General features: G+C 44.1%; 61 protein-coding genes and 1 other annotated feature (1 of these 62 cut by a window edge). Of the genes, 57 read left to right on the forward strand and 4 right to left on the reverse strand.

Features of this window, described 5'->3' with window-relative positions; all coding sequences use genetic code 11:
• From secF to ACZ42W_RS07295, 15 genes are all read left to right on the forward strand, one after another.
• Nucleotides 1–98: the end of a protein translocase subunit SecF gene (secF, locus tag ACZ42W_RS07225; protein ID WP_464169557.1), read on the forward strand. Its footprint begins 892 nt before the window's first position; only the last 98 of its 990 coding nucleotides appear in the window; the start codon falls outside the window, past its left edge; the stop codon is at nt 96–98.
• Nucleotides 99–364: 266 nt separating this feature from the next.
• Entirely contained in the window at nt 365–2,056 is a 1,692-nt protein-coding gene (ilvB, locus tag ACZ42W_RS07230; protein ID WP_464169559.1) for a biosynthetic-type acetolactate synthase large subunit, read from the forward strand.
• A 6-nt stretch (nt 2,057–2,062) separates the two neighbouring features.
• A complete protein-coding gene (gene ilvN, locus ACZ42W_RS07235) occupies nt 2,063–2,560 on the forward strand; it encodes an acetolactate synthase small subunit (protein WP_464169561.1) in 498 nt (165 codons plus the stop codon).
• A gap of 211 nt (nt 2,561–2,771) precedes the next feature.
• Nucleotides 2,772–3,824: a polysaccharide deacetylase family protein gene (locus ACZ42W_RS07240; RefSeq protein WP_464169563.1), complete on the forward strand. Its 1,053-nt coding sequence runs from the start codon at nt 2,772–2,774 to the stop codon at nt 3,822–3,824.
• Nucleotides 3,825–4,121: 297 nt separating this feature from the next.
• Nucleotides 4,122–4,271: a hypothetical protein gene (locus tag ACZ42W_RS07245; protein ID WP_464169565.1), complete on the forward strand. Its 150-nt coding sequence runs from the start codon at nt 4,122–4,124 to the stop codon at nt 4,269–4,271.
• Between the two features lie 243 nt (nt 4,272–4,514).
• On the forward strand, nt 4,515–4,646 hold the full coding sequence (locus ACZ42W_RS07250) for a hypothetical protein (protein WP_464169567.1): 132 nt from the start codon (nt 4,515–4,517) through the stop codon (nt 4,644–4,646).
• Nucleotides 4,647–5,097: 451 nt separating this feature from the next.
• Entirely contained in the window at nt 5,098–5,544 is a 447-nt protein-coding gene (locus ACZ42W_RS07255; RefSeq protein ID WP_464169569.1) for a hypothetical protein, read from the forward strand.
• Nucleotides 5,545–5,788: 244 nt separating this feature from the next.
• Nucleotides 5,789–6,718 (forward strand): cation diffusion facilitator family transporter, encoded by a 930-nt coding sequence (locus tag ACZ42W_RS07260; protein WP_464169571.1) that lies wholly within the window; start codon nt 5,789–5,791, stop codon nt 6,716–6,718.
• Between the two features lie 26 nt (nt 6,719–6,744).
• Nucleotides 6,745–9,168, forward strand: a complete 2,424-nt coding sequence (gene recJ / locus ACZ42W_RS07265; protein ID WP_464169573.1) for a single-stranded-DNA-specific exonuclease RecJ — start codon at nt 6,745–6,747, stop codon at nt 9,166–9,168.
• Nucleotides 9,149–9,670, forward strand: a complete 522-nt coding sequence (locus ACZ42W_RS07270; protein ID WP_464169575.1) for an adenine phosphoribosyltransferase — start codon at nt 9,149–9,151, stop codon at nt 9,668–9,670. Before recJ ends, ACZ42W_RS07270 begins: the two co-directional genes overlap by 20 nt.
• 29 nt (nt 9,671–9,699) lie before the next feature.
• On the forward strand, nt 9,700–11,877 hold the full coding sequence (locus ACZ42W_RS07275; protein WP_464169577.1) for a RelA/SpoT family protein: 2,178 nt from the start codon (nt 9,700–9,702) through the stop codon (nt 11,875–11,877).
• Nucleotide 11,878: 1 nt separating this feature from the next.
• On the forward strand, nt 11,879–12,328 hold the full coding sequence (gene dtd, locus ACZ42W_RS07280; protein ID WP_464169578.1) for a D-aminoacyl-tRNA deacylase: 450 nt from the start codon (nt 11,879–11,881) through the stop codon (nt 12,326–12,328).
• 16 nt (nt 12,329–12,344) lie between these two features.
• A complete protein-coding gene (locus tag ACZ42W_RS07285; RefSeq protein WP_464169580.1) occupies nt 12,345–12,962 on the forward strand; it encodes an MBL fold metallo-hydrolase in 618 nt (205 codons plus the stop codon).
• Nucleotides 12,959–14,680: a coproporphyrinogen dehydrogenase HemZ gene (gene hemZ / locus ACZ42W_RS07290; protein ID WP_464169582.1), complete on the forward strand. Its 1,722-nt coding sequence runs from the start codon at nt 12,959–12,961 to the stop codon at nt 14,678–14,680. Before ACZ42W_RS07285 ends, hemZ begins: the two co-directional genes overlap by 4 nt.
• A gap of 63 nt (nt 14,681–14,743) precedes the next feature.
• Nucleotides 14,744–15,163: a VOC family protein gene (locus tag ACZ42W_RS07295; protein ID WP_464169584.1), complete on the forward strand. Its 420-nt coding sequence runs from the start codon at nt 14,744–14,746 to the stop codon at nt 15,161–15,163.
• A 120-nt stretch (nt 15,164–15,283) separates the two neighbouring features.
• On the opposite strand, the gene ACZ42W_RS07300 is transcribed toward ACZ42W_RS07295, so the two are convergent.
• A complete protein-coding gene (locus tag ACZ42W_RS07300; protein WP_464169585.1) occupies nt 15,284–16,495 on the reverse strand; it encodes an aminotransferase class I/II-fold pyridoxal phosphate-dependent enzyme in 1,212 nt (403 codons plus the stop codon).
• Nucleotides 16,496–16,773: 278 nt separating this feature from the next.
• Between ACZ42W_RS07300 and ACZ42W_RS07305 the strand changes: the two genes are divergently transcribed.
• The 3 genes from ACZ42W_RS07305 to rarD all read left to right on the forward strand — a co-directional run bounded on the left by ACZ42W_RS07305 (nt 16,774) and on the right by rarD (nt 20,244).
• On the forward strand, nt 16,774–18,603 hold the full coding sequence (locus ACZ42W_RS07305; protein WP_464169587.1) for a MutS family DNA mismatch repair protein: 1,830 nt from the start codon (nt 16,774–16,776) through the stop codon (nt 18,601–18,603).
• 41 nt (nt 18,604–18,644) lie between these two features.
• Complete coding sequence (locus ACZ42W_RS07310; protein WP_464169588.1) at nt 18,645–19,139, forward strand: DNA-deoxyinosine glycosylase; 495 nt, start codon at nt 18,645–18,647, stop codon at nt 19,137–19,139.
• Nucleotides 19,140–19,320: 181 nt separating this feature from the next.
• Complete coding sequence (rarD, locus tag ACZ42W_RS07315) at nt 19,321–20,244, forward strand: EamA family transporter RarD (protein WP_464169590.1); 924 nt, start codon at nt 19,321–19,323, stop codon at nt 20,242–20,244.
• A gap of 81 nt (nt 20,245–20,325) precedes the next feature.
• On the opposite strand, the gene ACZ42W_RS07320 is transcribed toward rarD, so the two are convergent.
• Nucleotides 20,326–20,454: a hypothetical protein gene (locus ACZ42W_RS07320; protein ID WP_464169591.1), complete on the reverse strand. Its 129-nt coding sequence runs from the start codon at nt 20,452–20,454 to the stop codon at nt 20,326–20,328.
• Between the two features lie 239 nt (nt 20,455–20,693).
• Between ACZ42W_RS07320 and ACZ42W_RS07325 the strand changes: the two genes are divergently transcribed.
• From ACZ42W_RS07325 to trxA, 5 genes are all read left to right on the forward strand, one after another.
• Nucleotides 20,694–21,860 (forward strand): aminotransferase class I/II-fold pyridoxal phosphate-dependent enzyme, encoded by a 1,167-nt coding sequence (locus ACZ42W_RS07325; RefSeq protein WP_464169592.1) that lies wholly within the window; start codon nt 20,694–20,696, stop codon nt 21,858–21,860.
• Nucleotides 21,861–22,268: 408 nt separating this feature from the next.
• Nucleotides 22,269–23,546, forward strand: a complete 1,278-nt coding sequence (gene hisS / locus ACZ42W_RS07330; RefSeq protein ID WP_464169594.1) for a histidine--tRNA ligase — start codon at nt 22,269–22,271, stop codon at nt 23,544–23,546.
• On the forward strand, nt 23,543–25,321 hold the full coding sequence (gene aspS / locus ACZ42W_RS07335; protein WP_464169596.1) for an aspartate--tRNA ligase: 1,779 nt from the start codon (nt 23,543–23,545) through the stop codon (nt 25,319–25,321). The genes hisS and aspS overlap by 4 nt, the downstream gene beginning before the upstream one ends.
• A 111-nt stretch (nt 25,322–25,432) precedes the next feature.
• Nucleotides 25,433–25,711 carry a metal-sensitive transcriptional regulator gene (locus tag ACZ42W_RS07340; protein WP_464169598.1) on the forward strand — a complete coding sequence of 93 codons (279 nt, stop codon included), beginning with the start codon at nt 25,433–25,435 and terminating at the stop codon, nt 25,709–25,711.
• Nucleotides 25,712–25,793: 82 nt separating this feature from the next.
• Complete coding sequence (gene trxA, locus ACZ42W_RS07345; RefSeq protein WP_464169600.1) at nt 25,794–26,123, forward strand: thioredoxin; 330 nt, start codon at nt 25,794–25,796, stop codon at nt 26,121–26,123.
• 87 nt (nt 26,124–26,210) lie between these two features.
• Here the strand turns inward: trxA and ACZ42W_RS07350 are convergent, their stop codons facing one another.
• Nucleotides 26,211–27,542, reverse strand: a complete 1,332-nt coding sequence (locus ACZ42W_RS07350; protein ID WP_464169602.1) for a replication-associated recombination protein A — start codon at nt 27,540–27,542, stop codon at nt 26,211–26,213.
• A 366-nt stretch (nt 27,543–27,908) separates the two neighbouring features.
• Here ACZ42W_RS07350 and ACZ42W_RS07355 point away from each other — a divergent pair, with 366 nt between their 5' ends.
• From ACZ42W_RS07355 to sigK, 29 genes are all read left to right on the forward strand, one after another.
• Entirely contained in the window at nt 27,909–28,370 is a 462-nt protein-coding gene (locus tag ACZ42W_RS07355) for an RrF2 family transcriptional regulator (protein ID WP_464170901.1), read from the forward strand.
• A gap of 30 nt (nt 28,371–28,400) precedes the next feature.
• Complete coding sequence (gene nifS, locus ACZ42W_RS07360; protein ID WP_464169604.1) at nt 28,401–29,585, forward strand: cysteine desulfurase NifS; 1,185 nt, start codon at nt 28,401–28,403, stop codon at nt 29,583–29,585.
• Nucleotides 29,586–29,602: 17 nt separating this feature from the next.
• Complete coding sequence (nifU, locus tag ACZ42W_RS07365; protein WP_464169606.1) at nt 29,603–29,977, forward strand: Fe-S cluster assembly scaffold protein NifU; 375 nt, start codon at nt 29,603–29,605, stop codon at nt 29,975–29,977.
• Nucleotides 29,978–29,986: 9 nt separating this feature from the next.
• On the forward strand, nt 29,987–31,117 hold the full coding sequence (gene mnmA / locus ACZ42W_RS07370) for a tRNA 2-thiouridine(34) synthase MnmA (protein ID WP_464169607.1): 1,131 nt from the start codon (nt 29,987–29,989) through the stop codon (nt 31,115–31,117).
• Nucleotides 31,118–31,212: 95 nt separating this feature from the next.
• Nucleotides 31,213–31,707 carry a PRC-barrel domain-containing protein gene (locus ACZ42W_RS07375; RefSeq protein ID WP_464169609.1) on the forward strand — a complete coding sequence of 165 codons (495 nt, stop codon included), beginning with the start codon at nt 31,213–31,215 and terminating at the stop codon, nt 31,705–31,707.
• Complete coding sequence (locus ACZ42W_RS07380; protein WP_464169611.1) at nt 31,704–31,898, forward strand: hypothetical protein; 195 nt, start codon at nt 31,704–31,706, stop codon at nt 31,896–31,898. The genes ACZ42W_RS07375 and ACZ42W_RS07380 overlap by 4 nt, the downstream gene beginning before the upstream one ends.
• A gap of 19 nt (nt 31,899–31,917) precedes the next feature.
• Nucleotides 31,918–32,049, forward strand: a complete 132-nt coding sequence (locus ACZ42W_RS07385) for a hypothetical protein (protein ID WP_464169613.1) — start codon at nt 31,918–31,920, stop codon at nt 32,047–32,049.
• A 182-nt stretch (nt 32,050–32,231) separates the two neighbouring features.
• Nucleotides 32,232–33,275: an AI-2E family transporter gene (locus tag ACZ42W_RS07390; protein ID WP_464169615.1), complete on the forward strand. Its 1,044-nt coding sequence runs from the start codon at nt 32,232–32,234 to the stop codon at nt 33,273–33,275.
• Between the two features lie 47 nt (nt 33,276–33,322).
• Nucleotides 33,323–33,559: a binding site (T-box leader), on the forward strand.
• Between the two features lie 90 nt (nt 33,560–33,649).
• Nucleotides 33,650–36,280 (forward strand): alanine--tRNA ligase, encoded by a 2,631-nt coding sequence (alaS, locus tag ACZ42W_RS07395; protein ID WP_464169617.1) that lies wholly within the window; start codon nt 33,650–33,652, stop codon nt 36,278–36,280.
• A gap of 85 nt (nt 36,281–36,365) precedes the next feature.
• Nucleotides 36,366–36,617, forward strand: a complete 252-nt coding sequence (locus ACZ42W_RS07400; RefSeq protein ID WP_464169619.1) for an IreB family regulatory phosphoprotein — start codon at nt 36,366–36,368, stop codon at nt 36,615–36,617.
• 274 nt (nt 36,618–36,891) lie between these two features.
• Nucleotides 36,892–37,854 (forward strand): aldo/keto reductase, encoded by a 963-nt coding sequence (locus ACZ42W_RS07405; protein WP_464169621.1) that lies wholly within the window; start codon nt 36,892–36,894, stop codon nt 37,852–37,854.
• A gap of 147 nt (nt 37,855–38,001) precedes the next feature.
• Nucleotides 38,002–38,433: a Holliday junction resolvase RuvX gene (ruvX, locus tag ACZ42W_RS07410; RefSeq protein WP_464169623.1), complete on the forward strand. Its 432-nt coding sequence runs from the start codon at nt 38,002–38,004 to the stop codon at nt 38,431–38,433.
• A gap of 83 nt (nt 38,434–38,516) precedes the next feature.
• A complete protein-coding gene (locus ACZ42W_RS07415; RefSeq protein WP_464169624.1) occupies nt 38,517–38,834 on the forward strand; it encodes a DUF1292 domain-containing protein in 318 nt (105 codons plus the stop codon).
• A 255-nt stretch (nt 38,835–39,089) separates the two neighbouring features.
• Nucleotides 39,090–40,397, forward strand: a complete 1,308-nt coding sequence (locus ACZ42W_RS07420) for a VanW family protein (RefSeq protein WP_464169626.1) — start codon at nt 39,090–39,092, stop codon at nt 40,395–40,397.
• 40 nt (nt 40,398–40,437) lie between these two features.
• Nucleotides 40,438–41,454 carry an endolytic transglycosylase MltG gene (gene mltG / locus ACZ42W_RS07425; protein ID WP_464169628.1) on the forward strand — a complete coding sequence of 339 codons (1,017 nt, stop codon included), beginning with the start codon at nt 40,438–40,440 and terminating at the stop codon, nt 41,452–41,454.
• A gap of 47 nt (nt 41,455–41,501) precedes the next feature.
• The gene (locus ACZ42W_RS07430; protein ID WP_464169630.1) at nt 41,502–42,803 is read left to right on the forward strand and encodes a peptidase U32 family protein; all 1,302 of its coding nucleotides are present in this window, start codon (nt 41,502–41,504) and stop codon (nt 42,801–42,803) included.
• Nucleotides 42,804–43,076: 273 nt separating this feature from the next.
• Nucleotides 43,077–43,307: a DUF4911 domain-containing protein gene (locus tag ACZ42W_RS07435; protein WP_464169632.1), complete on the forward strand. Its 231-nt coding sequence runs from the start codon at nt 43,077–43,079 to the stop codon at nt 43,305–43,307.
• A gap of 205 nt (nt 43,308–43,512) precedes the next feature.
• Complete coding sequence (locus ACZ42W_RS07440) at nt 43,513–44,028, forward strand: prepilin-type N-terminal cleavage/methylation domain-containing protein (RefSeq protein ID WP_464169634.1); 516 nt, start codon at nt 43,513–43,515, stop codon at nt 44,026–44,028.
• A gap of 108 nt (nt 44,029–44,136) precedes the next feature.
• Nucleotides 44,137–45,852, forward strand: a complete 1,716-nt coding sequence (locus tag ACZ42W_RS07445) for a GspE/PulE family protein (protein ID WP_464169636.1) — start codon at nt 44,137–44,139, stop codon at nt 45,850–45,852.
• A 107-nt stretch (nt 45,853–45,959) separates the two neighbouring features.
• Complete coding sequence (locus ACZ42W_RS07450) at nt 45,960–47,168, forward strand: type II secretion system F family protein (RefSeq protein WP_464169638.1); 1,209 nt, start codon at nt 45,960–45,962, stop codon at nt 47,166–47,168.
• A gap of 11 nt (nt 47,169–47,179) precedes the next feature.
• Nucleotides 47,180–47,683 (forward strand): pilus assembly FimT family protein, encoded by a 504-nt coding sequence (locus ACZ42W_RS07455; RefSeq protein ID WP_464169641.1) that lies wholly within the window; start codon nt 47,180–47,182, stop codon nt 47,681–47,683.
• A gap of 18 nt (nt 47,684–47,701) precedes the next feature.
• Nucleotides 47,702–48,085 carry a type IV pilus modification PilV family protein gene (locus tag ACZ42W_RS07460; RefSeq protein WP_464169642.1) on the forward strand — a complete coding sequence of 128 codons (384 nt, stop codon included), beginning with the start codon at nt 47,702–47,704 and terminating at the stop codon, nt 48,083–48,085.
• Entirely contained in the window at nt 48,082–48,621 is a 540-nt protein-coding gene (locus ACZ42W_RS07465; RefSeq protein WP_464169644.1) for a PilW family protein, read from the forward strand. Before ACZ42W_RS07460 ends, ACZ42W_RS07465 begins: the two co-directional genes overlap by 4 nt.
• Before the next feature lie 11 nt (nt 48,622–48,632).
• Entirely contained in the window at nt 48,633–48,998 is a 366-nt protein-coding gene (locus ACZ42W_RS07470; protein ID WP_464169646.1) for a hypothetical protein, read from the forward strand.
• Between the two features lie 15 nt (nt 48,999–49,013).
• Nucleotides 49,014–49,532: a hypothetical protein gene (locus ACZ42W_RS07475; protein WP_464169648.1), complete on the forward strand. Its 519-nt coding sequence runs from the start codon at nt 49,014–49,016 to the stop codon at nt 49,530–49,532.
• An 18-nt stretch (nt 49,533–49,550) separates the two neighbouring features.
• A complete protein-coding gene (gene pilM, locus ACZ42W_RS07480; protein WP_464169650.1) occupies nt 49,551–50,678 on the forward strand; it encodes a pilus assembly protein PilM in 1,128 nt (375 codons plus the stop codon).
• Nucleotides 50,679–51,218, forward strand: coding sequence for a PilN domain-containing protein (locus ACZ42W_RS07485; RefSeq protein ID WP_464169652.1), 540 nt, complete (start codon nt 50,679–50,681; stop codon nt 51,216–51,218).
• Nucleotides 51,219–51,234: 16 nt separating this feature from the next.
• The gene (locus ACZ42W_RS07490; protein ID WP_464169653.1) at nt 51,235–51,843 is read left to right on the forward strand and encodes a hypothetical protein; all 609 of its coding nucleotides are present in this window, start codon (nt 51,235–51,237) and stop codon (nt 51,841–51,843) included.
• A 165-nt stretch (nt 51,844–52,008) separates the two neighbouring features.
• Nucleotides 52,009–52,758, forward strand: a complete 750-nt coding sequence (sigK, locus tag ACZ42W_RS07495; RefSeq protein ID WP_464169654.1) for an RNA polymerase sporulation sigma factor SigK — start codon at nt 52,009–52,011, stop codon at nt 52,756–52,758.
• A 137-nt stretch (nt 52,759–52,895) separates the two neighbouring features.
• Here the strand turns inward: sigK and ACZ42W_RS07500 are convergent, their stop codons facing one another.
• The gene (locus ACZ42W_RS07500; RefSeq protein WP_464169655.1) at nt 52,896–53,168 is read right to left on the reverse strand and encodes a hypothetical protein; all 273 of its coding nucleotides are present in this window, start codon (nt 53,166–53,168) and stop codon (nt 52,896–52,898) included.
• Here ACZ42W_RS07500 and ACZ42W_RS07505 point away from each other — a divergent pair.
• From ACZ42W_RS07505 to ACZ42W_RS07525, 5 genes are all read left to right on the forward strand, one after another.
• A complete protein-coding gene (locus ACZ42W_RS07505; protein ID WP_464170903.1) occupies nt 53,129–53,320 on the forward strand; it encodes a tyrosine-type recombinase/integrase in 192 nt (63 codons plus the stop codon). The two genes, ACZ42W_RS07500 and ACZ42W_RS07505, sit on opposite strands and share 40 nt — an antisense overlap.
• A gap of 514 nt (nt 53,321–53,834) precedes the next feature.
• Complete coding sequence (locus tag ACZ42W_RS07510) at nt 53,835–54,038, forward strand: permease (RefSeq protein ID WP_464169656.1); 204 nt, start codon at nt 53,835–53,837, stop codon at nt 54,036–54,038.
• Nucleotides 54,039–55,016: 978 nt separating this feature from the next.
• The gene (locus ACZ42W_RS07515; protein WP_464169658.1) at nt 55,017–55,703 is read left to right on the forward strand and encodes a hypothetical protein; all 687 of its coding nucleotides are present in this window, start codon (nt 55,017–55,019) and stop codon (nt 55,701–55,703) included.
• 178 nt (nt 55,704–55,881) lie between these two features.
• The gene (locus ACZ42W_RS07520; protein ID WP_464169660.1) at nt 55,882–56,913 is read left to right on the forward strand and encodes a hypothetical protein; all 1,032 of its coding nucleotides are present in this window, start codon (nt 55,882–55,884) and stop codon (nt 56,911–56,913) included.
• A gap of 234 nt (nt 56,914–57,147) precedes the next feature.
• Nucleotides 57,148–57,615 carry a hypothetical protein gene (locus ACZ42W_RS07525; RefSeq protein WP_464169662.1) on the forward strand — a complete coding sequence of 156 codons (468 nt, stop codon included), beginning with the start codon at nt 57,148–57,150 and terminating at the stop codon, nt 57,613–57,615.
• Nucleotides 57,616–57,671 lie beyond the last annotated feature (56 nt).

The raw sequence follows: 57,671 nt of genomic DNA on the forward strand, positions 1-57,671 counted from the left end.
CATATTCGTCTATCTTCAATGCGAGCCAGATCTTAGTAGAGATTAAGAATCGAATGAAGTCTACTCGTGGGGGCAAAGCTTCCCGTGCAAAAGCATAAGTCTTTGATTTCTATATAGAGTTCTTTCTTTCGGAAAATCTTACTGGGAGATTCTGAAGAAGCATTTAAAATTCCGGGCTAAACCCCGGAATTTTATTATTTTATAAATTTATTTTTTAATGGCTATATTGCCTTTTGGACACCTGAAGCGAGCTCTCTACTGGGTGAAATTTCCATATCGTAGATTTCTTTTAATAATATAGTGCATTTTCCTTGATCCTGTACTATAATACAACATATATGGAGAGAAAAGGGGGAGTGAGCATATGAGGATCTCGGGAGCACAAGCGGTTATTGAATGCTTGAAGCGGGAAGATGTAGAGATAGTTTTCGGATATCCTGGGGGAGCAGTCTTGACACTTTATGATGCGCTTTATGAGGCGCAGTTTCCTCATATACTAACTCGACACGAACAAGGAGCAGCGCATGCTGCAGATGGATATGCACGGGCGACGGGTAAGGTAGGAGTATGTATTGCAACTTCCGGACCAGGAGCGACGAATCTAGTGACAGGGATTGCTACGGCTTATATGGATTCCGTTCCTATGGTCGCCATTACTGGGCAAGTAGCGGTTTCTTTAATTGGTCGAGATTCCTTTCAGGAATCTGACGTAACGGGAATTACTACTCCAATTACTAAACACAACTATCTGGTAAAAGATGTTCGTGAGCTCCCGCGTGTGATGAAAGAAGCCTTCTATATAGCACGAACCGGTCGCCCAGGGCCCGTACTCGTTGATATTGCGAAGGATGTCTTCGCCAAGGAACTCGATTTTGCGTACCCAAAAGAAGTACATCTAAGGGGATATCGCCCCATCTATGAAGGGGATCCTCAGATTATCTTACAGGTAGCAGATGAACTGACTAAAGCTCAAAAACCTCTGATCTTCGTTGGTGGTGGAGTTAATCTTGCCGATGTCTCTCCAGAGGTGAGAGAGTTCATAGAATATACAAAAATCCCTATGATTACGAGCCTAATGGGTTTAGGATGTATACCGGACAATCACCCACAGAATTATGGTATGGTCGGTATGCATGGAACCTATGCTGCAAATATCGCAACCACTCAATGTGATCTGCTTATCGGTCTCGGTGTACGGTTTGATGACAGGGTGACTGGATTAGTCTCTGACTTTGCTTCTAGAGGTAAGGTGATTCACTTTGATATTGACCCCGCAGAAATCAATAAAAATATACTTGCTCATATTAGAGTCGTTGGAGATTTGAAGTGGACAATTCCAGCTTTACTTGAGAGGGTAAAGACCCGCTCAGAGGCAGAGTGGGAAGCCTCCAGTTTGGCGTGGAAAGATCAGCTCAACGTATGGCGGCAGGAAAACCCGCTTACCTATATTCCGCGTGAGGGGCAAGTTATGCCTCAGGATGTGATCGAACAGGTTAGCCGGTATACCGAAGGTGATGCGGTGATCGTAACGGATGTCGGACAGCATCAGATTTGGACAGGTCAATTCTATGAGTTCAAACATCCTCGAAGTTTTTTAACCTCTGGGGGTCTTGGGACCATGGGCTATGGTCTTCCCGCTGCTCTTGGAGCTCAAGTGGGTTGTCGGGATAAACGGGTCGTTGTCTTCACTGGAGATGGTGGATTCATGATGAATTGCCAAGAACTTGCTACTATTGCAGATCTCGATTTGCCAGTAAAAGTGTTTGTCCTTAATAACCAAGTCTTAGGAATGGTCGCTCAATGGCAGCGCATGTTCTATAATGAGCACTATTCCCATTCAAATATGAAAGGGCATACGGATTTCGTTAAACTAGCTGAAGCTATGGGGGTACCTGCAATAAGGGTTACTGATCCCCTAGAGATTCAGTCTGCTATAGAGAAAGCCTTTGCGACGAATGGCCCTATTCTTGTGGATTTTCGAATTCCAGAAGACGAAAACGTATTACCCATGGTTCCTGCAGGAGGACGTCTTGATCAAATGATTATGGGAGGGTAATGCACTATGAAACACACGTTAGCTGTACTTGTTGAAAACCGACCAGGGGTTTTAACCCATATTTCAGGACTCATAAGTCGGCGTGCTTTTAATATCGAGAGTATCGCGGCGGGGTATACAGAAGAAGCTGATACGACACGGATTACAGTCGTTGTCCAAGCAGACGAGATCGAGCTCGAACAGGTCGTTAATCAGCTTTCCAAGCTCGTTGATGTCATTAAGATTTCAAACTTGACGGCGATCGATGCGATTCATAGGGAACTTGCCATGATTAAGGTCAAAGCAAGTCCGGAGACACGTTCAGATATCGTGGATATCGTAGATATCTTTCGAGCGAAAATAGTGGATGTCAATCGTGAAACGATGGTTATTGAATTAACCGGAGAAGAAACAAAGATTGATGCCTTCTGTGAAGTTCTAAAGGACTATGGAATCATTGAAATTGTCCGTACCGGAAAAATTGCACTGTCTCGTGGTCCAATCCCCGCAAAGGAAGACATGTAACATTAAAATTTTACACATCCGAAGGATGCAAGGTAGTAATTGGCCTTGCTTCTTTCGGATTTTTTCGTTTTTTTAGTGTTTTTCATTTTTTAAGATAGTAGAAGAGTTAGGAAGGAGTTAATGAAGACGAGGAAGAAAGAGGAAAATATAAGTAAGATAGAGAATGTTTTGTGAAATAGATTAAGTAAAGAGCTTCTAAGGAGTGATGGGGATGACTATAAACCCTTTAGCGAAAAAAGGGCTCATACGATTAGGAGTATGGGGCGCCATAATAGTTATGGGCTCTATGCTTTCCTATGGATGTGCCACAGCCCCTAAGGCATCACCCCACTCAGAAGCACAGGCTATAGATCAGACCCAAGGTCAAGGTGAAGTCCAGATCCAAGCTCAAGAACGGAATCAAATTTCTTCTGATTCTCAGCAACCCCTAACTCAGTCCCCAATCGAATCAAACGCTTTACCTCAGTCTCAACCTCAACCTCAGCCTCAGCCTCAGCCTCAATCGCAGACTTTGTCACCGTCCGTATCTCAATCGCCTTCTGAAACTGGGAATAAACCTATATCCCCCACTCAGCCCCCTACTCAGTCACCGAAGCAGTATCTAAAGGAGATACCGATTCTTTATTATCATTCCATAGAGAAGGAAGCAGGAAATGAACTCCGCATTCCTGCGGAAGAGTTTGAGTCGCATCTTAAGTTTCTTCATCAGGCCGGATACCAGAGCATTACCCTACATGAACTTTACCAGCACTTTTATGAGGGGCGGGAATTACCGCAAAAACCGTTTGTGCTAACCTTTGATGACGGATATTCAGATAACTATTCAAACGCCTTTCGAATTGCTGGGAAATATGGCTTTACAGGAACGATTTTCATGGTAACGGGCTGGATTGATGGAGAGGGATACCTTACAAAAGAACAATTACGCGAAATGAGCAAAGCGGGATGGCAGATTGAAGCACATACGGTGAGTCATCCTAAATTAAGTGAGTTAACAGCTACGCAGTTAGAAAGTGAGCTCCGAGAGTCAAAGAGACAGCTTGAGGAACTTCTTAATCGTCCTGTGGAATTTCTCGCTTACCCCTACGGAGCTTATACGGAACAGGTCATTCAGGAATCCAGAGCAGCAGGATATATGATGGGTTTTACGACCGAGCGGGGATGGGCTAAGGGGAAAGAGCCTTATCAAGTTCAACGCATCTATTGCTATGCTGATATGGGTGTTGAAGAATTGAAAAGAAGGCTGGGAAACCCAAACTATTAGAGTCAGGAAAGGTCGAATGCATTGAGTTTAAAAGGATGCCCATAGGGCGTTTTTTTTGTAGAAGTTTTGGTCGGAAAATATTTTGATAGATTTCAGGACATCTCACACTTTTTGCAATTGGCCATATCTTGTAGTGTAACCAGATATTACCAATGCGAAAGGGGGATATGAAAATGGCATTCGGAGCAGGTGTTGCTTGTGGACCGAATTTCTTACCGGGAATAGCAGTGGTTGTAGTGATCATCCTCTTATTGATCGCGATGGGTATTGTATTCTAATTTTAAAGGAGGGTATTGCATGTACGGATATGGATATGGTGCAGGTGTAGCTCATGGCTGTGGTTGTGGACCCGTTGCAGGTTACGGTATGGGCGTTGGTTGGGGTGCAGGCGTAGGAGTCATAGTAATTGCAATTCTCATTCTCATCGCATTAGGAGTTATCTTCTAAGTTGATAGTAGAATCAAGCTTTACAAGTAAGTAATATAAGTATTTCATTCTTATAAGCAAAAGAGATTTAAGGAGGGAACTATTATGGCATTTGCTGGAGGTTGCGGAGTTGGAACAAATTGGGGCGCTGGAATCGCAATCGTAGTTGTTATCATCTTATTGCTCATCGCTCTTGGAATCGTATTCTAAACTCACTCTAGGAAAAAGCAATATCTTATTAAGAATAATGATGGGGGTGATATTATGTACGGATTCGGAGGTTATGGTGGCGCCTGTGGTTGTGGTGGATACGGATTTGGTGGTTCTGTAGTAGGCGCAGGGATTATAGCAATCGCTATTTTGATTCTTATCGCACTGGGTGTAATTTTCATCTAATGATCATGATATGCCCCCTCATCGAGGGGGCTTTTTTACATACCGAGTACTCTTTGTGAGTAGGGTAAAATACATAGGAAAACATAATTTCTTCTAGCAAGCTAAAAAGCCGTGGATATTATCCAGCGGCTTTTTAGCTTGGTAAGAAGAATAAATTAGGCTTTTAACACAAGAAAAGAAATTTACCACCACCAGCGGCGACGCCAGCCCCACCAGGGGAAACCAAAGCCAAACCAGGGAAAACCAAACCCGAACCAGGGGAAACCGAAGCCCCAACGACCCCACATAGACTACTCCTCCTTCGAAGTTAAATCTTTAAACGGATAAGTTAGACTTGATATAGAATATGCATAATGGAAAAAAATGACAAATGTCCATTGAATTTGGATAAACAGTTTTAACTGGACGTTTAATGGGGATAATAATCCAGGATTCTTCACATTTGAGGGGGATGGCTTTGTATTTTTGGGAATTGGTGGTTCTGGAGTGGCTACTTCTCTTTGCGGCAGCAATAACATTCATGGGTGGAATTCGTGGAACACTGGCTGCTACGGTCCTTCTCAGTGGCATTGCATGGTTCACCCAGCCGACAACCTTCTGGAATTGGGAGATACCTTTTTTGATTTGCGTTGCCATTACGCTAGGAATTTTGTTGTTTCTAGCTCGGAAAGCAGGGAACAGTGAAATCGTGACAGGGTTGGCTGGTAGGATGGCAAGTTTGGTTGTGTTCGGGGCCTTTTTTACACCTTTTCTTGCTTTAGTCTTTTGGGCGTTATTTGTAGGGACAGGGTTGATTCCGAAGCTAAGAGTCAAACAAATTTTATGGGGATTTTCGCCTATGCTATGGCGGGTAGTCATGGGGATCGGATGGGTTATCTATGGAAACATTTTGCTGTAGAGAGTAAGAATTATAAGAAAAAATTTAGAAGGCATACCCTTGCACTGATGAAGCAATTTTGATAGTCTATAGTAGACTATAATATAATCGTCAGGCATACAATGCTGGGCCCAGATCAAAGGGCAGCGGAGATATCCGTGGGACTTCCTAAGGGAGTCCCTTTTTATATTCAATTATGACGATGACAGGCTTTCGCTGTTACTGAGTTAAGTACAGAGAAGTTTAACAATTTGGAGTGGTTGGAATGCAAGAAAAAACGAGAGCAGCGTCTCTTTCAGTTCTATCCAATTCAGTATTGACTTTAGGAAAAGTATCGATTGGGTTAGCAAGTGGTTCGGTGAGTATCCTCTCTGAGGGGATTCACTCAGGAATTGATTTATTAGCAGCTATTATTGCTTTGTTTGCAGTGAAGGAATCGGGCAAACCAGCGGATGAACGTCATGCCTATGGTCATGGAAAAATTGAGAACATTTCGGGTACGATTGAAGCTTTGCTGATTTTCATTGCCGCAATTTGGATCATTATTGAGGCTGTTCATAAGTTTTCAAGTGGGGTAGTCATTGAAAACTTAGGTTGGGGTATGGGTATTATGGCTTTTTCTGCCTTAGTGAATTTTTTCGTGTCCAGCTATCTCATGCACATCGCCAAAAAGACGAATTCTGTGGCTTTGGAAGCAGATGCTCTTCATCTAAGAACGGATGTCTATACCTCTGCTGGCGTTTTCGTCGGGCTACTGCTCGTCCATTTGACTGGATGGGTAATCTTCGATCCGATTATAGCTATTTTAGTCGCACTTCTTATCGTTAAGGCGGCCTTCGATCTCACCAAAGAAGCTTTCATGCCTTTGGTTGATGTACGTTTGGATGAATCGGAGTATAGGGTTATTCTAGCGGTACTCAAAGACTATTCGAACAACTTTGTTGAGTTTCATAAATTACGGACCCGCCGGTCAGGCCCTGAAAGGCATATCGATTTGCACCTCGTTGTCCCTAAGTTCCAATCTGTGCTTGAAGTTCATGAATTATGTAATCGAATCGAAAAGGATATTAAGGAGCGTCTTCCTGAAACGCATATTTTGATTCATGCTGAGCCTTGTAGCGATGCAGAAGAGCAATGTCCGACATGTGCTGAGAAGAATTCTTCCTGCCTCGAGTGCACAGATGGAAACCGATGAAGTATAATGGGCTCTGGAGGTAGACTATGACGAAGAAACTATGGAAAAAACCGCTTTCACTTCCACAATCTGTGGAGCCCTTTCATGCGGGCTTAGGGATATCTTCCGTGATTTCGGATATTCTTACTCAACGCGGGATTAAGAAAGAGGAGGACGTGGTAGAGTTTCTGAGACCCTCCCTACTTAATCTGTCTTCTCCGTTTACGTTCCGAGAGATGAGGTTAGCTATTGAACGGCTCGAGAGAGCGAGAAGCGATCAGGAAAAAGTTCTCATCTATGGGGACTACGATGTCGATGGAGTAACCAGTACAACACTACTGTATAAAGTCCTGACAGATTTAGGATTTAAAGCGGTAGCCTATATTCCAAACCGGATGGATGAAGGGTACGGTTTGCATAACGAGGCTTTACTAAAAGCTTCTCAAGCTAATGTAAAAGTAGTTATAACCGTCGATTGTGGAATTACTGCGGTCGACGAAATTGAGTATGCTCAATCTCTGGGTATAGATGTCATTCTCACCGATCATCATGAACCCCCAGTGGATCTGCCCAAAGCGCATGCAATTATCAATCCTAAAGTTGAGGGATCGGGTTATCCATTTCGTGACTTGGCGGGAGTTGGAGTGGCCTTTAAATTAGCTCAAGCCCTACTTGAGACGTTAGATAACGGAGAAACTGGGGCCTATTCGCAATTGGAAATTCTCGATTTGGTGGCTTTAGGTACGATTGCAGATTTAGTTCCCCTTGTCGGTGAAAACCGTGTGATTGTGTCTTATGGACTGAAGCAAATGGAAAAGACAATTCACTTAGGCTTAAGAGCTTTACTCGAGGAGTGTGGACTAGGGAATAAACCCCTCAAAGCAGGTCAGATCGCTTTTATGGTTGCGCCACGAATCAATGCTGCAGGACGAATGGATAGTGCTCGGGCGGGCTTGGAGCTTCTCCTCACAGGGAATGGGGAACGAGCGAAGGAGCTTGCACGGCTCTTGAGCCGAGAAAATGCACTTCGACAGGAGACTGAGAAAGAAATCTTCGCTGAGGCTGTTGCTCTCTTAGAAAAGGGCCCTCTCCCTCGGGTGATTGTATTGTCTACTCCAAGCTGGCATCATGGTGTCATCGGGATCGTTGCTTCTCGTTTAGTAGAACGCTATTACCGACCTGTTTTCCTCCTCGCTGAAGATGGAGAAGAAGCGAAGGGATCTGCACGAGGAATCTCTGGTTATCATGTTTTAAATGAGTTGAGGGAACAGGCTGACCTCATGGAGAAGTTTGGCGGACATAGTCAAGCTGCTGGTTTTTCCTTGAAACAGGAGAATATCGCCCTTCTTCGCGAGGGGCTCAATGCTTCTGCTGAGAAATTCCCAGAAGGGTTGTTCTACGAACGGGTCCATGTAGATAAGCTTGTGCCACTTGAAGCACTCGATGATTCGCTCATGCGGGAATTAGAGCAACTTGCCCCCTTTGGTTTTGGTAATCCGAATCCTGTGCTGGCAGGGATTAACTTCCCGCTTTATCAGGTGAGCAATGTAGGGCAAGATCAAGCTCACCTAAAATGTGCCTTTGGTTCCTCAGGGCAATGGGAAGGGATCGCCTTTCGGAAGGGGGGAGAACTCGAACAGATCATCGGTACCCCGACTGTCGATGTGGCCTTTGGGCTTGATTGGAATACCTTTAGGGGTCCTCAAAGTATTCAATTGTTGATTAAGGATATCCAGCCCTCAGCGCTGTGGCAAGACGGTTCTGACATGGAAATGAAAGCCCAAGAAGAACTTGAACAAGGTTTTCTGGAAGTTGCTGCAAGTTCAGTTACCTATGGGTTTGAAGGGATGGATTGGAGAAATAAAAAAAGGGAAGAATGGATGCAAATCCTTGAGAAGACCCAGGAAGCTGCTCTTATATGGGATTGCACAGAAGTTAGTCCTAAGCTTGTCGATACCGTTTCCACCGATGTTCGATTCGGAATGATCTTGGGACTTCCTTCAAGTTGGAAGGAAGTTAAGGAAATCCTTACTTATTTTAGGGAGCGGAAGATTCAGCGAGTCGCCTTAGCACAGAGTCAGGTAGATGATTTGATGCTAAGTGAGCGATCGGGTTATTTATCTCGTGAAGACCTTGTCCAAATGTACAGAGTGTTATATGATTTGGCTAAAAAGAAAAATCCTTTCTATTGGAATGTAGAGGAGTCCTCTCTACGACACCTGCGTGATGGGATTAAGATATTTGAAGAAATCGGTTTGGTTAAAAGCCTGGGGGGAACAGGAAAGATCGCATTAGAATGGATTCCAGCCGTAAAGAAATTGGATTTGGAAGCCTCCTTGCGTTACTGCGCAGCAAAGGGTCGCTGGGAGAATTTAAGGGGATTTAGGAAAGAATACCAAGAAAAGCCCTGGCAAGAGTTGGTCCAATGGCTAAAGCAAGTTCAAGAAAGGCGTGAGTATATTGGATTTTAATCAACATATTCGGGTCATTGAGGATTTCCCTAAGCCGGGGATTTCCTTCAAGGATATTACGACACTTCTGAAGAATGGTGAGGCGTATCGTGAGGCTGTCGATGCCTTAGTTGAGCAAGTAAGAGAGTGGAAGCCGGATGTCATCATTGGCCCAGAGGCTCGCGGCTTTTTGCTTGGAGCTCCTGTCGCATATGCACTGGGAATCGGTTTTGTCCCCGTCCGTAAACCCGGCAAGCTACCTGGTGAGACGGTGAGTGAGACGTATGAGTTAGAATATGGTACAGATACCCTTGAAGTTCACGCTGATGCTCTGTACCCTGGACAGCGCGTTGCCATCGTGGATGATTTATTAGCAACGGGAGGAACCATGTTAGCCACCGCTCGCTTGGTTGAGAAGACCGGAGCCCAGGTCGTTGGTATGAGTTTTCTCATTGAACTCGGATTTCTTGAGGGACGGAATAAGTTAAAGGGGTACGAAATATTTTCACTGATAAATTACTAGGAAATGACTTCATTGAAAGGAGCTAATGAATGTCTGTAACCGAGCTGATGGAAAAACTGCATAAAGCTTCCCCGCAAGGGGCAGAACTTGTGGAGAAGGCTTATTTCTTTGCAGAAGAAGCTCACCGTGGGCAGCGTCGTAACTCCGGAGAGGAATATATTCAGCATCCTCTGGAAGTCGCCCTGATTCTTTCGGAACTAGAGATGGATGAGGCAACCATTGCTGCTGCCTTACTCCATGATGTTGTCGAGGATACCCGTTATACGGTTGAGGATATCGAAAGGGAATTTGGTTCACAAGTTGCCTTGCTTGTCGATGGAGTGACTAAATTAGGCCGGATCGAGTACAAGAGCAAAGTCGAGCTCCAGATGGAAAATCTTCGGAAGATGTTCTTAGCGATGGCCAAGGATATCCGAGTGATCTTAATTAAACTTGCAGACCGGCTTCATAATATGCGTACTCTGAAATATCATACCGTTGAAAAGCAAAAGGAAATCGCCCAAGAAACTCTTGAAATCTTCGCACCTTTAGCGAATCGATTAGGTATTTTTCGCATTAAGTGGGAGTTAGAAGACCTGGCCTTTCGCTACCTTAAACCACAGGAGTATTATGACTTATCTGAAGGAATTGCCCTAAAAAGAAAAGAACGCGAAGAGCAGATTAATGAGGTTATGACCCAATTGCGCCAACGTCTGAGTACCGTTGGAATTCATGCAGATATTGCAGGACGGCCGAAACATTTCTACAGTATTTACCGAAAAATGATTACCCAACATAAAGAGTTAAGTGAAATCTATGACTTAACTGCAGTTCGTGTGATTGTAGACTCTGTGAATGACTGCTATGGTGCTTTAGGAATCATCCATACTATGTGGAAGCCTTTGCCGGGAAGGTTTAAGGATTATATCGCTATGCCTAAACCGAACATGTATCAATCCCTCCATACGACCTTAGTTGGGGCACATGGCGAACCTTTTGAGATTCAGATCCGGACCGGGGAGATGCATCGGACGGCGGAATATGGTATCGCTGCACACTGGAAGTATAAGGAGGGCGCAAAACCTGCTACTGGGAGCTTTGACCAGAAACTCTCTTGGTTACGTCAACTTTTAGAGTGGCAACACGATTCTCGTGATGCCGGAGAATTCATGGAGTCTCTGAAAATTGATCTTTTTGCTGATACTGTATTTGTGTTCACTCCGAAAGGGGATGTTGTGGAACTCCCCGCAGGCTCTTGCCCGATAGACTTCGCTTATCGAGTGCATACTGATGTAGGACATCGCTGTATTGGAGCGAAAATCAATAGTCGGATTGTACCTCTTGAAACGCGCTTGACGAATGGGGATATCGTTGAGATTCTTACTTCGAAGCAGGGGAATGGCCCGAGCCGAGATTGGTTGTCTTTTGTCAAAACCTCTCAGGCCAAGAATCGGATTCGTCAGTGGTTTAAGAAAGAACAGCGGGATGAGAATATTGCACGGGGACGTGAGGGCATTGAACGGGAGGTCCGCAAGCTAGGTCTAGATCCAGCGATCCTTCTTAAGCCTGAAGCACTTCTTGTCATAGCAAAAGTATATAACATAGCAAATATCGATGACCTTTATGCGGCAATGGGTGATGGTGCAGTCACTATAAATAAAGTCATGATGCGCTTGAGGGAAGATCTTAGTAAGGAAGAACGAGAAAAGCTTCAACTCGCTGCACTCCAACAGGGCGAAGCTAAACCCTCTAATGCCTATGGAAAGGCTAGCCAAGGAGTAAGGGTCAAAGGTGTCGATAACGTTCTGATCCGCTTCTCACGGTGTTGTAATCCCTTACCTGGGGATGATATTGTCGGTTATATTACACGGGGCAGAGGAGTATCTATCCACCGCAGTGAATGTGATAATATCAAAGCACATTCATCCGATGAACAAGAGCGAATGGTCGAGGTCGTCTGGGATTCGCAAGTGGAATCGATCTACCCCGTGGATGTCGAGATTTTTGGACTTGATCGCTCACGACTCGTCACAGATATCATGAATGTCGTTATGGAGACTCGGACTCATATCCTCGGGATTAACGCCCGGGTCGGGAAAGATAAGCTTGCCCATATCCAGTTAAGTATCGAGATTCGTAATCTCGGGCACTTGTATAATGTGATGCAGAAGATTCGCAGGGTCAAAGATGTCTCAGCTGTCGAACGCGTGCATACAGGAGGAAAGTAAATTGCGTAGTGTAGTTCAGAGAGTCTCACGGGCTTCAGTCTGTGTGGAAGGTGAAATCGTCGGAAAGATTGGACCTGGACTACTCATTCTTTTTGGAGTAGGAGAAAACGATGGGCCGAGCGATCTTGACTGGATGATTGATAAGATCGTGGGGCTAAGAATCTTTGAGGATGAAGAAGGGAAGATGAATCGCTCCGTACAGGATGCAGGTGGGGAGGTTCTCCTGGTTTCCCAGTTTACCCTCTATGGAGACTGCCGCAAGGGGAAACGTCCTAGCTTTTCTACGGCTGCCCCTCCGGAGAAAGCCAAAGCATTATTCGAGGAAGCAGTAGAAAAAGTGGGAACGTACGGAATTCATGTCGAGACCGGAATTTTCCAGGCAGAGATGCAGGTCGAGCTTGTGAATGATGGTCCTGTGACCTTACTTTTAGATAGCGAGAAGAAATTCTAAGGTGGAGGGATAGCCAGTGATTGAAGGTCGAGCGATGGGCGTGATGGGAGCGAACTGCTATATCGTCAGTTGCCCTGAAACAAAGAAGGCTGCAGTGATTGATCCAGGTGCAGATGGAAAAAGGCTGCATCGTTGGATTTTGGAAAAAGGGTATCAGGTCGAATACATACTTCTCACCCATGGGCATGTAGACCATATTGGAGCGGTCGATGACTTACGAGAACTCTTTCACGCCAAAGTAGGAATCCACGAAGGGGATGCCGATATGCTTACGGATGGACGCAAGAATCTATCGAGCTACTTTGGTCCAGCGATCGAAATGAAACCAGCAGATTTTCTGCTTAAAGAGGGTCAAGTCTTATCCGTGGGAAAAGAAAGTATTACAGTCATTGCGACACCGGGTCATTCTCCAGGAGGCATCTGCTTTTTGACTTCGGAGGGATTACTCAGTGGAGATACTCTATTCGAAGGTTCAATAGGGCGCACAGATTTCCCTGGAGGCTCCCATGAACAGCTTCTGGATGAAATTGAAAAGAAGTTGCTCCTTTTATCAGATGAGACACGAGTCTATCCAGGTCACGGTTCAGATACTACTATTGGGAGGGAAAAGCGGGAAAACCCGTTTTTGCGATGAATATAATTTTAACCAGTCATTCTTTATCCCGCTCCGAATTGGAAGCGGGTCTTTCCTTAACTCGAGCCTTTTTCCCTGAAGCTCGTGTTCAGGTGGAGGAGCTCACTCCGAGTGTTTCGCAAGGAGTAAACAGCGACACGAAGGATGATCTTTCGATGGACCCTGTACTCGCTAAGCTATGCAAAATCGAGGGTAATATTGATGCTTTAGATTCTTTATCTTTGATCCAGATAGAAGTATCCTATCCGGCACCCCCCTGGAAGGTTAAAGGTTATTTCTTCAGTGGAGCGCATACTTGTACATCTATAACTGAACACGCTGGATTTCAGATTCCCTTGCCAATCCAACACCAGTCCGTAAGCTTAGACTCAGGTAAAATCAAAGCCATCCTTTCCCATGATGAAATCGGTAAGGAGACAGACAAAACAATTCTTCTTAGGCAGGGGCTTTACACTCTTCTTACGAAAGTAACAGGACACATGCCCCCTTGGGGAATTCTTACTGGAATCCGACCGAGTAAAATTCTCCATCGTTTGAACGACTTAGGAACTTCGGTTGATTTAGCAGGGAAGATATTGCAGGAACGGTATTCGATCCGTGAGGATAAAGCCCGCTTACTGCAAGAAGTCGTCGCCATTCAGAAGCCTTACCTTGAAGAGATCAAAGATCCTAAACAGGTGGCTGTCTATGTGGGAATCCCTTTTTGCCCGACACGTTGTAGTTATTGTTCGTTTCCAGCTTATTCTTTGCAGCAAGGAAGAGAACCACTACAAACCTATCTTCATGGATTATATGATGAAATCCGAGTCACAGGGGAATGGATGAAGGAGAAGAGGCTTTGTGCTGACTCTCTCTATATTGGCGGAGGGACCCCTACGATTTTGACTACCTCCGAAATAACGGAGTTACTTCAATGGATTAAGGAGAAAATACCCTTAACGGCTTCGGAGAAGATGCCCATGGGACTAGGAATCTCTGAGGCATCAGTAAGACAAGGAGTGCTACGAGGGGTCGAACTTACGGTAGAAGCTGGACGTCCAGATACACTTTCGAAGGAAAAACTACAAGCACTTCGAGACCAAGGGGTAAATCGATTAAGTATCAACCCACAGACGATGCATGACCGAACCCTGCAGCGGATTGGACGCTCTCATACTGTAGAGGATATATTACGGGTTTATCGGCTTGCCCGTGAAATCCCTGGGTGGATAATCAACATGGACTTAATCCTAGGGTTACCTGGCGAGGACGTTAAAGACGTTCAAGAAACTCTAGGACGAATCGCGAGATTGAACCCGGATAACCTTACGGTTCATGCCTTAGCAATCAAACGAGGTTCTAAAGAGCATGAATTGGGTTTGATAGAGAATTTAGGCAGGGAACTCGAAACGATGCAAGACATCGTCTTGTCAAGTGCACGTTCTTTGGGGTTACGCCCTTACTATCTCTATCGTCAGAAGCATATTGCTGGGAATCTGGAGAATATCGGCTTTGCACGACCCGGTGCGGAATGTCGGTATAACATCGGGATCATGGAAGAGCAACAAAGCATAATCGGAATAGGGGCAGGAGCCTCAAGTAAAGTTGTGAATCCTTCGGACTATTCCCTGGTCAATTTTCAGCATCCTTCAAATTGGCAAGTGTATCTAAAACGTTGGAGAGGGACCCATGCAAAACGAGAGGAAGCGTGGCGACGGTTGAGATTCCGTAAAATTTGAATTTGTAATTCGCTGACCTTTGAGACATAATAAGTTAGATTCAGTAGGAAAGAAGGGATATTTTTGAGCAATTGGTTGGTACCTTATATCACTTTTAACGGAAATTGCGAGGAAGCGGTAAAATTCTATCAGTCAGTATTGGGTGGAGAGGCCCAGATACTTCACTTTGGTGATGCACCGACTAATCCGGATTTTCCAGTAAATGATGCCATGAAGAATTTGGTGCTTCATGCAGAACTCAGAAAAGACGGACACATCATTCGTTTCTCAGACACCTTCCCGGGTGCCCCATTCTCGAGAGGGAATTCAATTTCCTTTTCACTAGAATTGGCGACTGAAGAAGAAACGCGAGCGACGTTTAATGCTTTATCCCAAGGTGGAGAAGTAGAAATGGAGCTGCAAAAAACGTTTTTCAGCCCTCTGTACGCAAAATTCACAGATCAATTCGGTGTTAACTGGCAATTAACCTGTAAAAAACAATAACAGTAGCAATCCAATAGCTGGAACTAACGATAAGTTTTTGCATTGAAAGCTAGTATCTACGAAAAAAGATCATTCGTGACCAATAGGTCATGGATGATCTTTTTATTTGATGCATAAAAACTATTTTGCAGCATTTATTCCGTGCTTCTGGGGAGCTGTCACTCCATGCCGCTCGAAACTTTCTTTCATCGCACGGATGGCCCGCTGAATCGTCTCTAGCGGATATGTAACACAGAATCTGACATAATACTGTCCTTCCTCACCGAAGGCCACACCTGGAGAAGCGACGACATGCGCTTTATCCAGTAGGAATTTCGTGAAATCTTCCCCATTCATCCCTTGGGGAGCAGGTACCCAGAGATAGACGGTGGCCTCAGGTACTGTGAGATTCCAGCCTTGTTCATTAAAGAACTGTACCAAGGTCGTCAGACGCTTCTGGTAATCCGAGTTATCCCGATGAAAGAACCCCTTTTCCAACCCTAACTTTAAGCCTTCGCTACCCGCATATTGTATGGGATTGAAGATCCCGGCATTAACATGAGTCTCAATGATCTTAAGACCGTTTAAGATCTCAGAGTTGCCGACAGCCATTCCTAGCCGCCAACCTGCCATATGAAAGGCCTTAGAGAAGGTGAAGAATTCAATGCCCAAGTCAAGACTCCCCGGAACGGAAAGAAGACTTGGTGCACCGCCTTCCTTGAAGTAGGTCATGGAATAGGCATGGTCGTTGACGAGAATAATATCGTTCTCACGAGCAAAGGTCACGGCGGTGTGAAAGAAGTCTAGTGTTGCAATTTGACCGGTCGGGTTATTCGGGTAATTCAGGAACATGATTTTGGCCTTTTTAGCAATCTCTGAGGGTATATCTTCGAAGTGAGGCAGAAAATCGGGGTCACGAAGAGGCATGAAGTAGGGCTTTCCACCCGCAAGGATCGTTCCCGTTCGATAACTTGGGAAGGCAGGACTGGGAATGAGAGCGATATCATCGGGGTCAAGCCACGCTTCGCAGAAGTGGACGATCCCTTCTTTTGAACCTTGCAAAGGCAAGATTTCCTTTTCAGGATTTAGAGTGACTCCATAGTGTCGCCGATACCATATTACCATCTGCTCCCGAAATACTTTCAACCCATCAAAATCCGCGTAATGATGGTTTATCGGATCACGTGCCTGTGTGCAGAGCGTTTCAATCAATTGCGAATGGGCAGGACGATCCGGGTCCGATTTACTTAAGACATGAAGTTCTTCACCATTGTCGAGTTTTTCATGAATAAGAGCATCGAGTTGAGCAAAAATATAAGGTGGTAAATCTTTGAGCTTTAGACTTTCTTTCATTAAGCATCCTCCGTTCTAATTACTCACACCTGCCGTTAGTCTTTGATGATTTTTGGTTCTCCATAACAGGTAGTTTAAACCAGTTCGGACAGAAGCACTGGGATGGTTCGACGGATCGTCGATTCCCTCTGGAATTGGTTTTTTAGAGATTAATAGCATCGCAAAGGATTTCGGCTTAGTAAATAGAATATAGCTTTATCAAGATTCTTATGGTTTCTCTGTGAAATTTCGTAGGAGAATCGTCCCTGCGCGACAGAGCTGAGTTTAGGAGGTATTACGTGAAAGACCCGCAAACTATTTATGAATGCAGAAAACAAGCCTATGAAAAACTCCAGGCGAAGCAGAAGCAAACTGCAGATCGCTTGAGTAACTATCGTTTAATCACTTTTATTCTTGGATTGGCTATCGCTTCGGTTCTCTATCTAAAGCTTAGTAGTGTCATTGGAGTTGTCACGGGGTTTCTTACATTAAGTCTTTTCGTTAATCTAGCCATTCGACATAAGCATGCCCGTACCCAACTCAAGTACTCACAAATCTTAGCTGGACTTAATCAGAAAGGTTTAGCTCGCTTGAACGGGGAGTGGGGCAATTTTCAGGATTCCGGAGCTGAGTTTAAAGATGAGGGGCATCCCTATGCCTCGGATTTAGATCTATTCGGACAAGCGTCGATCTTTCAGTGGATTAATTCGGCACAAACCCCTTGGGGTAGAAAAATCTTACAAAATGTTCTCAAGCAGCCACCAAAAGACCGTCAGGAAATAATCGAACGACAGGAAGCCGTAACAGAATTGGCAAAACAATTATCTTGGCGACAACGGTTCGAAGCGGAAGGAATCTTCGTCTCTGGTAAATTCCAGACGACAGAACCCCTTCTAAACTGGGCTGAGCAGATTAATGAGGCTTATCTGCATCCTGCAGTAAAGTTAGGGATGCGACTACTCCCTGCGATAACCCTCCTAATGCTGACTCTATATGCATTTCAACTCTCCGTTCCTTGGCAGGTTCCGGCACTACTTATCGCTATCCAAATCATTCTCCTTCGAGTATATGGTAAAGATCGCTCCCAAATTCTATCCATGGTCCACCGGCATGAGGCGAGCCTGAAAACCTACACTGAGATGCTCAAACATCTTGAAGGCAAGAATTTTAATGCAGAGTGGCTTAAGAATCGTCAGGGAATTCTCCGCGACATAGAGGGTAATCAAGCTTACAAGCAAATTCAGAGACTCTCAAAGCTTGTTGAATGGATATCCAATCGTGAGAATGCAATGTTCATGGCGGTAAATATTCTTCTCCTTTGGGATTATCAGTGCATGATTGAGTTAGAAGCGTGGAAAAAGAGGTCGGGAAGCCTATTAAAAAACTGGTTAAAAGTCATTGCTGAGATGGAAGCACTTTCGAGTCTTTCCACTATTCGTTTTGAAAATCCAGAGTGGGACATGCCACAGATTCTTGAAAGCTCAAGCCAGGGTAGCGAAGTATCGAGCGGTTTATCTGCTCAAAAAATAGGTCACCCTTTGCTTACCAGAAATAGAGTTACAAATGATTTCGAGATGAAGAAGCCCTCTGGGATCGTCCTTATCACGGGGTCGAATATGTCTGGTAAGAGTACTTTTTTACGGACTGTAGGAAGTAATCTCGTCCTCGCTTATATTGGCGCCCCAGTCTGTGCCAAACAATTCAGTTGCTCGCGCTTTAATCTTTGGAGTTGTATGCGAGTGAGTGATAATTTAGAGCAAAGTATTTCTTCCTTCTATGCGGAAATCTTGCGGATCAAAGAAATTGTTCAAGCTGCAAAAAATGATAAGCCTGTTTTCTTCCTTCTCGATGAGATCTTCAAAGGAACTAATTCCCATGATCGACATCAAGGTGCTATTGCTCTTATCAACCAACTGCAAAGAGAAGGTGCGATGGGGCTAGTCTCGACACATGACTTGGAGCTAGGGGAACTAGAGCATCAAAGCGAAGGGCGGATTAGAAACTATCATTTCCGCGAGTATTATGAGAATCAGGAGATTCGATTTGACTATACGCTACGCCCTGGGATTTCGACGACGAGGAATGCTCTCTATCTCATCAAGTTAGCAGGAATAGAAATTAAGGAATAGTCATAAATAAGGGGACATTTACTAGTGGAGGGAGAATTTAGGTGCCTTCAAGTTTTGATCCGATAATCGATACAGCATCGGAAATATTAGTTCTTGGCTCCATGCCAGGGGATGAATCCTTGAGAAAGAATGAGTATTATGGGAATCCACGGAATCAATTCTGGCGGATTCTCTATTCTATTTTCGGGAAAGAAAAAGAGGAAGTCTATGAAACGCGCTTAGCCTTTGCGCTTGGGCATAAATTTGCCCTTTGGGATGTGATTGAGTCCTGTCAACGGGAAGGAAGTTTAGATTCAAATATCAAGGAAGCGCTGCCTCACGATTTTAAGAATTTCTATCAAAAGTACCCGAAAATTAAAGTGATTGCCTTTAATGGTGGAAAGGCTTATGACGTTTATCGCCGACAGGTAGGATTTAATTTAAAAGAGGGATTAATCTATTATTCTTTGCCCTCGACGAGTCCAGCCAATACTCAGAGCTATGAAAATAAGTTAGAAAAGTGGAGTATACTTCTCGAATATCTCGACAGGGAGTAACGCCTGAACACAACTTTTGATCACAACGCCTAAGCTGGTAATAGAATTAAAAATACGTTGCCTGAATGCTTAATCAGATGAATGACTTAAAAGATTTAGAACAATAGTTCTTGACTTTCGAAATGTTAGGGTAGAATATGCTATTATATCTTTTTGCTTTGGGGTTGGGAGAGAAATTAATATGTCAGAACATAATTCATCACAGAAAAAGGGAGTTTTCTATGCTTTTGCAGCATACACTGCATGGGGACTCCTGCCTGTCTACTGGAAAGCCATACAAGCTGTTCCAGCACGAGAAATATTAGCCCATCGGATCCTTTGGTCCTTTGTTTTCGTAGCTTCGTTATTGATTCTAAGAAAACAAGGGGGAAACGCGCGAGCAGTGCTTCGAGATAAGTCAAAAGTATTGGGGCTTATCTTAACTTCTTTGTTGATCACTTCAAACTGGTATATTTATATCTGGGCAGTGAATAGTAATAAAGTTGTCGAAGCGAGCCTGGGGTATTATATCAATCCCTTGCTGATGGTGTTATTGGGAGTGGTCGTGCTACGTGAACGCATGGATCGCTGGCAAGTTGTATCTCTCCTCCTAGCCGCCGCAGGGGTTTTAATTCTAACCGTGGAGTTCGGAAAAATCCCGTGGATTTCACTTAGCCTGGCAACAACCTTTTCCTTATATGGCTTAGCGAAGCGGTTAGTTCAGGTAGACTCTTTACTCGGCTTGGCCTTAGAAACCGCAATGGTTGTTCCTGTGGCCTTGATCTATCTTTCAGGGGTCCAAGTGAGTGGAGCAGGGGTGATTGGTCATTCGGGGAGCCTTACGCTTCTTCTTTTACTGGGGACAGGAATCGTCACAGCAACTCCGCTACTATGGTTTGCCCAAGCTGCAAAAATGGTTTCGTTTTCCACGATAGGGTTTATCCAGTACGTCTCACCGAGTTTGAGTCTCCTTCTCGGAATTTTTCTCTATCATGAAGAATTTACTTCAACTCATGCTATGAGTTTTGGGGTCATCTGGATTGCATTAGCGGTCTACTCAGTTTCCAGGGTTGCGGTCACTCGGAGAAGTAATCTCAGGGCAGTAAATTCCCTGCAGGGAAAATAAGCATAGGTACAGAGGATAAAGATCGGCGTTATCGTAAAGAATTATTCCGTTTAATTCATGTGGAAAATGAAAGAGACCGGATTAGCTCCGGTCTTTACTCGTACCTTGTGTCTCTTTCAAGATATAACGATCTGACTTATTCGGATTTGGAGTTTTGTCATCCGCATTTGGTGCATGATTTCTTGATTTATCGGTTTTTTTGATCGTCATCAGGTGACCTCCTTTAGGTTTTCCTTATTAGGCTTTCCCTGATTGGACTTAATCATGTAATTTTCATGATCTTTGCACTCCTAGGACATTAATACAGGTCGGAATTCCATGAAGTAAATCTTGAAGTAAGTGAAGTAAGTCTTGAAGTAAATTACATTATTCATAAAAATGAAAAGTGCAATGTTTACTCAATTTTGACTAAGAAATCGTCGCTACTTGTAAAGGGGGAAAAGACAAGGATGGAAGCTGCGAATAGAATTAAACGTTTACCTCATCATTTCTTTTCGACATTAGTACAGAAGTCGGCTGCTTTGCAGGAACAAGGGTTTGATGTTATCGATTTAGGAAGGGGAAGCCCAGATCTGGCAACCCCTCCCCATATCCTCAAGGCTCTTTGGGAGGCAGCCCAAAATCCACTGTATCATCGCTATTCACCTTTTGAAGGGTATCCAGAGATCAGGCAAGGAATAGTGAACTGGTATGCCAGGGAAAGAGGGGTTCAACTCGATTCAGAAAGTGAGGTTGCAACTCTCTTCGGTTCTAAGATTGGTTTAATCGAAGTAGCGACCTGTCTCTTAGAACCTGGGGATGTGTGCCTGGTTCCAGACCCAGGTTATCCGGATTATCTATCTGGCATTGCTTTGGCAGGTGCCGAAGCTTATCCTATGCCACTCTTAGCTAAAAATAATTATCTTCCAGACTTTGAAATGATTCCAGAAGAGGTGCTCAAACGAACGAAACTGATGTTTCTCAATTATCCGTGTAATCCAACAGCAACCTTAGCTCCTCGATCTTTTTTTGAAGCAGCGATCGAGTTTGCCTTGCTGAATGAGATTACGATTGCCCATGATTACGCCTATGGAGCGATTGGCTTTGATCAGAAACGTCCGATTAGCTTTCTCGAGATTCCAGGGGCAAAGGAAGTAGGAATTGAATTTTACTCCCTCTCAAAAACCTATAACATGTCGGGTTGGCGTGTCGGCTTTGCATTAGGAAATTCTAAAGTCGTGGGGTTAATCAATAAACTGCAAAACCATTTGTTCGCGAATATTCCACCAGCTATTCAAATGATGGCTGCAAGTGCCTTAACGGGTCCTCAGGATTGTGTTCAGGAAATCATCTCCATCTATGAACAACGTCGAAATACGTTTATTGAGGCCTTAGCTCAAATCGGCTGGAAAGCTAACCCACCAGAAGGGTCCTTCTTTGCATGGCTTCCTATCCCCGAACCTATGACAGCGATGGAATATAGTGATCTTCTTTTAGAGAAAGCACAGACCGTAGTCGCACCTGGAACAGGATTTGGTCCACATGGGGAAGGGTTTGTCAGGATAGGCCTCTTGCATGAAATACCGAGACTGTTGGAAGCCGTGGAACGTATTCAAAGACTTAGAATTTGGAAGTAAGTATTGAATTTGAAAGTACTGACCTGATCGTCGTGAACGAAGAAAGCTGAAAGAGAAAGAAGAATTGACAAATAACTTTTTGACAAGTATGATGTAATATCATATAAACTATTTTAGTACACCGCAAGAAAATAAAAAAGAACCTCACATTTTCGATATTAATTCATGGGAAGAGACTGTGCATCATCTCTTTACAGGGAGAGCCGACGTAGACTGAAATTGGCTTGGGAGACGCTTAGGAGGACACCCCAGGAACGAAAATGCGGGTCGCTTAGTCTCGTTATCGACTGTTAAAGTGGGCGGAATCGAAAGATACCGTCAATAAGGGTGGCACCACGGGAGCTCTCGTCCCTTGCTATTAGGCAAGGACGGGGGCTTTTTTATCTTTTATTCGAAGGAGGGATTTTTATGGCTATTCAACGACCTAAAGGGACTCAAGATTTACTGCCTGGTGTGGTTGAGAAATGGCAATATCTAGAGGAGCAAATTCGAAAAATTTGCAGAGAGTATGGATATGAAGAGATTCGTACGCCTATGTTTGAAGCCACAGAGCTTTTCCAACGTGGGGTGGGAGAGACTACGGATATAGTCAATAAGGAAATGTATACCTTCCTCGACAAAGGGGATCGGTCGATGACCCTTCGACCAGAAGGGACAGCCTCCGTATGTCGGGCTTATGTTGAAAACAAGCTCTATGGAGGACCGCAACCTGTAAAACTTTATTATACTGGACCTATGTTTCGCTATGAGCGCCCTCAATCGGGAAGGTTCCGTCAATTCCACCAGTTTGGGGTCGAAGTCCTTGGGGCAGATAAGCCGATCGTCGATGCTGAGGTTATCACTCTCGTCTGGGATCTTTACAATCGTCTAGGGCTCAAAGGGCTCGAAGTTCATGTGAACTCTGTGGGCTGCCCAACCTGTCGCGCGGAGCACAAGATTAAGCTACAGGAATTCCTAGCGCCAAGGCGAGAGCATCTATGTAAGGATTGTCAAGAACGCTATGAAAAAAATCCGTTGCGGATCTTAGATTGTAAAAATCCAACGTGTCAGGAATTAACTCAGGGTGCCCCCACTACGCTTGATACACTCTGTGAGGATTGTGGGCAACACTTTAAGGAGCTTCAAGAGCTCTTAAGTGCTGCAGAGGTCGTGTATAAAGTCGATCCTCGGCTTGTTCGTGGGCTTGATTATTATCGGAAAACGGCCTTTGAGGTTCTGGTCGAAGATATCGGAGCACAGAGTGCCATCTGCGGAGGTGGGCGCTACGATGGGCTCGTGCAGGAAGTCGGAGGACCGCAAACACCGGGGATTGGTTTTGCCATGGGAATTGAGCGTGTACTCGCTGCTCTTAATCTCTCAGGCGGAGCTCCAGACGTGGAGACAAAGGATTATCTTATGCTTGTTGCCTTGGGAGAGAAGGCTCAAAGCGAAGGCTTTGCCATCGTGAGTCGACTCAGAAAGAAAGGCTTACCAGTGAGTATCGATCTCTTGGGAAGAAGCCTGAAAGCCCAACTGAAGGCAGCTGATCGCACAAAAGCAAACTATGCGGCGATTCTAGGGCAAGAAGAATTAGAAAAAGGAATCATCATCTTGCGGAATCTCACCCTCGGTGAGCAGGAAGAGGTCGCGCTGAAAGACTTAGAAGAATACGTGATGAGAAAATATAGAGAGGATGTCAAAGCATGACTTTATTACAAAAACGCACAGAGGCGGGGAGCTTAAGAGTCAGTAACGCAGGGGAGACCATTCAACTACTTGGCTGGGTGCAACGCCGAAGAGATCATGGAGGGGTAATCTTCGTAGATCTTCGCGATCGCTCGGGCTTCGTTCAAGTCGTATTTAACCCAGATATGCCAAACTTCGCCTCAGCTGAGCGCTTGCGTTCGGAATTTGTGGTCTCCATTCTCGGTAAAGTCCGTCAGCGTCCTGAAGGGGCAAGCAACCCGAATATGGCGACAGGTGAAATAGAGGTTGTGGCTCAATCCTTAGAAATTTTAAATGGCGCAAAGACTCCCCCATTCTATATCCAGGATGACGTGGATGTCGATGAAACCCTACGTCTCAAATATCGTTATCTCGACTTGCGTCGTCCAGAAATGCAAGAAGTTTTTAGAACGAGGCATCGGATTACCTCGATTATGCGCAATTACTTCGATGGTCAGGACTTTTACGAAATTGAAACTCCGATGTTAATCAATTCCTCACCTGAAGGAGCAAGAGATTATCTTGTACCCAGTCGGGTGCATCCAGGAGAATTCTATGCTTTGCCACAGTCTCCACAAATCTTTAAGCAGCTCCTTATGGTTTCAGGAATGGAGAAGTACTTCCAGATCGTTCGCTGCTTCCGAGATGAGGATTTGCGAGCAGATCGTCAACCTGAGTTTACACAGCTCGATGTAGAGATGTCTTTTGTAGAGGAAGAGGATATTTTCCCGATGATGGAAGAGCTAATGGTTCGAATCTTCAAGGAGACAACGGGCCGAGAAATTCCGAGCCCCTTCCCACGCCTAACCTATCGAGATGCCATGGAGTTGTACGGTTCGGACAAACCAGATCTCCGTTTTGGTATGGAAATGATCGATGTCGCCGACGTCGTCAAGGATTCAAACTTTAAAGTCTTTACAGACACCTTGGCTAAAGGGGGAAGAGTGAAAGGCCTCTGTGCAAAGGGCTGTGCAGGTATGCCCAGACGGGAACTCGATGGCTTAGTGAATTACGTCAACATCTATGGGGCGAAGGGATTAGCCTATATCGTTCTGGCCGAAGAGGGAGTCAAGTCTCCTATTGCCAAATTCTTTAGTGAGGAGCAACTCAATTCCTTGATTAGTCACATGCGTGGAGAAACCGGAGATATTCTCTTCTTCGTCGCAGATAAAGAAGCAGTGGTTGCCGATGCACTCGGACATTTACGTCTGGAGTTAGGAAAACGCTTAGGGCTGATACCCGAGGAGGCCCTGAACTTCTTATGGGTAACAGAATTCCCACTTCTTGAGTGGGATGAAGAAGATAAGCGCTATGTCGCTATCCACCACCCCTTCACTTCCCCTATGCTTGAAGATCTCCCCTTACTCAAGACTGATCCAGGGAAAGTAAGAGCCAATGCCTATGATATGGTCCTCAACGGAATTGAGCTCGGTGGGGGAAGTATCCGGATTCATCAGCGCGAAGTTCAGGAGTTGATGTTTGAACTCCTGGGGCTATCACCTGAAGAAGCAGATGCTAAATTTGGGTATCTACTTGAGGCCTTTGAATATGGAACACCTCCTCATGGAGGAATTGCGTTTGGACTTGACCGTTTAACGATGCTATTGACCGGTAAAGATAATATTCGTGATGTAATTGCCTTCCCCAAAACACAAAGTGCTGCTGACCTGATGATTCAGGCTCCCTCTACGGTCGCTGAAAAGCAACTTAAAGAATTGCATATTAAAACGGATATTCTTCCGGGCAAAGCTAAATAATAGAATGGAATAGTGATTAATAAGAATAATAATTTGATTTGACAAAGGGAAATGAATCCGCTTATAATGAGTTGTAGCTACCCCCTATGGGTATCGAAAGGGGATTGTGTCGTGGTGACTGACCCGGATTTTGCATCGAAAGAAGATCTCATCCGTAGGTTGAAGAAAATCGAGGGACAGGTCAAGGGACTTCAACGAATGGTTGAAAATGACAAGTATTGTGTGGATGTCCTCATTCAAGTCGCTGCAGTCAGGGCGGCCATCAACAAAGTGGGAACAATGATATTTGAAAATCATTCTCGGGTATGTCTACAAAAGGCAGTCGAAGAAAAAGATAAGGACGAGGCGCTTGAAGAATTAATTGGCGTCCTTACGAAATTCATCAAATAACTGCCAAAATCATACAACGTATCTAATACATCGTACAACGAAGTGTTAGTCGAAGAGTAAAAAATTAAGGAGGGATTTTATCATGGCAGGTGAAAATGTTAAGACCTTTACCACCGATAATTGGAACCAAGACGTATTAAGCTCGGATAAACCTGTGCTCGTGGACTTCTGGGCAACGTGGTGTAGCCCATGTCGTATGGTTGCTCCCGTCGTTGAGGAGTTAGCAGGTGAGTATCTAGGGAAAATTGTTATCGGAAAACTTAATGTCGATGAGAATCCAGCAACGTCACAAGAATATGGAGTAATGAGTATTCCTACCTTAGCGATATTTAAAGACGGCAAAGTTGTCGATAAAATCGTGGGTTTCCGTGGTAAAGCCGATTTGGTTAAAATGCTTAATGCTCACGCCTAAGGCGAAATAATCTTAATTTGTCTAGAATGAAAAAAGCGGTGCAATGCACCGCTTTTTTCAGTATCTATTACTAATACCCAAGCCTTTTCACTCTTTAATAGTGTCATTTTCATCCTTAGATGGCGCCACGTTACGACCTCGATTCAGTTGATCACGTCCCATTTCAGAAGGGGTGAAGAATTGTTCACCTCGCACCGTCTCAGGTAGATAATCTTGCTCGACCCAGTGACCCGGGTAGGCGTGGGGATAACGATATCCTTTGCCATGCCCTAATTTTTTTGCGCCTGGATAATGGGCATCCCGTAAGTGCTGAGGAACTTCCCCCGTGGGGTGTGTGCGTACGTAATCAAGTGCGCGATCAATCGCATCATAGGCACTATTGCTCTTCGGAGCAGTAGTAATCGCTAAGACTGCCTGTGCCATCGGAATTCTGGCTTCAGGTAGGCCGAGCCATTCAAGTGCATTTGCTGCAGCTTGGGCTTGAAGCATGACCATGGGATCAGCAAGTCCCACATCTTCAGAAGCCTGAATGATAATCCGTCGCATGATGAAGCGGGGATCTTCTCCAGATTCCAGGAGGACAGCCAGCCAATACAGCGCAGCATCCGGATCAGAACCGCGCATGCTTTTGATAAAGGCAGAGATAATATCATAGTGGTTGTCTCCATCTTTATCAAAGCGCATCGCCCGTTGCTGGATCGACTCTTCGGCGACCTCTAGGGTAATCTCGCGGATACCATTGTTAGGAGGAGTGGTGAGTACAGCAAGTTCTAGGGCGTTCAACGCTCTTCTGAGATCCCCATTAGCATAATTGAGCCAATGCTCCCAGGCCTCGGGAGTGATCTGAACAGAATAATTTCCTAAGCCGCGTTCTTTATCCCCTAAGGCTTGCTCTAATCCTTTTCGTATATCTCCCTGAGTAAGGGTATATAAGCGAAAGAGGGTAGATCGGCTAAGAAGAGCAGAATTTAATTCGAAAAAAGGATTTTCAGTCGTTGCCCCAATGAAAGTAATGGTTCCATTTTCGACGGCTGGAAGCAGGGCATCTTGTTGACCTTTATTAAAACGATGAACCTCATCACAAAAGACGAGGGTCTTACTTCCATAAAGGTGGAGTTGTTCTGTAGCCGTTTGAATAATCTCCCGAATTTCTTTGACCCCGGAAGCGACTGCATTGATCCGCACAAACCTCGAAGAGGTAGCATTGGCAATGACTTGTGCGAGGGAGGTTTTTCCGGTACCCGGTGGCCCGTAAAGAATTAAGGAGCTGACTCGATCCGCCTCGATGGCACGACGAAGAAGTTTACCTGGCCCGATGAGGTCATCCTGACCGATGTATTCCTCGAGGGTTCTCGGGCGCATCCGTTCAGCGAGGGGGGCCACTTGATTTGGATTAAATGAAGCTGAGAATAAATCCATAGGAGCGATTCCTTTCTATTGCTATAATTCTGTTATGCTTTCTTCTCATACATAAGGGTGAGTATGGGAGTGGAAATTGAAAAGCAACTTATTTATGCGTATAAAAAAATGATCTCACATTCTAGTATACTGAGATTTGCAAGTTGAATCAAAAAGAAATGAATCAAAAGCAAATGAATTAGAAAGCGAGCAGGAATAGTTCTTCTTAGTAGGATAAAATAATAGGATAAAAAAATCTGAGTAAATTACTCGGGTTTATCTTGACAAATCCCGAGTGTTTTTGTAAGATATCTTTGAAGAAAAGATTTTGATGAATTATGGTCGTAAAATGAACGACAGAATCGCTTCTAGAAAGAGGTGGGGGGTCTGAAGCTTTCTACAAAAGGCAGGTATGGTCTCCAAGCCATGATTGACTTGGCCATGCATTCAGGCGATGGACCAGTCTCCCTAAAAAGTATAGCAGATCGACAGGGACTATCTGAACACTATCTGGAACAATTAATTTCCGGATTGCGCAAAGCCGGTCTTGTCAAAAGTGTACGAGGAGCGCAAGGGGGATACATCTTAGGACGAGAGACGGATAAAATCCGAATTGGAGATATCATTCGAGTTCTTGAAGGCCCGATTGCTCCTGTGGACTGTGTCTCAGAGGAAGATCCTGAATGCTGCAATAAAGCGAACCATTGTGTTACTCGGACAATTTGGGAGAAGGTCCGAGATTCTATCGCAGATGTTCTGGATTCCATTACCTTGGCAGACATGGTTACAGATGCAGAAAAGATGGAGTCTGAACGGGATCTGCACCATTTAATTCAGTTGGATGACTAAATCACATTAAGTTTTCAGGAGGGACAGATAATGCGGAGAGTTTACCTTGACCATAGTGCAACAACTCCGGTTGACCCAGAAGTTGCAAAACTCATGATGACCTATTACACAGAAAAATACGGTAACCCATCGAGTGTCCATAGCTTTGGACGTGAAGCTAAAGAAGCTCTAGAAAATGCTAGGGAACAAGTTGCAAAATTGCTCGGAGCTCAGCCCAATGAAATTACCTTTACGAGTGGGGGAACGGAGGCGGATAACCTTGCAATATTAGGGACCGCTGAAGCACTACGCAAAAAAGGAAAACATATTATCACCTCTGCCGTTGAGCATCATGCCGTACTCGAAACCTGTGAGTACTTAGAGAAAAATGGCTTCGAACTTACGATTATTCCTGTGAATGAGGAAGGTCTCCTTTCCGTTCAGGATGTCGAAAAAGCGATTCGTCCAGATACCATTTTGATTACAATCATGCATGCCAATAATGAAGTCGGTACGATTCAGCCTATAGCAGAGATTGGTAAGCTTGCCCGTGAGAAAGGGATCACCTTCCATGTGGATGCAGTTCAATCCTTTGGAAAGCTGCCCATCGATGTTCAGGCTATGAATGTAGATCTCATGACAGTATCCAGCCATAAGATTTATGGACCCAAAGGAGTAGGTGCTCTCTATATCCGCAAAGGGGTGAGAATTGTCCCCTTAGTACACGGTGGTGGTCAAGAGAAAAAACGCCGCTCTGGGACAGAGAATACGCCAGGAATCATCGGTTTCGGTAAAGCCTGTGAAATCGCTGGTGAGCGGATGAAACAGGAAGCACAACGTGAAAGTCAGCTTCGGGATAAATTATTAAAGGGAATCTTAGAGCGGATCGATTATGTTAAAGTGAATGGTCCGATTGGTGAGAATCGCCTCCCGGGTAATCTGAATGTGAGCATTGAATTTATCGAAGGGGAAGCACTTCTCTTGAGTCTCGATATGCTTGGAATTGCTGCTTCAAGTGGTTCGGCATGTACTTCAGGCTCCTTGGATCCCTCTCATGTGTTGCTCGCGATGGGAATGCCCCATGAGATTGCACATGGATCGCTACGTCTATCCTTTGGACGTCAGAACACGGAAGAAGATGTCGATTATGTCCTAGAGCAATTGCCTAAGATTGTGGATCGGCTACGGATGATGTCCCCTCTATATGATCGTGTAAAACATGCTAAAGCTCAATAATTAAGGAGTGATGAGAGATGTATTCTGAAAAAGTAATGGATCACTTTATGAACCCTCGTAATGTTGGTGAAATCGAGAATGCGGATGGTGTAGGTGAAGTCGGGAACGCAAAATGCGGTGACATCATGCGTATTTATTTAGATGTTGAAGGAGATGTTATTAAAGACGTCAAATTCAAAACGTTTGGCTGTGGAGCAGCAGTTGCTACCAGTAGCATGGTTACTGAAATGGTCAAAGGAAAGACCATTGAAGAAGCCTTGACGATTACGAATGCTGCAGTGGCTGAAGCCCTTGATGGACTTCCAGCAGTAAAGATGCACTGTTCGAATCTAGCAGCAGATGCCTTACATGAAGCCATTAAGGATTATCACGAAAAACACAAAAAGGAATAGGATAAATCAATGACGCTTACCAAAAGACCAAAGGTAGTGGTCGGAATGAGCGGCGGTGTGGATAGTTCCATGGCCGCCGCTTTACTCAAAGAAGAAGGTTATGATGTAATTGGTGTAACTCTTCAGATATGGCCGTCTGCAGGTCCAGAAGGGGAGGGGGGCTGCTGTTCAATCTCGGCGATTGACGATGCGCGAAGGGTCGCCTTCCAACTGGGAATACCCCATTATGTATTAAACTTTCGTTCCATCTTTGAGGAAAATGTCATCCATTATTTTACCGAATCCTACCTCAGTGGAGAAACTCCGAATCCCTGTCTTATGTGCAACCGCATTGTACGATGGGGAGAATTTTTACGTAAAGCACGCTCCTTAGGGGCAGAATATATTGCAACAGGTCATTATGCTCAAGTCACTAGAGATCCAGGTAGCGGTCGTTTTCTGATGACTCGACCGGCTGACGCTTGGAAGGATCAAACCTATATGCTTTATACCCTCACCCAGGAACAGCTCGAACACACCTTGTTTCCACTGGCTGAGTATAAGAAAGATCGTATACGAGAGATGGCAGCAGAACGAGGACTCATTCGGGTCGCCAGAAAGCCCGATAGTCAGGAAATCTGCTTTATTCCCGATGATGATTATGTATCCTTTGTTCGACAGCGTGAAGCAGGACAAGGACGGATTAAACCCGGGAATTTTGTAGATCAGCAGGGCAAGATTCTTGGAAAGCACCAAGGCTTAGTGAATTACACGGTGGGTCAGCGAAAAGGATTGGGTATAACCTTTGGCAAACCCATGTTTGTCATTGGTTTTAATGTTGATCGCAATGAAGTCGTCTTAGGAGAGGCTCCCGAAGTCTATAGTCAGTCCCTTTTGGCGACTGACTTGAACTGGATTGCAATTCCGGAACTTCATGAACCTATAGAGGTTGAAGCAAAGATTCGCTATAAAGCTCCCGCTGCACCTGCAAAGGTCATTCCCCTAGAAAATTCGGAGAGCATTAAAGGAGCGATCGGTCCTGTAGTGCGAGTCGAATTTGAAACCCCACAACGAGCAGTTACACCTGGACAAGCCGTCGTTTTCTATCAAGGTGATCTCGTCGTCGGTGGAGGGAAAATCATCACTGACCCGAGAGGGTAGTATAAACTTCATTTTTCTATGCTTTGAATGCATGAACGCAACCCACTTTGGGCATAGTAGCAAGGAACCATAATAGAAACTAAAGGAGGGGAAAAATGCGACGCACACGAGAAATCGTTGGTTTACCTGTACTGAATTTAAGAAGCGGAGACCAGATTGGATGGGTACAAGATGTGGTCTTCAATAAAGACAGCAGGAAAATCAGCGGAATTCTCTTGGAAAATGCTCACATTTTTCGTTCTTCAAAAGGCATTCCGCGTGATTTTGTTGCTGCTGTAGGTAAAGATGCCTTAACTGTTAGCGACCATGTGGTTCAGGAGATCTCAGGTATCAAATGGTCGGAAAAAGTTGGGAATCAAGTATTTACCCAAGGTGGGGAAGCAAAGGGCACGATTGAAGATGTCTTCCTTGACGATTCTGCTGAGAACGTCATCGGGTTCGAGGTTTCAGATGGTCTGTTTTCTGATCTGATGGAAGGACGGGGCACGATTCTGCAGGAAAATGTAATGGTAGATGGGAAAGACGTCTTAATCGTTGAAGACCAGGTATCCCCCTGGGACCAAGGAAAAGAAGGGGGTTCACTATCATGAATTGTCCGGTCTGTAGTGGACGTGCCATCGGCAAGGTTGGTGTAGGTCAGTTTTACTGTTGGGATTGCTGTGTAGAGTTCACAAGCCAAACAGACAAAGTTGTTATCTATGATTTGGCAGAGGATGGTACTTTGGTTGCCTGGGATGACCCAGCGATCGACGCAGAGCTTACTCAAGCTGCATTGGAGTAAAAGCATAAGGAGGGATACCATGAAGTCAGGACAAATCATTGGGGGTATCGTAGCAGGAAGTATCCTTGGTGCAACAGTCAGTTATATGGCGCGCCCTCGGAACAAAACCATGTCTATGATGCGTAAGGGTTTGAAAATGATTAAACGCTAGTCTCTCTGATATCGAACGTCTAGAATCAAATGAAGCGCGCCAACTGGGCGCGCTTTTGGCATGTCTGAGTTCTCCAGAATAAACTTCTATTGTTTATATAAAGAAAGAAGATCTGAGTAAGCATGGGTATAGATTAGCTGAGTTTGGGGTAACACATCTTAAGGGATGGAAAGGAGGAGAGCATGAAAAAAGAAAGATGGCGCTGGTTCTTTTTAGGGAGTGTTATCTTTTTTGGCCTCATTCTACTGTTATCTGTTCGAAGCATTCTTAGTCCTTTTATCGTCGCGTTTGTCCTCGCTTATTTACTAAGTCCGGTCGTTGAGGGCTTGGTCCATCGAGGATTAGGGCGAAAGGTATCGATCACAGTGGTCTTTTTAGGGATAATACTCACCCTCGGGCTTACGTTATTTTTTATCTTACCAAAGCTCTATATGGAACTCTCTAAGCTCTCCGCCGTTCTCCCAGGGACTGTGCATACCATGGAGCAGTATATCCAAGATTTTCGCTCCAATTTCCGCTCAACTGGACTTCCTAATCAGGTCGTTTCCGTGTTCGATGGTCATCTCGGTAAAGGGGAAGCGTTCTTAGCAGAAAAGCTTCAAGATTTCCTAGAGAAACTTCCTGAGCTTCTAGCCTCCACGACCCTTCTGATCCTTTCTCCGGTTATTGCTATTTACCTCCTCGCTGACTGGAAACGGATTCAAACCGGCTTTTTAAGAATTGTTCCTCAACGTTGGCGTGTGGATTGGCAGAGGTTGATCCAGGATATCAGTCATATCGTCCGCTGTTTCATTCGAGGAAATTTGATTGTTGCGGTTATTGTCGGGATTCTCTGTGGGGTAGGAGTAAAACTTGTAGGGATGGATTATGCCCTTCTCATTGGGGTTCTTTGTGGAGTATTTGATTTGATTCCTTACTTTGGGCCCTTAATCGGGGCAATCCCCTCGATACTCTTAGGGCTCATTCAGTCTCCGATTATGGCAGTAAAAGTCGCTGCGGTCATCCTTGTTGTTCAGCAGATTGAGGGGAATGTCATTTCTCCTAAACTCATGGGAGACAGCGTAGGGCTTCATCCTTTATGGATTGTCTTCGCTTTGCTTGCGGGGGGAGAGCTTTTCGGTTTCTGGGGGATGCTTCTTTCTGTCCCGTTTGCAGCTGTCCTTCGAGTGATTATTCGCCACATCTACTTTTGGCTTGTTTCACCTGAAGTTAAAAGAGAAAGTTGACAAGTTCTCAGGCTTTCCGATATACTTATGAGTAAATTTGAGAATTTTACAAACTAATGAAGGAACGAGTAATAGAGAGAACTTTTTAGAGAGGTTCCGTGAGGTGAAAGGAACCAAGTTTCTTTGTATGAAGGCTATTCCTGAGGGCAAGTATGAAAACTTGACGAGGCACGCGTTAAGTGCGATGACAGTATACTGTCGCAAAGCGACCGATTGATCGTTATGATGGATGCGTTGTTAATCGGTAAGCAGGGTGGTACCACGGTGAAGATCCCGTCCCTGATTCAGGGGCGGGTTTTATCTATTTTTACGCAAAAACTTTAATAGAGTAGAAGCTCCATTGAAGTAAGTTTTCTACATAGGGAGGAAATAACGTGTATACGGGAAATCAGCTTAGAGAAATGTTTCTTCAATTCTTCGAGTCCAAAGGGCACAAAATTTTACCGAGTGCCTCACTCATTCCAAAGGATGATCCCACCTTACTTTTAACGGTCGCCGGGATGGTACCCTTTAAACCGTATTTCATGCGCAAAGTAGAACCCCCTTTCCCAAGAGCGACCACTTCTCAGAAGTGCGTACGTACCCCTGACTTAGAGGTCGTCGGAAAAACGGCACGCCACCATACCTTCTTTGAGATGTTAGGAAACTTCTCCTTCGGAGATTACTTCAAGGCAGAAGTCATTCCCTGGGCTTGGGAGTTTGTCACTGAAGTTTTAAAAATCCCAACCGAGCAGCTTTGGATCACCGTCCATCCAGAAGACGAGGAAGCAAGGCAACTTTGGATCGAAAAAAATGGAGTGGCTCCGGAGCGGATTCTCAACGATCCTGAAAACTTATGGGCGGCTGGCCCTGTCGGACCGTGCGGCTATTGCTCAGAAATCTATGTCGACTTAGGCGAGAGCCGGGGCTGTGGCAAGCCCGAGTGTGCACTCGGCTGCGATTGTGACCGATTCTTAGAAATCTGGAATCTCGTCTTCATGCAATACAATCGGGATGAATCGGGAATGCTTACCCCATTACCTAAGCAGAATATTGATACTGGGATGGGACTTGAGCGGATCGCTTCCGTGATGCAAGGCGTAGCTTCTAACTTTGATACGGACTTATTCCTACCGATCATTAATAAAGTAGCAGAACTTTCTGGGGTAACGTATCATGAAAATCCGAAGAATGATATTGCTATGAAAGTCGTCGCTGATCATACTCGAGCTGTTTCCTTCATGCTATCCGATGGAATCCGCCCAGGAAGTGAGGGACGTGGCTACGTACTACGCCGGATTTTACGCCGTGCTATTCGTTATGCCCGCTTACTTGGAATCGACAAGCCTTTCCTCGAGCAGATTTTCCTTATTATCCAACGCGATTACGCGCACCACTATCCTGAGCTTAAGGAAAATGAAAACTTCATCCTCAATCATCTGCGTCTAGAGGAGAAGAATTTCCAAGCGACTTTGGAGCAAGGCACACAAATCCTTCAAGAAAAAGTGAAATCTCTGAAAGAGGCGGGAGAAACGATTCTCGGTGGGACAGATGCCTTCTATCTCTATGAAACCTATGGCTTCCCGGTAGAATTGACGGAAGAAATGCTCCTAGAACAGGAGATGACGGTGGATATGGAGGGTTTCACGGCCGCTTCGGAAGAACATCGTCGTCTAGCGAAGGAGCAATCTCAGCAGATGAAAGCGGTTCAAGAAAGCACGGCTATTTCTGAAAAGGCTAAGGCTTTAGGAGCGACGCCTTTCCTCGGCTATGAAGCTCTCCATGCCAATACCCGAATTGAAGCACTCTTCCGCGATGGAGAAGTAGCCTCAGATGCTGGAGAAGGGGATGAAGTCCTTTGTTTCCTCACTGAAACTCCTTTCTATGCTGAGAGCGGAGGTCAAGTTGCTGATAGCGGGATAATTCGGACGACACGTGCCGAAGCGAAGCTTCTCGAAGTGAAAAAGGGTGTCACTGGAACCATCTATCATCGGGTTTTAGTTACCCAAGGGGTGTTGAATGCCGGCGATGCAGTAGAGGCAATCGTCGATGGAAATGCTCGTCAAGCTACCGCCCGTCATCATAGTGCGACCCATCTTCTCCAAGCAGCCCTTCGTTCTGTCCTAGGGGAACATGTACAGCAAGCGGGATCACTTGTCACTCCAGAGCGTCTACGCTTTGACTTCACTCACTTCTCTGCGATGAGTACAGAGGAACTTCAGAAGGTCGAAGACCGCCTGAATGAGGCTGTTCTTGCGAATATGCCCGTTTCCTCCGTAGAAATGAGCCTGGAAACTGCCAAAGCGAGTGGTGCTACGGCACTCTTCGGTGAAAAATATGGAGATTCCGTCCGAGTCGTTTCTATGGGGGATTACTCCAAAGAACTTTGTGGTGGAACCCATATCCACGCGACGGGGGATATTGGTCTTGTAAAGATCCTCTCTGAGGGAGGAATTGGTGCAGGCTTAAGACGGATCGAAGCTGTCGCTGGGACGGAGGCTCTAGCCTATACCCGTTCCTTGAATGATCAGCTGCTTGATTTAGCACAGCTCTTAAAAGCACAACCGGCGGACCTTTCCAAACGCGTCCAAGGTATGCTCGCACAGGTGAAGGATCTGGAGAGAGAAGTTCAACAATTGAGTGCAAAATTTGCTAAATCTGAGGTAGAGACCCTTCTGCAACAGGTAAAAGAAGTTGAAGGAGTGCCCGTACTCGCTGCCCAAGTCCATGTACAGGATATGGATTCCCTACGCAATATGGCGGATCTCTTAAAGGATAAGTTAAAGACCGGAGTTCTCGTCCTAGGGGCTGCCGCTGAAGGAAAAGTAAATTGGGTAACGGTTGTGGCACCTACAGGTTTAAGTGGGCTCCATGCGGGGCAGATTATTAAAGAAGTAGCCAAGATCACAGGTGGTGGAGGCGGTGGTCGTCCAGATATGGCTCAGGCCGGGGGAAAAGACCCTGCAAAACTGGGTGAAGCACTTGACCACGTTCCAGCCATTCTTAAAACATTTTTACAAAAATAAAGGAAAACCTAATTCAAGCGAGAATATTTCCATAAGAAAATGTTCTTAGAGAATTGTAGCAGGGACTGTAAAAGGGGGAACGCGAATGGACCGTTTAGAGCACACTATGATGTTTAAATCTCAGGGGGGAGAGGCTTCGCCCCAAGATATTTTGCAACAAGTGTATGCGGCTTTACAGGAAAAAGGATATGATCCCATCAATCAACTTGTCGGGTATCTCATGTCCGGTGATCCTGTCTATATCACAAGCCATAATCAAGCGCGATCCCTAATTCGTAAGTTGGAACGTTATGAGCTACTAGAAGAACTCGTTCGCTCCTATCTTCAAAAAGAGTAGACATTCATGCTGATCTCAGCACCATCTAGGGATTAAAACTGCTGGGGTAGTGTAGCTTCTCGCAAATCGTTCAGCTAGGCCGAAAACCTACGAAACAAGTGCGATTGCCTTCACGACAATCGGGCTTTCGTCTTGTGCGAGAAGCTACGCTTTTGGGGCTTTTAGGTCATTTTTCATTGTTTTTTCAGACTAGAGCATCTATTGGAAACCCTCACATTAGCGTGAGGGTTTCTGTATGGGTTTGAAGAGAAATAATTCTGAGGGGGGTCAAGTCATGAGACAGGTTCAGCTCGGGTGGAATGGCCCGTGTGTATCTGAAGTCTGTTTTGGGAGCTTAGCGATCTCCCCTTTACAGGGAAGAGTAACCTTCGATGAAGGTGTGAAGGTTCTACGTTATGCTCTCGACCTGGGTGTGAACTGGATTGATACGGCTGAGATTTATGATAACTATGCACAGATTGCTCAAGCTATTAAGAGTCATCCGGAGGTACGGGTTGTAAGCAAGTGCTATTCTGTGACCGCTAAGGAAATGGCCGAAAGTATAGAGCGGGCAAGAAAAGGACTCAACCGGGAGGTTATAGATTTTTTTATGCTCCATGAGCAAGAGAGTGCGCTTACCCTTAAAGGGCATCAGGGGGCTTGGGAAGAGTTGCTAAGAGCCAAGGCGGATGGAAGAGTCCGCTCTATCGGGATTTCCACCCATGCTGTAGCTGGAGTAAGAGCCGGTGCACTCCAACCCGGCCTCGACGTGATTCATCCCATCGTCAATCGCGAAGGCTTGGGGATTATCGATGGAAACCTTCAGGAGATGCTTGAAGCCATTCGATTTGCAGCAGAACTCGGAATCGGGATTTATGCGATGAAGGTTTTTGGTGGCGGGCATCTCGCCGAGAAGCCGCGCGAGGCCTTGAACTTTATCCAAAGTACTTCGGAAATTCAGGCGATGGCTTTAGGCATGTCTAGTCCGGAGGAAGTCGATTTTAACCTGAAGTTCCTTGCTGGTGAGGAAATTCCAGAAGACTTGGTCCATGCTGTAACGTATAGGGAAAAAAAGCTCTATATTGCGGATTGGTGCCAAGGTTGTGGGCGATGTAGTGAAACCTGCCCACAAGGGGCATTATTTATGGAGGAGCCAGAAGAAGGCGGAGTGCTCCAGGCGAAGGTTGATCCAGACCGCTGTGTTCTTTGTGGCTACTGTGGCAGGGTATGTCCGCATTTCTGCTTAAAAATTGTTTGAGTGTAATAATGCTATGTATACTTTTGAAAATGTTGAGCGAGTGTTAAACGTGTTAAACAAGTGTTAAAATAAAATCTTAAATAAATTTTTATAGTGTTTGAAAGTGCTAAGGGACGATAGGAAAACCGATAGGGGGTGAAACTCGATATGCGAATTATGGGACTGGATTTTGGGGAACGAACGATTGGGGTTGCAGTAAGTGATGCACTTTTATTGACAGCCCAGGGAATCAAGACGATACGACGCTCTAAGAAAGAACTCGAAGAACTTAGAGAGATCATTCAGGAGTATGAAGTTGAAGAAATTGTCCTGGGGTACCCTAAGAATATGAATGGAACACTCGGTCCAAGGGCTCAAATGACTGAGGAATTTGCGAGTGTCCTAAAAGTAGAGTTTGGATTAGAGATTACGCTTTGGGATGAACGCTTGAGTACGGTTGGCGCACAGCGTTCCCTACTTGAAGCGGATGTCTCCCGAGCGAAGAGGAAGCAAGTCATCGATAAGATGGCGGCCGTTTTTATCTTACAAGGTTATCTTGATCGTTTGCGGCTGAAGGCTCAAAAAAGCCATAAAGAGTAATCTGGGAAAATACGTCCAGTAAATTTGACAATCATTACCTTTGGGTAGTACAATGACAGTATCTTTAATAAGAGGTGAATTGAATGACTGAACATAAGCATGGTCCTGAGTGTGATCACGAGCATGACGCAGAAGAGTTTGACACAATCATTCTGACGGATGATGAGGGACATGACCATGAATTTCTTCATCTGGATACTTTAGAAGTAGAAGGATCCACTTACTTCGTAATGATGCCCATTAGTGGCGAAGGCGAAGAAGAAGACGAAGAAGCTGACGAAGCGATTATTCTTAAGCTCGGCAAGGATGCTGAAGGCAATGAAATGCTCCTCGACATCGAAGACGACGAAGAATGGGAAAAAGTCGCTGACGCCTGGGAAAGCATGGACGAAGAAGAATAGGTTTTAGTTACCTAAAGCTCGCTAGAGAAATCAAGCGAGCTTTTTTATGTCCAGGATTCGTTTACTCTATTTTAATTTCGCTCTGAGCATTGTTTACTTCTTTTATTTTTTTTGTTTTGTGCCATAATTTCTTGCCAAAATGCAGATTCTATTAAGGCCTTTAAAACCTTAATGTCTCATGTTTAATCGTAAAAGGATGTGGCTATCCTTCCTTATAGAAGGTAATGCAAAAAAGAGAAAGAGGGGGAAAGCCCTATGCGAATGAAATGGAAACTCCTGTTGTTTTTACTCGCGGTGCTGTTCGCTTTAACTGGCTGCACGATAGGTCAGGCCGGCGTTTGGAAACTCGCACCAGAGACGTCCCCTCTTCAAAACTTGCGAAGCCTCCCGCAAGGCTCAGGCCTGGATGAGCTGGACTTAGCGGGGCTGAATCCCCAAGAAGCTGAGGAGAAGATTAAGAGCTGGGCACAGGACAAGCTGGAACAAAATCTTTTCTTAGTGTACAATGAAACAGAGATTTCTTCTACCTTAGATGAATTAGGGATCACTCTCAATTTTAAGAAGACGTGGGAGGATCTCTGGAAAAACCCGGGTCAGAAAATCAGCAGTACGTTAGAGATTGATTCGGTGAAGGCTAATCGAACACTTCAAGAGAAACTTAATCAGTTTACCCGTGCTGCAGTGGATGCTACCTATAAGATTGAAAAAGATCAATTTGTTGTCACACCCGCCGTAGCGGGTCGTGCTATGCAGACTGATTCGATTCTCCGGGAAATACAAGGACGCTCCTTTGCGAGTCTGCCGAAAAGCATTTCCGTGACGGTAGTCGATATTCCTGCGGCGGTAACCACGGAGTCCTTGAAAATCCTAGCTTTTGATGGAGTCATCGGAGAATTTACGACGAAATTCAACGTGAATGACAAAAACCGTTCGGCTAACCTGCTAGCGGCTTCCTCTAAAATGGACAAGACCGTTCTTAAACCCGGAGAGATCCTTTCGTTCAATGATACAATCGGTCCCCGAACGGCAGAGACGGGTTATAAGGATGCTTATATCGTAATTAACAATGAGTATGTCCAAGGAATTGGGGGAGGAATCTGCCAGGTATCTTCCACCTTGTATAGTGCTGCAGTCCTGGCAAACTTACCGATCGTGGAGCGATTTCCGCATGCTGTAGCAGTTGCCTATATTCCACTCGGACAGGATGCAACGGTTAATTATCCAAATCTGGATTTAAAGATACGCAATGATACTCAATCCATGATTTATATTCGTTCTGAAGTGAAGTCAGGAAGTCTTAGTGTGCGACTTTATGGCAAGAAAACGGGAAACACGGTTCGTTTCGAACAGCAAATTGACAAAGAAACTGAATTTGACACCGTAAGAAAAGTTGATGGATCTTTACCCCCCGGGACTGTGGTTCAAGATCAGCGCGGGAGTAAAGGTTATGTTGTTAAGACCTGGAAGATTGTCAAGGACAAGGACGGGAAGGAAACAAAGCAACTTTTGAGTCGTGATGAGTATGCTCCGACCAAGAAAATACTGAGGGTAGGAGCCGATTAAGTGGCGGTAGCCATCAGACAAAGAGAGAGAGTGTGGGGAAATGGGAAAGCGCTGGGTTATACGACTACTCAGTAGTATATTTGTTCTCACTATGCTTGTAGGAGCGGGAATGGCAGCATGGTGGAATTGGGCAACACAGCCCTATGCGGAAAGTGGAAAATCAGAAATCATGGCAGTCACTCAAGGTATGAATGCCTCGCAAATAGCTCAAGAATTGGAACGGAGGCAACTCATCCGAAACGCTTGGGCTTTTCGGTTTTTAGCCAGTCAACAAAAAGCAGACTCCAAACTCTATGCAGGTGAATATCTGTTATCTGCTGAGATGAGTCCACGGGAGATGATTCAGAAGCTTATAGCCGGCCCAGAAGTGGCAGCGACTCGGATCACAATTCCTGAAGGGTATAACACGGCACAGATCATTGATCAACTCGTAAGTAAAAAGATTGGAACCAAGGAAGAGTACCAGAAGATAATAGCAAAGGATACCTTCGAGTATGCGTTCCTTCAAGGGATTCCTGCTGATGGAACTCGCTTGGATGGCTTCCTTTTTCCAGATACGTATTTCGTGGACCAAAAAACAAGTCCACATGCGATTATTGATATGATGCTGAAGCGCTTCGAGAAAGAAGTAACACCTGAGGTCCAGACACGCTTGAAGGAGATGAACCTATCTCTACGAGACTGGGTTAATTTATCCTCTATCGTAGAAAAGGAAACAGGGAAAGAAGTAGATCGACCTATCATCGCCGGGGTATTTTTGAATCGTTTAAAAATTGGAATGCCTTTACAATCAGATGCAACAGTTGCCTACGTGCTAGGAACGAATAAAATTATCCATTCACTTGAGGATATTAAGGTTCAATCTCCTTATAATACTTACATCAACAAGGGGTTACCGCCCGGACCGATTGCCAGCCCGGGGCATGCTTCCCTAGATGCCGTTATTAATAGTACGAAAACAGATTATCTCTATTTTGTGGCTAAGAAAGATGGGTCGAGTGTTTTTGCTAAGACGCTTGATGAGCAGATACAGAATCAGAGAAAATATTTGGAGTAGATCACCATAATATCAACGAACTAATTAGAGAAGTAGAGGTATCCATTATGTCAGAAAAGAACATGCTCAGAAAACCTGAATTACTTGCACCGGCAGGAGATTTTGAGAAGCTTAAATTCGCATTAGCTTTTGGAGCTGATGCTGTCTATATGGGAGGGGCCTCTTACGGACTTCGAGCGTATGCTGGAAATTTTAGCCTTGAAGCCATGGAGGAAGCCATCCGTTACACGCATAATGTAGGGCGTAAGCTCTATGTTACCGTGAATATCTTTGCTCATGAGCAGGATTTCGAAGGGATGGAAGACTACTTAAAGAACCTTGAGCGGATGAAGGCGGATGCAGCGATTGTTTCTGACCCAGGGATCATCGCCTTGGCTCGGGAAGTAGCCCCTAATCTGCCCTTACATCTAAGCACGCAAATGAATAACACCAACTCCCATAGTATGCGATTCTGGCTAAAACAAGGGGTCGAGCGGATTGTCCTTGCCCGTGAACTTACCTTGGAAGAAATCGAAAGTGCCCGAATGAATGTACCCGGTGAACTGGAGATGTTTATCCATGGAGCGATGTGTATGTCTTATTCTGGTCGTTGCCTTCTCTCCAACTACCTAACCGGTCGGGATGCCAACCGAGGAGAATGTACACAACCTTGTCGCTGGGGGTATGGCTTAGTCGAGGAAAAACGGCCTGGTCAAGTCTTCCCGATCGAGGAGGATGAAAGGGGAACCTACGTCTTTAACTCGCATGACCTCTGTATGCTTCCGCATCTCCCCCTTCTCAAGCCACTCGGGGTTGATAGTTATAAGATCGAAGGCCGAATGAAGAGCCTTCACTATGTATCGAGTACGGTCAAAGTCTATCGTGAAGCCATCGATACCCTGTGGGAACAGGGAGAAGAAGCGTTTCAAGCGAAACTTCCTGGATGGCTCGAGGAAATGGATAAAGTCAGTCATCGTGATTATTCCGCAGGCTTCCTTTTTGGAAAACCAGGAGCTGCCTCTCACAACTTAGAGAGCTCCAACTACATTCGTGATTATGAGTTCGTTGCGTTTGGACTTACCCAGAATGACCTGAAGGAAGAGATAGCTTCCCCAATCTCGACTACGGTCAAAGATGAATCCAGTCAGGGCTATTGGGTAGAGCAACGCTATAACTTCAAACAAGGGGAAACACTTGAGGTATTTTCTCCATCAGAAGAACCTTGGACTTTCGAAGTGAAGGGAATCTGGACCGAGAAGGGAGAGCAAGTCGAGGTCGCTCGTCATGCCAAGCAGATCTTAAGACTTGAACTTCCGAAGCCTCTATCTCCCTTTGCGATCTTGCGTCGCGCCAAGAAAGATAAGAAATAGGGTAGTGCTCCATGCGAGGCGTCATCCGAAATAAAAAAGCAAGTACCGTGTAGCTTTTCGCACATCCGTTCTCTTAGCGCTCCAGGGCTGTCTCACTCGCTTCTGGTGGAGCTCTGCCAAACCCTTCTGTTTACTGCATGTGAACCAGGTGGCGCCGCTACCCCCCAGAAGCCTCGTTCATCTCGTCGCCCCTCCGCCGCAAATCGTTCACTCCTGTGCGAAAAGCTACGCTTTCGGGTCTTTAGGTTTCAATGAGTAGAAAGGGAGAGTAAAATGAATAAGGAAGTTCCATTTGCTGATTCTGATGTTCTGATCCGAGCGCAAGTACCGCGCTCGGAGATTCAGATGCTTGTAAAATATGTCGAGGGTCTTGGTCATTTAGGTGTTGTGACAACGACGGATAGATTCGCTGGGGAAGTCTTGATTCAGACGACGAAGTATACGTGGTCTGATTTAAAAAAAGCACTTGAGGCCATGCCCTTTGAGATAAAATTTCTAGATTAAAACCCTTCTAAAGACCCATTGACTTCAATATGTGAAAATTGTAGAATAAACATGCCTAGAATAAATCGATAGGGCAATAGTCCTAAAATTGTAGGATCATAGTCCTGAATGTTAAACTTCTAGGCCGTCGTAAATCATGTACATAAGACTTTACGTCAAGTTACCTTGGGTTCTTATTAAAAAATAAACAAGGTGGGGAATGAAAATGTTTAAACGGAAGAAAGACGGCGGATTTACACTCATCGAACTTATGATCGTTATTGCGGTGATCGGGATCTTGGCGATTGTTTTGGTGCCGAAGGTAGGAAGTATTAAAACACAGGCGAAAGCAACCGGAGTAGAAACTAACATGCGTGTTGTTCAGGGTTTTGTCGAAAGTAAGATTGACACATGGGTTAATCAAAAAAATCCTGCTACAGGAACAAACGGTGTAGATGCAATTATTGATGCTGCTTTTACTGGATCTGAAAACCACTTAACTAATCCTTATACATCTTCGGCTACTGACGCTGTTACAGGTGCAGATGTTAGTCCAGTTAATGTTCCACTGTATATTTTAAATACTACTGATGGCGATGATATTGGTACTTTGAGTGATACTGCGACGAAAGGTACAATAGTTGTTTCAATTAAAGAGGTTTCGGGTATTGTAAGTGAGATAAATATTTACGCTCATGATGATAAAGGGCTGTTGCTCAAAGAAGTAACTGTTACTCCATAAGTTACTCCATAAGTTACTCCATAATTAGGGGTAAAATTGAATCCAAAAGGGTGTTTACCAAAACACCCTTTTCTTGTATTGTAAGTATGACGAGAGGAGGGAAAATCAATGCCTCAAAAATCCGAACGAAAGCGCCTTGGTGAAATCCTGATTTCCGGTGGCGTCATCACTGCGACGCAGCTTGAAGAAGCCTTAAATATGCAGAAAGCTTTGGGGATGCGCCTTGGCGAAGTCCTAATCCGCCAAGGTCATGTCTCAGAAGATGATATCCTTCGTACGATGCGAAGCCAGTTAGGGCTTCCTATGGTTGATTTGAACCGAATCGTCGTGTCAGAGCAGATTCTGAAGCTGATTCCTGAAGCAGTGGCCCGAAAATATAATATCCTTCCAGTGGAAGTAGGCAATGGCCAATTGATGGTAGCTACGAGCGATCCGACCAATTACTTTGCCCTCGACGACTTGCGTCTAGCCTCTGGGATGATGATTAAACCTTGTCTTGCGAAAGAAGGGGATATTCGTCGAGCTATTGAACGTTTCTATGGGAAGAGTGAAGCAGAAAGGGCAGCTCGAGATTATGTCAGACAGGTGGCAGTTGCACCAGTCGCAGCGACCTCTCAGGCTTCTTTAGCTATTGCAACCCAGGCCACCGAGACGGAGGAAGAAGCCACTCCAATCATCAAATTTTTGAATACCATTATCGAAAATGCGGTCAGTAATCATGCCAGTGATATCCACATCGAACCGATTGAAGATGAGCTTCGGGTACGCTTTCGCTTGGATGGGGTTCTACGAGAGATTATGAAAACTCCAGTCTCTATGGCAGGTCCCGTAATCAGCCGTGTCAAGATCATGGCTGATCTGAATATCGCAGAGCGACGCATTCCCCAGGATGGGCGGATTTCGTATTTAGTGGGGAGAAAAACTGTGGATTTGCGTGTTTCTACTGCTCCGACGATGTATGGGGAAAAAGTTGTCCTGCGTATCTTGGATAAATCCAGTGTTATTCTTGAGAAATCAGCATTAGGTCTCAAGGAACATATGATTCCGATCTTTGATGAACTGATTGCGAAGCCCTATGGAATCCTCCTAGTCACAGGTCCGACCGGAAGTGGTAAAACCACGACTCTTTATACCATGCTTAATCAGCTGAACACCCCAGAGAGAAATATTGTGACTTTAGAAGACCCTGTTGAGTTCAACTTTAATGGGGTTAACCAAATGCAGGTGAATCCCAAGGCTGGACTGACGTTCGCTACAGGGCTTCGCTCGATTTTGCGTCAGGACCCAGATATAATTATGGTCGGGGAGATGAGGGATAACGAAACAGCGGAGATTGCTGTTCGCTCTGCTTTAACTGGGCATCTTGTTCTCTCTACCATCCATACGAATGATGCGGCAAGTGCAATTACTCGTTTGATCGATATGGATATAGAACCTTTTTTAATATCGGCCTCCTTAATCGGGGTTATTTCCCAACGTCTCGTGCGGAAGATCTGTCCGCAATGTATAACTGAGTATGTGGCCGAACCTCGCGAAAAAGCCATACTAGGGATCGGAGAAGCTACAGAAGTTACTCTCAAACGGGGCAAAGGGTGCAGCTTTTGCCATGAGAGCGGGTATAAGGGAAGAACAGCGATCTTTGAGATCATGCCAGTTCTCGCGGGGCACCGCCATCTGATCGATAAGAGAGCTACAGCGGATGAACTTAGAGACTACGCGATCTCTCAAGGTATGTCGACCTTGAAACATGCGGCAACCCAGCTGGTTTTAGAAGGAGTTACCACGATTGATGAATTACTCCGCGTCACCTATGTCAACAATTAGACTCGGGTGATCTCACTGAAAGATAGAAAAGTGATTGAGGAGTATTTGGTTATTTTGAGCCTTTTCTTAGTAGACATAGTGTTAGCGATGAGCGAGGTGAACCTTACTTGCAATTTAAATATAAAGTAATTGATGAGAAAATGGCCGTAGTAAAAGGTCAGCTCGAAGCCATAGATTATGAAGGTGCAAAGCGAATTATCCGGGGGAATGGCTGGCAGCTTCTGTCCCTGGAAGAACCGAAGCGTCTTGATTACCTTCTCAATCAAAAGCTGCAGGGGAAAGTTAAATATGAATCGGTGGCGGCATTTTGTAGTCAACTCGCGATGATGATACGCTCAGGAGCTAACCTCGTAAGAGGGCTCGAGATTTTACAAGCACAAATGCAAGACAAACAACTAAAGATTGTACTTGAAAAAATTATTCGCGGAGTTAGCCGAGGAGATTCTCTTTCTAAGTCAATGCGGGATTGTCAGGGCGCTCTGCCAGAGCTCTTAATCAATCTAGTGGCGGTAGGGGAAGAAAGTGGAACTCTCGATTCGGTGCTTACAAGTATGTCGGAATACTATGAACGGGAAAACTTTATTCGCAAGAAAGTAAGTAGTGCTGCAATCTATCCAATAATGTTAACGTCTGTCATGATAGGATTAATCATTTTCTTTTTGAATTTTATCTTACCAGAAGTCCAAAATTTGATGACTCAGAATGGACAACAGCTTCCTCTGCCTACGCGAATCATTTTGGATACCTCCAAGTTCATTACCTCGTATGGTCTTTACGTTTTGGGTGGGGCCATCCTTCTTAGCTTATTATTGGCTAAGCTTTTTGAGCATGCTCAGTACCGCTATTATTTGGATCAGTTTTTATTAAGGACTCCACTCTTTGGAAGAAACTTGAAGAATGTCATTCTTGCTCGGTTTTCTAGGACACTTGCTTTGTTTCTCCGCTCCTCGCTTCCGATTGTTCCCATTCTTAATTCGATTGAAAATATCGTTGGCAATGAAGTTCCGAAACAGTCGGTTGCCAGAGCTCGAGAGAGAATTATTCAAGGAGAGCCTTTGGCCTTAGCGTTTGGACAGGAAGCTTTTTTTGATCCCATGGTCATTCAAATGATGTCGGTTGGTGAGGAGACCGGTCGATTAGAGGAATTAATGGGGGAAGTTGCGAATCATTATGATAAACAGGTTGAGATTGGAATTTCTCGAATGGTTTCCTTGGTCGAGCCGATTTTTACCGTGATTATTGGTATTTTTGCAGGAGGACTCATCATTTCAATCGCCCTGCCGATTTTCAACATGGCGAATGTCGTCAACAAGTAATGGAGTGAGAGATGCCAATGAGGCGATCACAGCGTTTACAAAAAAGTGATGGATTTACTTTAATTGAGCTAATGATTGTTATGGCTGTGATTAGTATTTTGGTCATGGTGACGGCTCCAAAATACGAGGCAATAAAAGGTCAATATCGTTTAGAAGCTGCGGCTCAAAGCATTATCTCTGAGTTGGGATATGCTAAGCAATATACAATGGATCATCGAAGTGCTGTAGCTGTTGCTCTTACAGAATCTGAGGTTCAGGTAATTGAGGATGGAAACATCCTCGAATCTATACCTTTCGAGACCGGGGTCAAATTCGACTCTGGTCAGATTCAAAACGCCTGGCTCGATGATATTCGTCATCCGTCCACGAACCAATGGCTGGGAAAAGGACTTGTCTTTGATAATAGAGGTTTTAATACTCGAAGTGGAACTATTGTCCTCATGAACTCTTCTGGTCGAACGGTTGGAGTGAAAATAGAGGAGAAGACGGGCTACCTATCGATAGTTTGGCCTTAAAGCGAGGGAACCATGGATATGACAAGAAGAGATAATGGGATGACTCTGATCGAAGTGAGTATGGCCCTTGTGATTCTGCTCATCGGAGTGGGCTTTATCTTAAGCAGTGATATGGCCTCCCATCGTTATCAGAATCAGCGACAGCTCCGACAACAGATGATGTTCTATGCGGCTGGACAGATGGAAGCCTTAATTGAAGGTCAAGACAGCATAACTCTCGGTACGGTCGACACGCCTCCTTTTGACAACTTTAATGTGAATGTCAGCCGTACTCCAGTGACTAGTAATGATGCTGCCGTTCTAGAAAAGGTGATAGTCACTGTCTCTCTCAAGGATTCTCCGAATAGCCCAGAAACAGTAGAACTTATGACCTACCGTCTTCGAGCGGGTGATAACAAATGAAAAAAGATAGTGGATTTACCCTTCTGGAACTCGCGATTGCTATCACTATTTTTGGAATCCTGATGCTTTCATTTTCACAATTATTACGGAGCGAAATACATCTCTTTAATTCAGCCATTGAGAAGAACACGGTCGAAGAAAAGGCTCGAACGGCTATGATGAGGGTGCTCGATGAGATTCGTATTACTCCTTACACAATCTATTCTGCGGATTCAGAAGGCAATAACGATGGAGTGTATAAGAACGACCCGGCGTCCACAAAGACTGTTTTAATCAATGCTAATCCGAGCTCTTCAGTATTAGCAGATTTGCAAAGTGATCCCAGTCGAGTATCTCAGGGCATCTATTATGATTGGGAGCAAGGAAAGCTTTGGTATTGTGATAAAGTAAAAATATATCTGATTGCGGATCAGATCTACAGTTTCGGCATTATGCCAGCCTCAGCTGATAGAGAACATTTTATTAAGATCTTTCTTGGAGTAGGTGACCCCGCTGGGGATTATTACGACCTCTTAACGTGGGCTCGTTTGTATTAAGGGGGGATTCGGTGCGAGATCGTGGCTCGGCCTTAATGGTTTCAGTTGTAGGAATCGGAATTCTTCTATTGATTTCAGGTATCTTCTTTTCCTCCGTAATCGAGAGCTACAAGGTAGAGACTACAGAAGAAAAAGGACTAAAAGCCTACTATATCGCAGAAGCTGGGCTACAGTATGGGATGTTTCAAGTCCTGGACCAATCGAAGGCTACTCCGGTAACACAAAATGTTTCGGAGCCCTATGAAGGGAAGTTCACGGTGACCTGGACTGAAACGGATCAAGTGAAGCAAATTTATCTTATTGAGAGTACAGGGATCTATAAGGGAATTACACGAAAGCTTCAGGCTCAATATACGGATATCGAACCTACGCCTTGAAAGGGAACGTGAAACATGAAGAGGAACATGAAAGCAAACAAGATGCATTTTTTATTCCTTGCACTTATCCTATGTTTTTTTATGTTGGGAACACTCAATGCTAGGGCAGAGAATGGGAATAGAACCTTCGCCATAGCGGATAAACACCCGTATCCAGGAAAGTTTAACCTTACGATCGGGAATCATCCAGTTTCTACGGAATTTTCGGTCTACATATACATTGTCAATAATGGAGGACACTTTAACCCCGATGATAAAAAAGCGAGTGCTGAAAATATCACCGTAACATTATATAGTGATACTGGGGTAGCTCTTTTTGCGAAGGCAGTGAGTGACATATCCGTTGGGACAGGTTATGTAGCGGTACCTATTGTTTGGCCGGCCAATGTCCATGTAACATTGAAAGTTACGGGAGTTATTAACGATAATGGGGACTCTACAACAGTTGAAAGTAATTATTTCTGGATTGGGGACCCCGTTTCCACTCCTCAAACCGGAGTGGGTCAAATCCTCTGGGAGAAAGAAGTTTTATGATAATGAAGAAGAGGGTTGATGCGCTTGTTTAGAAAGAAAAACTGGGTTGCACTCATTCAAGATAGCAGCTGGGTGGTTGCCAAAGTGTCTCGCCGGAAAAGGATGTTAAAAGTTCATAAGCTTTTTGAGTATAAGAATGAGGACAGACTACTAGCAGAGGACAATGCTCCAATGCCTGAGTCATCGGGCCAGGATGATATATCAAGGGAAGAAGGGGAACAGCTTAAGCAGAGGTTGAAGAAGGACCGTATCCCTCTTAAGAAGCTTAAAGTTACCCTGTCCTGTCCAGGAGTCATCACACGGATTATAACTCTACCTTTGCTTTCGGCTAAGGAGCTCGATAAACTCCTCACAGAGCAAGTGGATCAATATTTCACCATGAATATTGAGGATTACCTCATTGATTATCGAATCATGGATCAGTTCGTTGAAGATGGGCAGAAGAGACAGAGAATTTTACTTGCTGCAATTCCAAAAGATCAGTGGGAAAAGTTCCGAAAGGAATGCGAGGACCTTGGTTTTACTCCTAAGGTTGTCGATTTGGCAGCTGACAGCTTAGCCCGGCTTTATAGTCAGGTGGGTTTGCCGAGTAGGTCAGATCCGCAAAGCTCAGTTCCCGATCTTGCGATTGTCGATCTAGGCCGGGAACGGATTGAGATTGTGCTGCTTGAACATGGCGTGTTTTTTCTCTATTCTGATCTAGAAGTAAATCTCAAAGGCTTGGAAGATTACGCGGAGGCTCTTAAAAACGTTCAATCCCAAACGATTATAGATGAGAGTAAAGAAAATAACGAGGATGTAGACGCTATTAATAATGAACTCAGACTCAATTCTTCAGAATTGACTGAGCGCGGGGTTCAAGCGGAGATGGAGGGTTTACTTAATCCAGTTCTTCATGCTCTGACTGATTTCTTTCACTTCTTTTCATCACGCCATTATGGAAAGTCGGTTGATAAAATTTTCCTCACGGGCTACTATTCCAATATCCCGCTACTGTCAGATATTTTTAAGCAAGTCCTTGAGCTTGAAACCCAGGTTGGATTCCCAAGAGGGTGGCATCCGCAATTGAATAGAAAATCGAAAGAGTTACAAGAGAATTGGATGAAATACGGTAGCCTATATGGTTTGGCTTTACGGGAGGACTAAATGCAGGAAAAGCTTCAGTTCAATTTTGCCTTGCGCTGGGAACAAAAACGGGTCAAGGAACAAGCACAGAAAAGAAAGCCGAAGAAAACCGCGGTTTTAGGAATTGCTGCGTTCATAGTCGTTGGACTTATAGGAAGTGCCCCGTGGGCCTGGGAATATAAGTTGCGACAGGATCTAGAGAAGGTTAATACAGAAATCCAAGAGTTAAGTGCTATTGATTCAGAAGTAAGACAACTAAACTCGCTCAAAGACCAAATTGAAAAGAAGAAGCAGATAGAGCAAATGATCCGTTCATCAAGGGACCCGGGAACAATCCTCGATAAGCTAAAAAATTTCCTCCCTGCCGGCACGTTGGTGAATAGTATCGCCTTAAGTTCACATAACTCGATGGTTATCAGTGTCACAGTTTCAGGGCCAATGGACGTAGCACGACTTTGGACAAATCTTCGAGATTCTAATCTTTTTGAAACCTTCGATATCCAAACAGTTTCCCTTCAAGATCAAAAACAGACGCTGAACCTATCCCTTAAGATAAAGTGAGGATGTATGAGGTGTTATGAAAAAAGAATCGCTTGAAAAAGTCCTCTTAGCGGTCTTACTCCTCGGAGTACTCGTCTATAGTTATGTGACTTATTTATTAGAACCAGAATTAAGTACACTAGAAAAGGTAAAAGCCGAGCTACGGACCAAGCAGGATCGTTATGAGCAGCTCATTGCCTACCAGGGAGATCTACATGGATTACAAGAAGAAATCAAACGCTTAGAGACTCAGAATACCGCCTTGAATGTTCAGATTCCTTCGGTTCTCGATAAACCGCAGTTGATGATTTACATCTATTCCGCGGCTAAATCCGCCCAAGTGGTACCCGTATCCCTTAGCTTTGAACAACCCAAGAGTTCAGAGACAGTTCAGAGTATGGTGCTGAGCTTTTCTTGCCTTGGAAAAGTCAATGACGTCTTAGCGTTTACAAAGAGACTCCAATTTGAGGGAACTCAGAAGATGGGGATTCAGAGTATCAATATGGTAAATCAAAATGGGACAATCAAGGCGGATATTAAATTAGTGGCCTATGCCAGCAATCTAAAGGCCGGAGATTTTTCTAAGTCCTCTGCACTTCCCTCGGGACAGGGGCTAACAACGGTTGAGAAGATGTTTCAACCCTAATCGAATTTTCGAAGGTTCTATCGTACAAGATAGGGCCTTCTCTTTTTTATAATCAAAATTAATCACTTTAAAACTAAAATGCAGCTAAACCATTTGATGGATAAGCAGAATTTGCTCTCCACTCGCATAGTTATAAGAACAGGGTGCGAAAGGGGTGGCGAAAAAATGTTGACCGAGATTCTGGTCGTTAGCATTGCATTATCTGTTCTGAAAGGGGTAACCCTTCTCGTCTCGTATATAAACAACAATGCTTTTCCACAGCCACTCAATGAAGAAGATGAAAAACGCTATCTAACGATTCTAAGGGCTAGTAAAAATCCCGACGCGGAGACAAAGGATTTAAGCAAGGCTGAATATGCACGGAATAAGCTTGTAGAGCATAATCTGAGGCTCGTGGCCCATCTCGTCAAAAAGTTTGATGGGACAGGAGAAGATAGCGATGATCTCATCTCCATTGGGACAATAGGGTTAATCAAGGGTATCGATACGTTCGACCCGGGAAAAGGTACCAAGCTTGCTACTTATGCTGCTCGTTGTATTGAAAACGAAATTCTCATGCACTTACGTTCCTTAAAAAAGTCTAGGGGTGAAGTATCAATCTATGACCCCATCGGCGTTGATAAGGAAGGTAATGAAATTTCTCTCATGGACGTCCTCGCATCCGATGGGGAAGCTATTTCAGTCAGGATAGAAAATGAATTTGAGCAGAAGGTTCTCCTAGATAAGGTAAAGAATCTGTCCAAAAGAGAACGACTCGTCCTACAGCTGCGTTACGGACTTATGAATAACCCCCGAAGAACCCAGCGTGAAATCGCCAAGGCCATGGGAATCTCACGTTCGTATGTCTCAAGAATTGAGAAAAAGGCCATACAGAAGCTCATGGAAGAAATGGAAGATCATAATCCGAAGAAGTAAGTTAGCAAAGCCAGGCGGATAGCCTGGCTTTGCTCATATCGTGATAATTGTTCGGATTATACAACACTGACATTCGGATAGTGCATATATGATTGATATTTCTTACAATTTAAAGGATTTGTTCATTTTCTGGAGAATTACACCGATAAAGTATTTTTATGGGTAGGGGATATGTTGGTGTTTAGCATACATGCCGATGGGGAGAAAGGACCGGTATACGCTTCTTTCGCCAGTTGCCCTAGAATTGCTTCGACAATATTGGAAACAATATCGACTGAAAGATTGGCTTTTTCCAGGCAAAACTGAAGGGAATCATCTCTCGGAGCGAAGTGTTCAGAAGGTATTTGAAACAGCGTGTTAGAAAGCAGGGATTGTAAAAGATGTTTCTGTTCACTCGCTACGGCATTCATTCGCGACTCACTTACTGGAGGCAGGGACAGATCTTAGATATATCCAGGAACTCCTTGGACACAGTAATTCGAAAACTACAGAAGTCTACACGCATGTGAGTGAAAAGAGTATCGCAAAAATAAAGAGTCCGCTGGACTCTTTGGGCTTTTAGAAAAGTCTACTAATGTTTATCCTAAAACGGAAATAGACGAAAGTATTCACACTGTACAAGGGTACAGCTAAATTGAAAATAGACGTAACAGGTTCGGTAATACCGCTAAAGTAAGAGTTTATACGAAATATATTATTCGGAGATTCGGTTGTTATACGACATATCGTGCAAGGCCGCGCCGTCCTTGGCGCGGATGAAAGTGTACAACAAGTTTGAAGCCCGCTTGGTTAGGTAGGTAAAAGGTTGAGAGTAGGGGGATGGAAATATGGAAGTATTGTTTATATTGGCAGTGACATCATCTATGCTTCTATTTATCAATTCTGTATTTCTTATTAAGAGAATTAAAAATGAGATGAATATTGAGTTTAATACGATAGGTGGAGCGGTCTTAGTGGGAATAAATGTATATTCAATTTTAGGAGTTATAATGTCGTGATTGGAGGGAACAGGGTTCAATTGCTATTGAGTACATATAGGATATTGCGAAGAAAATAAGGATGAAGGAGGAGGCATTTTGATAAAATCAATAATAATTGGTTTTGGTATTTTTGTATTAGGTTTCCCTTTAGTGAGTTTAAGTTCAAGCCTATTTAATAGTGGCAATGTTGAATTTTCCTATTACTATGCAATCATTTTTTCAATATTGTATCTTTCTTCAATTGTGGGTTTCTCCACATCAATGATATTAAGTGAGTTGAGAAAAAATCAAATTCAATAATACGGATTATTTTTATTTTGTGACTTGGAAGTTTTACAGGTTATGTTTAAGGCAGCGCCGTCCATGGCGCTGTCTGAGTCACGGGGCACTATACGTCGTATAACAGCACGTTCCCGCCACTTAGAGGATGATGAATGCGGATAGGGCGCGGCGGGAACCTGCGGGACGTTATATGCAATGCCACAGAAAAGCCGCGCGTCCATGCGCGGATTAAGTGAGTAGCTTTGTTGAAATATTTCGTATTCGTAGGAAAATGTGAAGTTTAGAGTTTTTCAAGATATCGAAAGAGAGGGGGAAATTAAATTGTCTCCAAGCACTATAACTTTAATTGTTTATATAGTTATCTATGGATTGTTAATGGGAACTGTAATTTATGTATTATATAATAAGTTTTTCAAAAAAAGATAACACACAAAATTAGACAACCACGACACCAGTTTTAGTTTCGTATTATTCTCATGTTACGTAGTCGTAGAATAAAGCAAAGCGAAACAATTAATTATTTTTAAGAAAGGTAGGATATATTCATGCAAAATATAGGAATAGTCGGGGCTATAGGCTCTATAGGTATTATCAGTACAATTTTACAAGTTATATACTATATTGCAATTATTATGGTAGCACTCAAAGCAGTACAGGCTTTGAATATATATATCAATAAAAATTCTAAATAACATATTGCACATTTTATTATAATGCGCAGTAACATCAAGAGGGTTCAAGGGGCCGCCGTCCATGGCGGCCTCTGAGCAGGAAGCGTGGCACTGCATATAACAATGGATTCCCGCAAGGGTGCCAGAAGCCGAAAGTTTGGGGAAGGTTCAGGCACCACATCCCCCCGCCTAAGATAAGAGCTATCTAAGGCGGGGGGACGTCGGGAATCCGGAACGTTATATGCCATAGTCCGTATCGGGGCTCTCTTTGAAGAATATCATTATATAGAAGAAGTTATTACTGGCTATTGGGGGGGGGAAGATCATGAGGATTTCGAAGAGAGGAGTAATTTCGGTAACATTAATTATTTTGGCATTTATGATAGGCACTTCTACTCAATCGGGCTTTTCTTTCGGGGATGAGATGTTTTGGAGTCTTGGAATATCCTCATGGTCGAATGGGCAGTTTGGGTTTCATTACCCTATCATTCTCACGGTAATTCTACTTATATCTGGGGGTATTATTGCAAAAACAGAGGTGCCTCCTCGAAGAATAGGTGTCTTAATCCTTTCCTTAGTAGTGCTATCTCCAATGATTGTGTCGATACTTAAACCTGTTTATTTCAAAATGCACAGCGGTCTTAGTGCAGTTGAATATGAATATAAGAAAAGCCATTTTGATATAAGAAGTACAGCAGATAATAAAAATTTAGATGTAACTGGATTTATTGTTCTAACAAATTATGGGAAGGAATCTTTAGAAGTAGGTATAAAGATTCCTGCCGATGGTTATATCCAACAGGAATGGTTTTCAAACGATTTGATTTTGACGGGAGGATATATCTCAGATAAATCTGGAGTTGTTACATTGCCACCTGGTGAAAGACGAACGATTTCAACCTTTTCTACAATTCCGTCAAAGAAAGGGACTTTAGAGCATGGTTCGATGAATGGCCCTAATCTAATTTTATTTACCGATGATGAGAGCAGAAAGGTTGGTAATAATTTTTGATTAGCCTTCGATGCCGGACTACGGCATATAACAATATGTTCCCGTAACTTTTGCCAATATGAATGTAATATGGCGCTACGGGAACACGAAACGTTAAATGAAATTGGTCGCGAAGGTCCGCCCATCCATGGGCGGATTATGAAAGAGGCTATAATATGTTTTGAATTTGGAGGGCATGATGGATTATATAAAGATTGCTGAATCAGTATTTGATCAAACAAAGTATAAACCTTTGAAGATAGATATAACTAATCTTGCTGAAAACATGGCCTTGCTCAATAATATGGGCTTATCTAAACTCAATAAAAGGTTAGTTGAGAGTGGAAGGAAGGTGTGGGATACAATAGCAGAACATAATTTTGCATGTGATCTTGCGAGATACCACACTGAAGAAATACTTATCGATTATGAGCCAAATGAAGATTTCTCAGGTTGTTATATTAAATGCCCACCAGATTATAGAGTGATTTTTGATGGTATCACATTTTGGTTACAAACGAAAAATTTATCTAAACCCGAACGTGAAAATCGGCAGGAGAAGGCAATCGGCAAAATTAAAGAGAAATTAATGGATGTACAATTGAATAAATATTATTGGGTAGATTATGATTCTGAATTTGGGGAGGCGGATATTAATTCTTTCTCAGACTTTATTAAAGGTAAAGCTCTAAATAGCAATGAGTATGAAGAGTATAAATACGAGTTGCCAGATGGTCAGGTAAAAATGAAGGTTTCGTTTTGGACACCAAAGAATACAGTTTTGACTCACTTAACTATGGGTGGATCTGGGGATATCGATTGTGTGAACACAACGGGAGAAGACAGCACACAGATAAAAAGTAGTCTCGCAAAAGCATCAAAGGCATTTATGTGGAATACTGACGAGTCAAAAATCAACATAGTTGTTTTGGAAGCTAATAATCACGATAACATTGATATATGTGAGGCTGTCTTTGGGCAGGAAGTTTTTATTTATGGCAAAGATGGTCATCATTCATGGTATCGAGATAATGATGGATTTTTCAATATGGAGGAGTACACTGACAGAGTAGCTGGAGTTATTGCTCTTAGATGTAAAGATACCAAATCTCCAATATGTAGTTACAGTAAAATTCTTTTTATCAATGAAAAATTTAACGATAGGTTAGATAGAATTCTTAAAGTAGTTGATATTCAAAAGGTCGTTTACTTTAATGAGTTAATTGATTGATATATTACACATTGGTATGGTGAGAGTGGCTCTGTAGATTTAGGGGTCGCCGTCCATGGCGACTGCTGAATCTAGGGGCGACCAACTTCATTTAACAGAGGGGTTGCGACATCGGAGAGAATATGAATGTAGTAACCCGACGTCGCAAACCCTCGGAACGTTATGTGAAACCTAAGTCAAATTCAGTTTAGCAGACATAATCTTTAATAGTTAGATTGTGTAAGAGGAAGATGAATGATGAGAAGTGCCCAGGCAATTTTATTGATGATATTTAGTACATTAGTATTCGCTTGGCTAAATATAGGCGGGCTAGTAGACGGACCACCACCAGATATTTGGAATCTTCTACTCTCTTTGATGTTTTTACTTATTTGGTACACCTGGGGATTCAGCCAAGGAAAAAAGCAGAACAGAAGTTATTTGTTATATGCGAGCACTTTTTGGGGGCTGGGGATTATAGCAACAATTTTGTGTGTCATTTTCTCAGGACTCTCAATACTCACTAGTTTATGGCTATTATCATTTCCTTTTATTGCACCAATGAATGGATTTGGGTTTCTGACGCGTGATTTAACGGAAAACCTCAGATACCTTAATCTAATATATAAACCTGTACTACCTTTATTAATAACATTAATCGGATATTACATGGGAAAGAAAAAGAGTAACATGGATCGACAAGACGAGAAATTTAATTTATGAGGGAAAGTTATTAGTGAATGTCAGTTTCAACCGGCTTCACATAACAATAGATTCCC

The organism is Desulfitobacterium elongatum, assembly GCF_055378975.1.

Coding starts and splice junctions, on each gene's coding strand:
- ilvB (WP_464169559.1), top strand. CDS start 365: ATGAGGATCTCGGGAGCACAAGCGGTTATTGAATGCTTGAAGCGGGAA.
- ilvN (WP_464169561.1), top strand. CDS start 2,063: ATGAAACACACGTTAGCTGTACTTGTTGAAAACCGACCAGGGGTTTTA.
- ACZ42W_RS07240 (WP_464169563.1), top strand. CDS start 2,772: ATGACTATAAACCCTTTAGCGAAAAAAGGGCTCATACGATTAGGAGTA.
- ACZ42W_RS07245 (WP_464169565.1), top strand. CDS start 4,122: ATGTACGGATATGGATATGGTGCAGGTGTAGCTCATGGCTGTGGTTGT.
- ACZ42W_RS07250 (WP_464169567.1), top strand. CDS start 4,515: ATGTACGGATTCGGAGGTTATGGTGGCGCCTGTGGTTGTGGTGGATAC.
- ACZ42W_RS07255 (WP_464169569.1), top strand. CDS start 5,098: ATGGCTTTGTATTTTTGGGAATTGGTGGTTCTGGAGTGGCTACTTCTC.
- ACZ42W_RS07260 (WP_464169571.1), top strand. CDS start 5,789: ATGCAAGAAAAAACGAGAGCAGCGTCTCTTTCAGTTCTATCCAATTCA.
- recJ (WP_464169573.1), top strand. CDS start 6,745: ATGACGAAGAAACTATGGAAAAAACCGCTTTCACTTCCACAATCTGTG.
- ACZ42W_RS07275 (WP_464169577.1), top strand. CDS start 9,700: ATGTCTGTAACCGAGCTGATGGAAAAACTGCATAAAGCTTCCCCGCAA.
- hemZ (WP_464169582.1), top strand. CDS start 12,959: ATGAATATAATTTTAACCAGTCATTCTTTATCCCGCTCCGAATTGGAA.
- ACZ42W_RS07300 (WP_464169585.1), bottom strand. CDS start 16,495: ATGAAAGAAAGTCTAAAGCTCAAAGATTTACCACCTTATATTTTTGCT.
- rarD (WP_464169590.1), top strand. CDS start 19,321: ATGTCAGAACATAATTCATCACAGAAAAAGGGAGTTTTCTATGCTTTT.
- ACZ42W_RS07320 (WP_464169591.1), bottom strand. CDS start 20,454: ATGACGATCAAAAAAACCGATAAATCAAGAAATCATGCACCAAATGCG.
- ACZ42W_RS07325 (WP_464169592.1), top strand. CDS start 20,694: ATGGAAGCTGCGAATAGAATTAAACGTTTACCTCATCATTTCTTTTCG.
- hisS (WP_464169594.1), top strand. CDS start 22,269: ATGGCTATTCAACGACCTAAAGGGACTCAAGATTTACTGCCTGGTGTG.
- aspS (WP_464169596.1), top strand. CDS start 23,543: ATGACTTTATTACAAAAACGCACAGAGGCGGGGAGCTTAAGAGTCAGT.
- trxA (WP_464169600.1), top strand. CDS start 25,794: ATGGCAGGTGAAAATGTTAAGACCTTTACCACCGATAATTGGAACCAA.
- ACZ42W_RS07350 (WP_464169602.1), bottom strand. CDS start 27,542: ATGGATTTATTCTCAGCTTCATTTAATCCAAATCAAGTGGCCCCCCTC.
- nifS (WP_464169604.1), top strand. CDS start 28,401: ATGCGGAGAGTTTACCTTGACCATAGTGCAACAACTCCGGTTGACCCA.
- nifU (WP_464169606.1), top strand. CDS start 29,603: ATGTATTCTGAAAAAGTAATGGATCACTTTATGAACCCTCGTAATGTT.
- mnmA (WP_464169607.1), top strand. CDS start 29,987: ATGACGCTTACCAAAAGACCAAAGGTAGTGGTCGGAATGAGCGGCGGT.
- ACZ42W_RS07375 (WP_464169609.1), top strand. CDS start 31,213: ATGCGACGCACACGAGAAATCGTTGGTTTACCTGTACTGAATTTAAGA.
- ACZ42W_RS07380 (WP_464169611.1), top strand. CDS start 31,704: ATGAATTGTCCGGTCTGTAGTGGACGTGCCATCGGCAAGGTTGGTGTA.
- ACZ42W_RS07385 (WP_464169613.1), top strand. CDS start 31,918: ATGAAGTCAGGACAAATCATTGGGGGTATCGTAGCAGGAAGTATCCTT.
- ACZ42W_RS07390 (WP_464169615.1), top strand. CDS start 32,232: ATGAAAAAAGAAAGATGGCGCTGGTTCTTTTTAGGGAGTGTTATCTTT.
- ACZ42W_RS07400 (WP_464169619.1), top strand. CDS start 36,366: ATGGACCGTTTAGAGCACACTATGATGTTTAAATCTCAGGGGGGAGAG.
- ACZ42W_RS07405 (WP_464169621.1), top strand. CDS start 36,892: ATGAGACAGGTTCAGCTCGGGTGGAATGGCCCGTGTGTATCTGAAGTC.
- ruvX (WP_464169623.1), top strand. CDS start 38,002: ATGCGAATTATGGGACTGGATTTTGGGGAACGAACGATTGGGGTTGCA.
- ACZ42W_RS07415 (WP_464169624.1), top strand. CDS start 38,517: ATGACTGAACATAAGCATGGTCCTGAGTGTGATCACGAGCATGACGCA.
- ACZ42W_RS07420 (WP_464169626.1), top strand. CDS start 39,090: ATGCGAATGAAATGGAAACTCCTGTTGTTTTTACTCGCGGTGCTGTTC.
- mltG (WP_464169628.1), top strand. CDS start 40,438: ATGGGAAAGCGCTGGGTTATACGACTACTCAGTAGTATATTTGTTCTC.
- ACZ42W_RS07430 (WP_464169630.1), top strand. CDS start 41,502: ATGTCAGAAAAGAACATGCTCAGAAAACCTGAATTACTTGCACCGGCA.
- ACZ42W_RS07435 (WP_464169632.1), top strand. CDS start 43,077: ATGAATAAGGAAGTTCCATTTGCTGATTCTGATGTTCTGATCCGAGCG.
- ACZ42W_RS07440 (WP_464169634.1), top strand. CDS start 43,513: ATGTTTAAACGGAAGAAAGACGGCGGATTTACACTCATCGAACTTATG.
- ACZ42W_RS07445 (WP_464169636.1), top strand. CDS start 44,137: ATGCCTCAAAAATCCGAACGAAAGCGCCTTGGTGAAATCCTGATTTCC.
- ACZ42W_RS07455 (WP_464169641.1), top strand. CDS start 47,180: ATGCCAATGAGGCGATCACAGCGTTTACAAAAAAGTGATGGATTTACT.
- ACZ42W_RS07460 (WP_464169642.1), top strand. CDS start 47,702: ATGACAAGAAGAGATAATGGGATGACTCTGATCGAAGTGAGTATGGCC.
- ACZ42W_RS07465 (WP_464169644.1), top strand. CDS start 48,082: ATGAAAAAAGATAGTGGATTTACCCTTCTGGAACTCGCGATTGCTATC.
- ACZ42W_RS07475 (WP_464169648.1), top strand. CDS start 49,014: ATGAAGAGGAACATGAAAGCAAACAAGATGCATTTTTTATTCCTTGCA.
- pilM (WP_464169650.1), top strand. CDS start 49,551: ATGCGCTTGTTTAGAAAGAAAAACTGGGTTGCACTCATTCAAGATAGC.
- ACZ42W_RS07485 (WP_464169652.1), top strand. CDS start 50,679: ATGCAGGAAAAGCTTCAGTTCAATTTTGCCTTGCGCTGGGAACAAAAA.
- ACZ42W_RS07490 (WP_464169653.1), top strand. CDS start 51,235: ATGAAAAAAGAATCGCTTGAAAAAGTCCTCTTAGCGGTCTTACTCCTC.
- sigK (WP_464169654.1), top strand. CDS start 52,009: ATGTTGACCGAGATTCTGGTCGTTAGCATTGCATTATCTGTTCTGAAA.
- ACZ42W_RS07500 (WP_464169655.1), bottom strand. CDS start 53,168: ATGAATGCCGTAGCGAGTGAACAGAAACATCTTTTACAATCCCTGCTT.
- ACZ42W_RS07515 (WP_464169658.1), top strand. CDS start 55,017: ATGAGGATTTCGAAGAGAGGAGTAATTTCGGTAACATTAATTATTTTG.
- ACZ42W_RS07520 (WP_464169660.1), top strand. CDS start 55,882: ATGGATTATATAAAGATTGCTGAATCAGTATTTGATCAAACAAAGTAT.
- ACZ42W_RS07525 (WP_464169662.1), top strand. CDS start 57,148: ATGATGAGAAGTGCCCAGGCAATTTTATTGATGATATTTAGTACATTA.